Here is a 57,671-nt window from a genome sequence, read left to right on the forward strand (position 1 = left end):
TACATGCCAGGAAGTCATCGGGACGGGGGCCAAAGGCGATGATCTTCAAATCCTTCAGACCGAGAATGGCGGTGGCGATGGGAGCGAAGTCGTGAATGCGCTCCACCAGCTCCTCGGCGGTGCCCACGGGAACCTCGGGGATATAGACGCGCTTGTGGCGCAGGCCCAGGTTATAGCTGGCGTTGAGCATGCCGCAGTAGGCGTCACCGCGGCCATCGAACAAGTCGCCGTCACCCTCGGCAGCACCCACATACATCATGGGACCGTCGAAGAAGTCAGCAATTATGGTCTCGGGGGTCTCGGGACCGAAGTTGCCCAGGAAGACCACCAGGGCGTTGACGCCGTGGGCCACCACGTCGTTGACAGCATCGCGGGCCTGGACCTCAGACTCCACGGTGATGGGACACTCGTACAGGCCCTCACCGTAGGCGGCCTTGATGGCGGCGCGGCGGCGCTCCGACAGGGCGGCGGGGAAGCAATTGCGGGAAACCGCAATAATGCCCAGCTTCAGCTCAGGAATGTTTGTAATCATGGGAATCGTCTCCTTGCTATATAATCTAAATGTATATTGATCACGCTTTTGCTTTTGCCATGGCGGGGTAGAGCGCCTTCAGCGCCGGATAGAGCTTGCGGTAAACCTGATAGCGCTCCTCATAGCGGGCGGCAATGGCCGGGTCGGGCTTATAGACGCGGCACTCGCTGCGGAGCTTGTCGCAGGCAGCCTCCACCGTGGGGTAGGCACCAGCCGCCACCATGGCCAGGATGGCGCCGCCGTAACCAGCGCCCTCTTCGGAGGTGGGCACGTGCATCTCCATCTGGAGCACATTGGCAATAATGGTTCTCCACAGGGGGCTCTTGGCGCCGCCGCCGCAGAGACCGGACCGGGTCAGATGCAGTCCCAGGCCCCGGGCGATTTCCACGCTGTCGCGGATGGCGAAGGCCACGCCCTCCAGAATGGCTTGGGTCATCTGATGGCGGCTGGTGTCCATGGTCATGCCCAGGAACGCACCGCGGGCGTCGGGGTCATTGTGGGGGGAGCGCTCGCCCATGAGATAGGGCAGGAAGAACACCGGGTTGTTGCCCAGGTCCTCCTCGGTGATGGGCGATTGCTCATCGGTATCGGACACAGCTTTGAGAATGTCCTTCATCCACCAGCCGTAGGCGGAAGCCGCCGACAGGATGCAGCCCATAAGGTGATAGGTACCGTCGGCGTGGGCAAAGGCATGGAGGTTGCCCTCGGGGGGCAGGCGGAACTCCTTGGAGGAGATAAAGACCGTGCCGGAAGTGCCTAGGGATACGTTGCAGGCGCAGTCGCCCACGGTGCCCGTACCCACGGCGGCGGCGGCGTTGTCACCGGCGCCGGCAGCCACCACTGTGTCGGCGGTGAGACCCAGTTCCTTTGCAACGTCGGGCAGGACGCAGCCCACCTTCTCATAGCTCTCATAGAGCTTGGGCATCTGGCTTTCGGAAATCCCGCAGTAGCGCAGCAGCTCCTGGGACCAGCAGCGGTGCTTCACGTCCATCAGCAGCATACCGGCGGCATCGGACATGTCGCAGCTGTGGACGCCGGTCAGCTTATAAACCACATAGTCCTTGGGCAGCATGATTTTAGCGATCTTGGCAAAGTTCTCCGGTTCGTGCTTGCGCATCCACAGGAGTTTGGGGGCCGTGAATCCGGCAAAGGCGATGTTGCCGCACAGGTCCAGCAGCTTCTCCTTGCCGTAGTGGCTGTTCATCTCCTCAGTTTCCTTGCCGGTGCGGCCATCATTCCAGAGGATGGCGGGACGGATGACGTTGTCATTCCGGTCCAGGGCCACCAGACCGTGCATCTGGCCGCCGGCGGCCAGACCCTTGACCTGGGCAGGGTCGACGCCCTCCAATAGCTGGGGAATCAGGGTGCGAACAGCATTCCACCAGTCCTCAGGGTTCTGCTGGGACCAGCCGGGCTGGGGGAACTCCAGGGGATAGGTCTGGGAAACGGACTTGCAGACGGTACCGGCTTCATCCACCAGAAGAATCTTTACGGAGGATGTGCCGAGATCAACGCCGATATAGTACATAGGGTCACCTCTTCAATCATTTTATGCTACCGGCACTTCCGTACCGGAAAATCACCCATGCAGTGGTTCCGTTGTGCACTGGAGCACACTGCCTACTTTGGCGTTATTGTATCATACAGTCACAAAAGAATCCAGAAATAGATTAGCCAAATATTCAGCTAATCCATAATGAAATTAACCAAATATTTACGTGTTCCTGTGAGATGCTTGCAATCCCATCGTTCATACCATACAATGTATCTGTCAAAAGAGGTGATATTCATGTCTGGCGCTACCGCCAAGGAAATTGCAAAAATACTCGGTATTTCAGCCGCTTCTGTCTCTGTAGCACTGAATGGTAAACCTGGTGTCAGCGACGCCACCCGGCAACGCGTTTTAGCTACAGCCGCTGAAATAGGCTATGTTGGCCCAAAGGCAGCGACTACAGACAGCCGCCAACTTTGTTTTCTGATTTATATCGATTCCCAAGTGGGGATTGTACAGGCTTCCGCCTACTATACCTTTGTACTCCAGAGCGTAGAACAGGCAGCCAAGGAATTAGGCTGCCGCGTTCTGATCCGTTACTATTACGCCAACCGCAGCTTTACCGAGCAGATGAGCGACATCCTTCAGGATATCGACGGCCTGCTGGTCCTGGGTACCGATATGACCGGTACCCAGCATTCGGAGCTGTGCGGGATGATCGTCACCGGTTCCCTGCCTTTCCCGGTGGTGGTCATCGATAATTTTATCTTGTCGGCCTACGCCGACTGCGTAGGCAACGACAACCTGTACGGCACCAAAGCCGCCGTTTCCTATCTCATTGACCAGGGCCGTCGGACCTTTGCCTATGTGCGTGCCAACCAGCGGGTAGCCAACTTTGAGGACCGGGAAAACGGCATCCGACTGGCCATTGCCGAACATTTGGGCGGTGACGCCGCCCCCCTGATGGTCATACCGGTGGACATTTCCCCGGACCGGACCTACCAGGACATTTGCAGCTGGCTGGAACAGTGCCCATCGCTGCCGGAGGCCATCATCGCGGAAAATGACGAAGTCGCTGCCGCCGCCATCCGGGCCTTGCGGTCCCGGGGTTGCGCCGTGCCGGAAGCGGTGGCGGTCATGGGATTTGACGACATTCCCATTTGTGAAATGGTGGACCCGGCCATTACCACGGTCCACACCCACAAGGAGCAGTTGGGCAGCGAAGCCGTCAGTCTCCTGTACCGGCGCATTTTGGCCGGAGAAACGACCCAATCCATCCGCAGCCGCGGGTTTATCAAACTGGCCTTGTCCACCCGCATTGTGGTCCGGGACAGCACCTGCACTCTCAATCCTTCCACCGTCCCAGAGGCATAAGTATTGGGAATCCGCAAGCCACCCGGCCGCGCCTGCTGCGCGGCCGGGTTCCCTTTTGAAAAAATCGGCCAATCGGGTTGGCGGGTCTGGTCAATTTTGTGCTATACTATGTGCGATACTGTATAACCAACCCATACAACAAGGAGGACGTTGCCATGTCATACAGCGGGATCGCGGCCACGGCTGCCCAGATGAAAGAACTGGATCGCATTGCCATTGAGGAACGGGGCGTCCCATCTCTGGATCTGATGGAGCAGGCAGCCACGGCGGTGGCCGATGCGGTGGAACAGCTGCTGACGCCGGACCCCATGGGCCCAACAGCCACTTGCAGCACCGTACTAATGGCCGTACCCCATCAGGGCGAATCCATCACCGATGCGGACCAGGCGGAACTGGACCGTCTCCAGGACATGATCAACGACCCGGCCCAGAAGGGCCGCCGGGTCGCTGTATTTTGCGGCCCCGGCAACAACGGCGGCGACGGCATTGCAGCGGCCCGTCTGCTGCTGCAACGGGGCTTTTCGGTTCGGGCCGTTCTCGTGGGCGACCGCCGCCGTATGACCGCCGACGCCCGGGCCATGGAGCAGCGGCTCCGGGACTGCGGCGGGACATTGGAGGACTTCTGCCCCACCAACCAGGAACAGATGCTGCTGTTGTCCATCTGCGACTGCAAGGTGGACGCTCTGTTTGGCGTGGGATTATCCCGGCCCATCACCGGTGATGCCGCGTTGGCGGTGCGGCTGCTCCAGACCCACGCGGGCGGCCCGGTGGTGTCCTGCGACATTCCCTCCGGGATTCACGCCGACACCGGCGCGGTCCTGGGCTGCGCCGTCCACGCCGCCATCACCGTCACCTTTTCCTGCCCCAAGCCGGGCCATTACCTGGGCGACGGCGCGGAACACACCGGCGATCTGTGGGTGGCGGACATCGGTTTGCCCTTTGATCTGCTGTGCCACCAGCCGGTTCCGCTGGCAGTGGTGGGCGGCAGCTTTACCCTGCCCCGCCGAAAGCCCAACAGCCACAAGGGCGATTATGGCCGCCTGCTGATTGTCGGCGGCAGCGAAGGATACACCGGCGCGCCGGTGCTGGCCGCTTCGGCGGCGCTGCGCAGCGGCGCGGGCCTGGTCTTTGTGGCCGTGCCGCGGAACGTCTATCCCATCGTGGCCGGACGTTGCAGTGCCGCCATGGCCTTACCTCTACCCGATTCAGCGGATGCGCTTCTGGACCGGGTCAAGGGGTGCAGCGCGGCCCTGATTGGCCCCGGTCTCGGTCGGGACCATGACGACTTGGTGCGGATGCTGCTCCAATCCCTGGACTGCCCCGTGATTCTGGATGCCGACGGTCTCAACGCCGCGGCGGGCCATTTGGATTGGATTCGCAGCCGCACAGCCCCCACGGTGCTGACACCCCATGATGGCGAATTTGCCCGGCTGACAGGCTGCGCCTTGCCCATTGGTGACCGGCTGGACGCCGCCCGTTCCCTGGCCCGGAACACGGGGGCCATTGTTATTCTCAAAGGCCACCGCACCGTCACCGCCGCCCCCGATGGCCGTACCTGGATCAACACCAGCGGCAACGCCGGCATGGCTACCGGCGGCAGCGGTGACACACTGGCCGGGATTCTGGCCGCGTTTTTGGGGCAGAAACCGCTGTACGCAGACGGTGCCGACGCCGCCCAACTGGCCGCCCGGGCCGTCTGGCTCCACGGCGCTGCCGGGGACCACGCCGCCCGCCGCCTGGGAGAATACAGTCTCCTGCCCGATGGTCTCATCGACGCTCTGCCCCAGGTCCTCCGGGACCACATTGCAGATTGAGGAGGCGTTCAACTTTGCAGCCCATTCCACCCATTGGGTGCCATACCGTTCACCGATTTGAACTGCCCCTGATTCATTCCAATATGTATGTAGTCCTTTGCGGTGGCGACGCCCTCATTGTAGACCCCTGTCTCAGTCAGGAAGCCGTGGCCCTGCTGCGGGACAGCGGCGTGACCCACTGCACCATCCTGCTGACTCATGAGCACTATGACCACATTTCCGGCGTCAACCAACTGCGGGGCAGCTTTTCCTGCACGGTGATTTGTACCGAGGTCTGCGCCCAACGCATGGCCAGCCCCCGCCGCAGCCACGCCGCCGTCTTCCCCGCCATGTTCTTTTCCCAGGGGCCGGAGGCGGTCCGGCAGGCAGCGGCACTGTTTGACACCCACTATACCTGTACCGCCGAGGAAACCTACTCCGGTGTGCTGGAGCTCCAATGGCACGATATCCCCCTGCGTCTCGTAGAACTGCCGGGCCATTCCCCCGGCAGCGCCGCCATCGAAGCCGCCGGAACCCATGTGTTCACCGGCGACAACCTGATTCCCGGCACTGAGACATTGGTCCGGCTTCCCGGCGGTGACAAGACCGTTTATCTGGAACAGGTCGTACCCTATTTGCGCCGTCTGGCCCCTTCCATGGTACTCTTGCCGGGTCACGGTCCCTGGTGCCGCCGGTCCGACCCGTTGGTGGCCGCCGTGCTGACGCCATAGCCCCGTCAAACACCCCAAAGAATCGTTGTGTATGGAACACCGCCCAAATCTCCTGGTTATTTTATACAAAAAACGACGGATTTTTCTACTTTTCTCCCTGATTGACTACACAGCCAAAGCTTTATGGGGTATAATTTAAAAGACAGCCCCCGGGCTGTCCCCTCTCCCGCCCTGGGCGGGAACACAGACGGAGAATGGAGAAATGCAACCATGAAAAGGAGCTGGAGAGACCGGAAGGACGGCGTCCTGCTGCGTCAGATTGATTCCATGCATTACATCATGCCGATGATCTATCCCAACCGGTGCGACAACGAGGCGTTTATGCACATTCGAGTCGATTTGACCGAAGCGATGCAATATCTGGAAGAGAAAAACGCTTCCGGGCCGGAGTATCAATACAATCTGTTTCAGCTGGTGGTGACGGCTATTTTGAAAGCTATTACCCTGCGACCCCATATGAACCGGTTTATTGCCAACCAAAACCTGTACCAGCGCCGGGAAATTACCGCCGCCTTTGTCATCAAGAAAATCTTTTCCGACCAGGGGGGCGAAGCCTTGGCCCGCATTCGGGTCAAGGATGACGATACTCTGGACACCATCCATTCCGCCATCTACCGGCAGGTATCCAAGGGCCGCAGCGAGACCAAGGATGCCTCCTCCGCAGCCATGGATGTTATACAGAAAATTCCCGGTAAACACCTCATTGGCTGGATTGTCCGGTTTTTGGACCGCCATGGCTGGATGCCTTCCTCAGTCATTGCCACAGACCCCTATTACTGCTCGGTGGTGCTGACCAATCTGGGCAGTCTGAAACTGGACGCCGGCTACCACCATCTCACCAACTGGGGCACCAATTCCCTGTTCTGCGCCATTGGGCTGATGAAAAAACGGCCTTTTTACGACGATGACGGCAATGTAACCATGCGCATGAGTGTGGACCTGGGATTGACCATCGACGAGCGTATTGCCGACGGCTATTACTATTCCAAAACCATACGTCTGTTGAAAACACTATTGGAAAATCCGCGGCTGCTGGAGCTGCCGTTAAGCGAGAAGGTAGAGTATTAAATGAAAACCATTACTGTCAAAACGCCCTGGAAGGATTATATGGGCGACGTGCCCATGCACCTGCAATATTTTGAAGGCTCCATGTACGACGCCGTGGCCGAAACGGCAAAAAAATATCCCAACCAAGTGGCCTTCGACTTTATGGGCAAGCCCACCACCTATAAAAAGCTGATGCAGGAGATCGAACTCTGTGCCAAAGCCCTGCGGACCATCGGCATCCGGGAAAATGACCGGGTCACCATTGCCATGCCCAACTGCCCCCAGGCTATCTACCTGTTCTACGCGGTCAATCTGGTGGGCGGCATCGCCAATATGATTCACCCGCTGTCGGCGGAAAAGGAAATTGAGTTCTATCTCAATGAATCGGAAAGCGTCACCGCCATCACCCTGGACCAGTTCTACCACAAGTTTGAGCGGGTCCGGCAAAACACCAAAGTGGTCAACATCATTATCGCCAGCATCAAAGACGCCCTCTCCCCCACCATCCGGGCCGGTTATATGCTGACCGAGGGACGGAAGATCGAAAAGATTCCCGACGATGCCCCTGTTATCCGCTGGGCCGACTTTATGCGTATGAGCAAGCACTGCTTCTACAACTACCGGGTGGAGCGCCGCTCCGACGACCCGGCGGTCATTCTCTACTCCGGCGGCACCACCGGCACCACCAAGGGCATCGTGCTGACCAACAAGAATTTCAACGCCCTGGGCCAACAGGTGGTGGCAGCCAATCCCATGTTCCGCCCCGGCGATAAAATGCTGGCCGCCATGCCGCTGTTCCACGGCTTCGGTCTGGGCGTCTGCATCCATACCATGCTGTCTCAGGGTGGCCGCTGCGTCCTGGTCCCCCGCTTTACCCCCAAGACCTACGCCCGGGACCTGGTAAAAAAACGCTGCAACTTTGTGGCCGGTGTCCCCACCCTGTACGAGGCCCTGCTGCGGCTGCCCGATATGGACGGCGCGGACCTGAGCTGTCTCAAGGGTGTATTCTCCGGCGGCGACTCCCTTTCCGTGGAACTAAAAAAGAAGTTCGACAAGTTCCTCTATGACCACAAGGCCACCATCCAGGTCCGGGAGGGCTACGGCACCACGGAGACCGTCACAGCCTGCTGCCTGACGCCGTCCCATATGTACAAGGAGGGCTCCATCGGTCTGCCCTTCCCCGATACCTATATTAAAATTGTCAAGCCCGGCACCGACAAGGAGGTGCCCTACGGCACCGAAGGCGAGATTTTGCTGGCCGGGCCCACGGTCATGAAGGAGTACCGGGGCCATCCCAAGGAGACGGCAGAAACCCTGCGGACCCACGCCGATGGCCTGACCTGGGTCTACACCGGCGACCTGGGCACCATGGACGATCAGGGCTTTGTCTATTTCAAGGGTCGGGCCAAGCGCATGATTATCTCCTCCGGCTACAACATCTATCCGGCGCAGCTGGAAAACATTCTTGATGCCCACGAGCTGGTGCAGATGAGCTGCGTCATCGGCGTACCGGACCCCTACAAGATGCAGAAGGTCAAAGCCTTTGTCAAGCTGGTCCCCGGCGTTTCCCCCAATGAGGAGACCAAGGAGCTGCTGCTGGACTACTGCCGCAAGCACATAGCCAAATACGCCATGCCCTACGACATTGCCTTTAAAGAGGAAATGCCCAAAACCCTGGTGGGCAAAGTGGCCTACCGGGTACTGGAAGAAGAGGAACTGGCAAAGCAGCCCGTTGCGGCTCCCTGATTGCTTCGGATGTGGCTTTGCGGTTTGTAAAAGCCGCAGCCGATGTTATGGAGATGCACAACCGTTTCTGCTATGATACAGGACCTTTGCAGTGGACCGGCATTCGCTGTGATCGTTTTGTAGATTTGGACAACAAGCCCCCTGTCTGCACGTTCAGACAGGGGGCGAATCCTTCCATCAGGATTTGGTTTCCCGGATGAAACCGCTCTGCGGGCACTATTTTTGCCCGTACACATTTTTCGCAAAATACCGCATGGCGGCAATGTGCTCGTCAGAGATTTTCTTGTAATCTCTGCCCATGGCCCGGATCATCTGATAAATTTGGGCCGTCACCTCCAGGACCTTGCAGACCTTGAATGCCTCATCCATGGTCTGGCCCACACACACCGCGCCGTGGGACTGGAGCAGGCAGGCGTTGGCTGTTTTGCCCAGCGCCTCCACACAGTTTTCCGCCAGCTCCTGGCTGCCGGGCAGTCCGTATTTCGCAGTCCGGCACACATCGCCCAGTACCTGGGCCGCCTCATCGATGACCATGGGGATATCCTCGCCGCAGCAGGAAAACACCGTGGAATAAATGGGATGGGTATGGACCACAGCCTGAACCTCCGGGCGGCTCCGGTAGACGTGCAGATGGAGGTCCAGTTCAATGCTGGGCTTGCGGTGGCCCTCCACGCGGTTTCCCTGGAGGTCCAGCACCACAATGTCCTCCTCCTGTATGGTGGTATAGTCCATACCGCTAGGGGTCAGATAGACCAGATTGGTTTCCGGGTCCCGGGCGCTGATATTGCCCCAGGTCTCCACGGTATATCCACCACGCAGCATCCGCAAGCCGCTGTCTACAATCAGTTTTTTATAGTTCATAGCAAAAACTCCTTTTGACGGTCCCCCGGAGGGGAGTCCAGGTCTCTCTGGAATCCATCGACCGGATTTCCAATAGAATAACCTGTAATTATTGATAAAATACGATTTTTATGGTACGATAGTTGGGTAATATTTACGCAGAGAGGAGTGCGCCGTATGCTGGCCATCACCCGCAGAAACGCTATCAAGGATCAGCTGATGGAGCGAAAAAGCGTCACCATCACCGATTTGGCCCAAAAACTCAACGTCACCAAGGAAACCATTCGCCGTGATCTGCGGATGATGGAAGAGAACGGTGAACTGATCCGTACCCATGGCGGCGCCTATATTCTCGACGGTGTACAAAATGATATTGATATCAACATGCGCCAGGTCCTCAAAACTCAGGAGAAAAGCATCATTGCCGAAAAATGCAGCGCCCTGATTCAGCCCGGCGACTCTATTTTTCTCGACGGCTCCACCACCTGCTGGTTTGTGGCCCAGCGCCTTCTGGGACAGAACCTCACGGTGCTGACCAATTCCTTGCAGATTTCCACCATTTTGTCCCAATCGCCCTCCATCCAGCTGATTGGCATCGGCGGCCGCTTTGCCCCCAGCAATCTCTGCTTCATCGGTGACAACACCTGCCGCTCACTGTCCAACTACTATGTGGACAAGGCTTTTTTGTCGTGCCGTTCCATCAGCCGCGCCCACGGCATCACCGACATTTCCGAAGACTATGCGGCCATCCACCGGCTGGTGGTGGAACGGAGCAACAAGTCCTATCTGGTGGTGGACAACTCCAAGCTGGACAACACATCCTTTGCCTACACCTGTCCCCTGACCAGTGTAGACGCCGTCATCTGCGACGCCCCCTGGTCGGAGCCATGGCAGGAGTATTTCCGGTCCCACAATATCGCGTTTTATTGATGATACGGCCTTTAATTCACAGTGAAAATACGGACTCCATAAGCGAAGGGAGATGGATCTGCCGATCCATCTCCCTTTTCGTCCTGTGGATCTTGGCGGACGGACTTACCGGATACCCATGCGTTCAAATGCCTTGTCAAAGGGCGGATAGGCAATGCCCTTTTCGGTAATGATGCCGGTAATCAAACTGTGATCCGTAACATCAAAGGCTGGGTTGTTGACCTTGACTCCCTCCGGCGCCATGCGCTTTTTATACCAGGCCTCCGTGACCTCTTCGGCCGGGCGCTCCTCAATCACAATGTCGTCGCCGCTGGCAATGGACATATCGATGGTGGAGGTGGGCGCGCAGACATAGAACGGAATGCCGTAATGCTTGGCCAGAATGGCTACGCCGCTGGTACCGATTTTATTGGCAAAATCACCGTTGGCCGCCACCCGGTCGCAGCCCACAAAGACTATATTGATCTTTCCCCGCTTCATGGTGATGGAGGCCATATTGTCACAGATCAGCGTGGTATCCACACCGGCGGTCTGCATTTCAAAGGCGCTGAGCCGTGCGCCCTGCAACAGGGGCCGCGTCTCATCGCAGTATACATGGAGATCGTCCCAACCGTTCTCCAAAGCAATGTAGATGGGAGCCAGCGCCGTGCCGTACTTGGCGGTGGCCAAGGTGCCGGCGTTGCAGTGGGTGAGGATGCCGTCGCCGTGATGCAGCAATTCAAATCCCAGCTGGCCGATGTTGCGGCTGATGGCGATGTCCTCTTCCCGGATGGCGTGGGCCTCCTGACGGAGACGTTCTTTCAGCTGGGCCACCGTCATGGTATCCCGGTTTTCCGCCACGACTTTAGCCATACGGTTCAAAGCCCAGGACAGGTTGACCGCCGTGGGGCGGGAGGAATCGAGATACGCTTTTTTCTCCTCAAAGTAGTTGCAGAACTCCTCCATATTGTCCGTTTGCAGCTGGGCTGTCACCACATAAATACCATAGGCGGCCGCCACACCGATGGCCGGCGCGCCTCGAACCCGCAGGGCGTAGATGGCCTCCCAGATATCCTCCGCCTTGGACAGGTGCAGATACTTGATCTCACCGGGCAGTAAGGTCTGGTCGAGAATGATGATTTCCAGAGCGTCTTCCGACAGTACGACGGTGTCCAGGCTCAAAGCGTTCATAGTAAAGGTCTCCTTTTCTGTATAAAATACGGGTCGCGGACCGGCTCAGCAGGCGGCAATGGCATCGTGCAGGATTTGCAGGAAATCCTTGCCTGTGTGCAGCATCTGACGCTCCTTGATAAACCGCTTGGCGGCCACAATGCAGATGCGCTCGGCGCGGGTCCGCTTGGCACTGTCGGAAATGGTGGTCAAATCCTTGACATTGGCCATACCCACTGTGCGGCGAATCAGTTCCAGACCGGTGACGGCAGCGGTATCGGCCAGGATGGTGCGCAGATAGTACGCCTGATAGCCCTCCGTCTGACACATACGGTCCGTCACATGACGGCTATAATAGTCGTTCATCTTGGCCATAGTCAGATCGACCACATCCACAATGACCTGCTCCACCCAGCCGCAGAAGGTCTCCCGCTCCGCCGCGTCGGCGCTTTCGGCATCGCCGTGGCACCAGGCAAACATCATATTGGCTACCACATTGCCGATGTCATAGCCCATGGGGCCGTAGAAGCAGAACTCCGGATCGAATACCATGGTACTCTCGTCGTTGATGAAAATGGAGCCTGTGTGCAGGTCGCCGTGGAGCAGGGACTGCGCATTGCACATAAAGTCCATCTTCAGCTTTGCAACCTCCAGATGGAGTTCTTTGTCCTCGTACAGCTCCGTTTTTACAAATTCGGCGTTGGGAGCAAAGACGTTGTTGCGTCCTGCACAGTCGTTATAGGGCTCTGTATATACCAGGTCCTCGGTGATCTCACACAGCTCGGGATTGATGTACTTTTTTTGCAGTTCCTTCTTCTCCTTGTGGTCCAGCACCACATCCGTGGTACCCATCAGGGTGTTGGCCATAAAGGTGGAAATCTGGTCGGCAAATTTAGGGTAGATCTTGTGCTGGAGCATACAGGTCCGCATGATGGCATGATCACTCAGGTCCTCCATGCCGCAGGCACACATGACGGTGTCATAGAAGTAAATTTCCGGCACATAGCCCGGGGCCAGCTTGCCCTGGAGCAACAAAATCTCCGATTCAATGCGGTTGCGGTCGGTGGAGATGTGCATATCGGCGGAAATACGCAGTGCCTCGCCTGCCTGTTTGATGATGGCCGAATGGCCCTGGCCATCCCACACACGGAATACATAGTTCAGATTGCCGTCGCCGATTTCCTTGCATTGCAGACTGGCCGTGTCCCAGGGGAATTTCGTCACCTTGGCCACAGCATATTCCTTCGCTTCTTCCGCATTCATCAGAAAGTACGTGTCAAACTTTGCCATCATAACGTTCCTCCATTCATGGGTCCCACAGTCCTGCCCCAGGACTATGGATATGATTATCTTGTTTCTGTTTGATTTGAGTTTACCGTTTGCCGGTCCGGAGCGCAAGAACTTTCGACCACAAATCCGGTCGTTTGAAACATTGCATTCCATATAATGGGGAACCGCCGCCAAAGGTGGCCGGACGGTTCCCCACAGTGGGATCAATCCTCTTTCTTGGTGGCGTAGGCGGCGATCAGCGCCAGAGCCAGAACGGCGCCCTTGACGGCAGGCAGCACATAGTAGACCACGCCGGTCATGGTTAGCCCGTTTTCCAGGACGGCCACTAGGGCCGCGCCGATCATGGTGCCCAGCGCGTTGGGCTTTTCCGCGCCGCCCACGGACCGGCCCACAAACACGGCGGCCAGGGAAGGCATCAGGTAGTTATCACAGCCGGTGATCTGGGCGGCGGAATTGCGGGAGCAAACCACCATGGCGCCCACGGCGATAAAGACGGCCGTGACCATACCGGCCACAAAGCGGTATTTCTTTACGTTGATGCCGCTGAGCTTGGCGGCCATCTTGTTGCCGCCCATGGCGTACAGATAGCGGCCATGCTTGGTATAGTTGAGGAAGATGAACGCGAAGAGCACGCACAGGAGCATAATGATGATGCACCAGGGGGATTTACCGATGGCCAGGAAGCCCTCGGTCCAACCGGCGCGGATGGGGGTCGTGCCCCAGCGGGTGGGCATACCGGAGGACACCGCGCCGCCGCCGGTCCACCAGAGGCCCATACCCTGATGGACAAACATCAGTGAGCAGGTGGCCAGCATATCGGGGATTTTACAGACCAGGATCAGGAACATGGTCAGCAGATACATGACCATGGTAAACAGAATGGTCACCAGTGCGCTGGCCCACAGGGGCAGGCCGAACCACAAAAAGCTGCTGGCGAAGATGTACGAGGAAAAGGAAGCCAGGGTACAGGCCGACATGTCGAAGCCGTCGGGCGCCATGGTCACCGTTGCGCCGATGGCGAAAATGGTGGTAATGGACATGGCCACCAGAATGTTGGTCGCGTTGCGGACTGAGAAGAACGCATCTCCCCGGATGATGGAAAACACGGCAATGGACAGCAGCAGAACGATCACCGCCGCCCAATCCAGCAGCGTCCGGCCGGCGCTCTTCTTTTTCGTCAATGCATTCATAAACTACATCCTCCTCTTATGATGATTTCCGACACGCCGGCGGGTTTATCCGGCCACATAGGCCTCGGTGCCGCCGACCGCATAGTGCATAATCTCATCTTCTGACGTCTTGGCTGTTTCCAGCTCCGCCATGATCTTTCCGTCAAACATGACGTAGGTGCGGTCGGTGACCGACAGGATTTCCGTATTTTCGCAGGAGGCGTAGATCACGCAGTTGCCCTCCTCGGCGATGGCGTTGATAAGTTTGAAGATTTCTGCCTTGGCGCCCACATCGACGCCCTTGGTGGGCTCGTCAAATATGTAGACGTCACAATCGGCCGACAGCCATTTGCCGATGACCACCTTCTGCTGGTTGCCGCCGGAAAGGTTCCGGACCAGCTGGAAAATGGACGGCGTCTTAATGCCCAGCGACTGGACAAAATGGTTGGCGTTGGCCGCCGTTTTGGCGCGGTTCACAAAGGACAGCTTACAGAACTTATCCAGGCAGGCGGCCGACAGGTTGAAATCCACTGTCTCGTGGACCAGCACGCCCTCCTTCCGCCGTTCCTCCGGTACCAGCGCCAGCCGGTTGCGCACCGCGTCGGAGGGATTGCGGATTTTCAGCTCCTTGCCGTTGAGGGTGATGGTGCCGCTGGATTTTTTCAGCGCGCCGAACAGCGTCTTGCACAGTTCGCTTTTGCCTGCGCCCACCAATCCGGCAATCCCCACCACTTCGCCCTTTCGGACGTAGAAAGACACATCCTGAATCTTGTGGTCCCGCTCGGTCAAATGCTCCACCACCAGGGACTTCTCGCCGATGGCTGCATGGCGGGCCGGGAAGCTGGACTCAAAGGAGCGGCCCAACATCTTATCCACGATTTCCTTGGAGGTGGTCTCCGGGGTAATGGGACAGTTGTCGACAATTTCACCGTTGCGCATGACCGTGTAGGAATCGCAGATTTGCAACACCTCATGGATGCGGTGGGAGATAAACGTGATGGACAGATTTTCCGTGGCAATCAGATGCTTGCACAGCCGGAACAGTTCCGTGGTTTCCGTATCGCTCAGCGGCGCCGTGGGCTCGTCGAGAATCAGGAAGTTGCAGGAACTCTGGATGGCCCGGGCAATCAGTACCATCTGCTTTTGGGCCAGGGACAGGCTGCCCACCAGACAGTTCACATCCAGCTGAATGTTCAGCCGTTCCAGCACCACCTGGGCCTCCTTGCGGATATAGGCCCAGTTGACCATCTGCTTTTTGCCCATGTTCATGACGAGATGGTTGAACATGACGTTCTCCGCCACCGACAGGGACGGAATCAGAGCCATGTCCACCTCCTGGTAGACAATCTGAATGCCCAAGGCTTTGGCGTCGGCGGGTTTGCGGATTTCCACCACCTTGCCGTTATACAGCACATCGCCTGTATAGGTGGGGTTGGCGCCGGCCAGGACCTTCATCAATGTGGATTTACCGGCGCCGTTGGCGCCCATGACCGCGTGAATCTTCCCGGTCTCCAACTCAAAATCCACATTGGACAGAGCCTTGACACCAGGAAATTCAATGGAGACATTTTTCGTTCCTAATGTGATCTTATCCATAGATTCCCTCATTTCCCTTCTGGGTCCGGTTGTTCTTTGGCCCAAAAAAACGGCGTTTGGAAGGGCGGCGGCCTGCGCCGCTTTTCTCCGCCGGAGAACCCGGAACCCCATGTATGAACAGTTTGATATAGGGGGCATCGGGGAATTTCCCCGATGCCCCCCGGGATTCAGAATCGTTTGTACGCTCCGGCTATGATTCAGTCACCCAGCAGCTCCATCATCCAGTCGGTGGTGGGCATGTAGGAACGGTCACTGTAGTTTTCACCGGCCACGGTGTCCAGATTGGTGACGTTGATGCCGCCGTCCGCGACCATATCCTGGGTCACAACGTTGGTGGGCAGCTCCAGCCAGTTGCTGGCCTCGCCGGTCATGGGATCGATGATCTTGTCGTACTCACCGGCCAGTTCCAGGGCCAGCACGCGCATACCGAACTCGCCATTATAGTACCAGTTGGTGGTGGCGCATGCCTTCCAGGGAGAGCCGTCCTGCGCCATCTTGTCGATATCGGCGTTGCAGATGTCGACGGTGACCATGGGGATGTCATAGTTGCCCTGGGTCAGCGCCGTATACACACCGCTGGCATACAGGTCATAGCAGCACCAGATGGCGTCAATTTCTCCCTCGTCATACTTAGCCAGGGTGGAGGTGGTGACGTCGGTCATGGATGCTTCGGCGTTGTTGTAATCGGAGGGGCCGATGGTCTCCACGGTCTTAATGAGGCCGTCGTTCTCGTACTTCTCATAGCCCACCTGGCGGCGGTCAAAGGGAGAGTTGAAGTTGGGACCGACCCAGACCTTCAGAATGTTGACCGGCTCACCGGCTGCCACCTTGTCGGGATACAGGTCGTTGCACACATAGTCCAGAAGCAGCTCCGCAAACTGGGCGTCCTGCTGGAAGAACTGGGTCACACCGTCGATGGTCTGGACCTCGCCGTTGCTGTCCTTGAAGGGCGTATCAAAGGTAACAATCTTCAGATCGGGATAGTCCTTCAGCAGATCCGTGAGGAAGGTGTACGCGTAGTTCTGGCCGCCGTGGCTCAGCAGCAGTCCGTCGTAGCCGCTGGCGGCGCACTGGGAAACCGTGTCCTGCCACTTGGTGTCGGAGCCGTCGCAGAAGAACACATCGTACTGCATGCCCAGCCCTTCCGCTGTCTTCTTGGCATACTCAGACCACATCTGGAAGATGTCGGAAGGTGCCATCTGCATGATGTAGGCGACTTTTTTACCGGCCACAGGGGAATCCACATTGGCAGGTGCGGTATCGCCGGTCTCGGGTGTGGTGGTCGTGTTGGTCGTGCCGTTGTCGGCGGTTTCGTTGCCGGCGGGGCTGGCACAGGCTGCTGTACCAAATACCATCGCAACGGCCATCAGGAATGCAAGAACCTTTTTCATAGTATCCTCCTTACGCGTTTTCCGAAAAACAGTGCTCTGTTCTCCTGTGATGTCTTCAATCTAGCACAGTCCAGTGGGTTTGTAAACGAATATGTTGTATTTTTTTGTTATTCAGACAAATAGCCAAAATATCAAAACTCTATTTAGTGAATATGCTGTTTAACATCCAGATAATATGCAGTAATTTGTGCAATTAGTCTGTTTCTCTAAGAAATCTTATTTTTTCTTTTCTTTTTTTCTTTGTTTTTCTGATGAATATCAAAAAAATTCGGACATGCGTACAGCCCTTACAAACACCCCTTTTGCAGAATCAGGCAGGAATAGAAGCTCTTCTCCGTCGTCGCCACCACGGCATAGGCCCGGCGCGCCTCCTCGTAAAAAGCAAAGCGCTCGATCATGCCGCAGGCGGACGCGCCGCGGGGATCATGTTTGGCCACAATCGCCTTAAACTGGTCCCAAACTGGCGTCTCCAGCTGGGCATGACACGGCTGTTTGTCCATGATGAGCACAGGGTGCTCCACCTCGTCCAGGGGAAACAGCTGCAAAATGGCGTCCAGCATGGTTGTGGCGTCAACACCGTCGCAGCGGATCAACGGATGGACGCCGGCACAGGAAGCCGCCGGAAAGTTTGCGTCGCCGATAACCAGACGGTCACCATGCCCCATCTCGTGCAGCACCTTCAGCAGTTCTGGGGAAATACAATCGGGAATTCCTTTTAACATGATCAGACCACTCCTTCCAAAATGTCCGTTTTTTTGTGTTTCTCCCAACAGGGTACCACGCTCCCTCCCCATTGACAATATGCAATGCCCACAATTTCCTTGCCTATGAATTGTAACTACCTACAATATTTGTGCATTTTATGACTGTTGCTCTAAAAAATTATTTTTAAATTAGCTATTTTGCCCTATTTGCAGCACAGATTTTCTATGTCTGTTTCTTTGCTTTTTCTTGACATTTTTTTGCGACAGACCTATGATACAATCATCAAGCCGGTCCATGCCATTGCGGCGGCCACCCCATTTGCCAACCGGAAGGAGAGACTCTCATGAAAAAAATTATCAACGCGCCCGAAGCCTATGTAGACGAGATGCTCCAGGGCATCTACGCTGCCCACAGTGACCAGGTTAAGTATGTCAATGATGATCTGCGCTGCTACTGCACCGCAAAGAAGAAGGACGGTAAGGTTGCCATTGTCACCGGCGGCGGTACCGGCCACCTGCCCCTGTTCCTGGGCTATGTGGGCGAGGGCCTGCTGGATGGCTGCGGCGTCGGCGGCGTGTTCCAGTCCCCCTCTGCCGAGCAGATTTACAACGTGTCCAAAGCAGTGGAAGCCGGGGCCGGTATTTTGTACCTGTACGGCAACTACACCGGCGATATCATGAACTTTGACATGGCCGCCGAGATGCTGGAGATGGATGATATCGAGACCCGCTCCATCGTCGGCGCCGACGATGTCAATTCCAACGCCAATCCGGATACCCGCCGCGGCGTAGCCGGTATCTTCTTTATGTACAAGTGCGCAGGCGCCAAGGCTGCCCAAATGGGTACACTGGATGAGGTGCTGGCTGCGGCTCAGAAGGCCAAGGACAACACGCGTACCGTGGGATTTGCCCTGACGCCCTGCATCATTCCCGAGGTAGGCCACCCCAATTTCACCCTAGGGGAGAACGAAATGGCCATGGGCATGGGCATCCACGGAGAGCCCGGTATCTGGAATGGCCCCATTAAGACCGCTGACGAGCTGGCCAAGGAGTCCCTGGAAACCCTGTTGCATGACATGCCCCTCAACGCCGGTGAGGAAGTCTGTCTGTTGATCAACGGCCTGGGCGCCACCTCCATTGAGGAGCTGTACATCCTGTGCAATTCCGTCCGCAAGGAGCTGGAAGCCAAGGGCGTAAAGATCTACCGGTCCTTTGTGGGCGAATACGCCACGTCCATGGAAATGGCAGGCGCTTCCATCTCCATCTGCCGCATGGTGGACGACGAGATGAAAGCCCAGATTGATCTGCCCGTGAAGACGCCGTTTATCACCCAAGCATAAGGCTGTAAGGAGGCAGAACCATGAATGTAATCACCTGTGAAACCCTGCCCCAGCTGTTTGAGCATGTGGCGGCGCTCTTTGCAGAGAAGAAAGACGAGCTGTGTGAGATGGACGCCAATCTGGGCGATGGCGACCTGGGTCTCACCATGAGTAAGGGCTACGGCGCGCTGCCCCAGCTGATTCGCGACAATACCGAAGCCGGAGATATCGGCAAAACGTTAATGAAAGCCGCCATGAAAATGGCCGGCGTCGTCCCATCTACCATGGGCACTCTGATGTCCTCCGGCATTATGGCCGGTGGCAAAGCCCTCAAGGGCTGCTCCTCCATGAATGGCGCCGCCCTGTCCCGGTATCTGGCCGCCTTTGCCGACGGCATTGCCAACCGGGGCAAGTGCCAACGGGGCAACCGCACCATTCTGGACGCGGTGGGCCCTGCCGCAGACCGTGCGGCGGCATTGGTTGCCGCGGAGCCGGAAGCGACGCTGCAAGCGGTCATACAAGCGGCGGTGGATGGCGCTGCTGAGGGCGTTGAGGCCACCAAATCCATGACACCCGTATTTGGCAAAGCCGCGGTCTTTGCAGCCAAAGCCATTGGCATTGCCGATCAAGGCGCCGTGGCCGGTCTGGTGATGCTGCAAGGCATGCAGAATGCCCTTTTGACAGACTGAACAACGTCGTTCTTGTCTCATCCAACATCAAATCCCAGAACTGCGTACCGGGAGCGGCGCTGCGTCGGCAGTGTCGCTCCCTGTATCAGTCCATATATCATGCAGCGTGTTTTTTAACCGGCTGGTAATGACTTTCTTACGTCTGCATATTTTTCAAATCTCTGCCTATACTAACAGAGCATTCGGTAATTGTTTCAATTTCAACGAAATTCGATCAGATTTATCCTTGTTTTACCGAATATCATGGAGTAGCTTTGTTGGAGGTTTGGTAAAATATGAAAGCAACTGGAATCGTGCGCCGGATTGACGATTGTGTTATAATAAGGCCAAAAATAATAGGAGGGTAAATTCCGCCTATTATTGCTTATTTTCTCCGTTTTCACAATGTTTTATACAAAGTTTTTTAGGCACCCCCTCTTAGTCTGTTTAGCCTACAAAATTCGACAATATTTTCCCATCCCAATTGCGCTTATTTTCCGCTTATACTGCAACTATTTTTAGTTGCATTTCCCCTCCAATCTGCTATACTGTACATAGAAGGAAGTGGTCCTCCATGGGGCAAAAAGAAAAGCTGATCCAGCGTCTGAAATCCAGACCGAAAGACTTTACCTTTGAAGAAGCGGAATCGCTTCTTCGGTACTTCTCCTATGAACGCAGCGACAAAGGACGCACTAGCGGCTCCAGAGTCATGTTCGTCAGCGCAGAACACCCACCCATTTTAATGCACAAGCCCCATCCACGGAAAGAACTTCTCAGCTATCAGGTAAAGCAGCTTCTGGAACTTCTGAGTCAGGAGGGTCTTGTATGAACAATATTATGGAATATCAGGGCTATGTGGGCAGCGTGGAGTTTTCTCAGGAGGATAACCTGTTCTATGGCAAAGTAATGGGTATCCGCAGCCTGATCTCCTACGAGGGAACCACCGCTAAGGAGTTGGTGGAGGATTTTCACCGTGCAGTAGAAGATTATCTTCTGCTGTGCAAAGAAACTGGGCAAGCACCCGAAAAAGCCTATAAGGGCAGCTTTAATGTTCGGATTTCTCCGGAACTTCACCAGAAAGCCGCCGTTTATGCTGCCACGCATCAGATGTCCTTGAACCGCTTTGTGGAGAAATCCATCGAGCAGTATGTCGCATTACAGCAGTAATGTTTTTGACACTTGTATAACACAACCACCCATTGTGTTATTTTAAGGCCAAAACATTATTTTCCAGTTTCCACTTTGGTAATATAATACCGTTTTCTTTTACCGCAAATATTACAAATAACGCACTTTTTCGACAAAACCAATTTATTCCTGTTTGCAGCATCCCACTTTTGTATATTTTTCAAACTTCTGCCTATACTAACGATACATTCGGAAATTGTATTTATTTCACCTTATTTCGTAGTGAATAGACAGTTTTTCACCGAATTAAGTTAGAAGTTTAGAGTGGAGGTTTTTGTAAAATATGAAAGCAACAGGTATCGTGCGCCGTATTGACGATCTGGGCCGCGTCGTCATCCCCAAGGAGATTCGCCGGACGCTGCATATCCGGGAGGGCGACCCGTCACAGACTACATGGACACAGTCAGAGCGATTTTCCTTTGGCCTGCTGGATTTGGCAAAGCGCCGTGGATGGTAAGCCAGCAGGTCTTTCGTGATTTCACGCCAGTTCCCTGACATATTGTGGTATAACTTGTGGAGGCCGCTACCGGCTAGCAAGTAGAGATTGCATAGTTTAGGTGTACATGCTATACTGAAACCATCGATTCTTTATTTTTTCATGGTATTACTACATCACCGAGGGGGAACTAGAATTATGAGACTGGTAACACGTTCTGATTTTGACGGCCTGGCCTGCGGTGCGCTGCTGCTGGAAGCCGGCATCATCGACAGCTGGCAGTTTGTCCATCCGAAAGATTTGCAGGACGGCCTGTTTACGCCGGGGCCTGCGGATTGTCTGGCCAATGTGCCCTATGTGGAGGGCTGCTCCTTGTGGTTTGACCACCATTCCAGCGAGCATGAGCGTCTGGAATTGGCGGGCAAATACCAGGGAGAGAGCCGTCCGGCTCCGTCCTGCGCCCGTATTATTTATGAATACTACGGCGGCCGGGATCGCTTTCCGCAGTTTGATGAGATGATGGCGGCCGTGGACAAAGTGGACTCCGGCAATCTGACCATTGAGGATGTTCTGAACCCCAAGGGCTGGGTTCTCATCGGCTTCCTTATGGACCCCAGAACTGGCCTCGGCAGATGGAGACAGTTCACCGTCTCCAATTACGCCCTGATGGAAGAGCTGATGCACGCCTGCCGGACCATGAGCACCGCGGAAATTCTGGCGCTGGACAACGTCCGGGAACGTATTGAGGTTTACCAGGAGCAGACTGAGAAGTTTAAGGAAATGGTGGCCCGTTACACCCGTGTGGAAGGAAATGTCATCATTTCCGACCTGCGCGGTGTAGACCCCATCTATACGGGCAACCGCTTTCTAATCTACAGCCTGTATCCCGAGCAGAACATCTCCGCCTGGATCGTCAGCGGCCGCGGCGGCCACGGTTGCTCTGCGGCGGTGGGCTACAGCATTCTCAACCGGACGGCCACACTGGATGTGGGCCATCTGATGCTCAAATATAACGGCGGCGGCCACAAGCAGGTAGGCACCTGCCAGTTCTCCGATGAAAACATGGAAACAGAGCTGCCCAAAATGCTGAAAGAACTGTGCGACCTGGCCAACCAAGCGTAAACTGCACAGGTGCTGTAGCAAGAACAAAATTTCCTCAAATACATTTAGATAAAAATCACCGTGAAACTCCAGTAATGAAGTTTCACGGTGATTTTTTATAACACAATTATTTTCCAGTTAGACACAAGAACTGCATTTTACAATAAGCCCTGTTTTTTTGAACGGATATCCACTGTCAAAGCACCGATTTCCTGACGTTTCTTGTTGTGGTATAATGAATTGTTAGGAATTACAAAAATGAAGAGGAAAGCCCCAATTCTGGAACTTTCCTCTTTGTTTTGGGACCTTTTTGACAACCCCTTTATATTTCTCCAATGGTTTATGCAATCAACGCAAGCATTGCATCGGCCATGGCAGTGAGGATAATGCAGCAAGAGGTAGCACCCGCATCCAGCACACCACGGGAACGCTCGCCCAAACGGCTGGAGCGGCCAAACTTAGCGACCATGTCCTTAGTGGAATCGCGGCCAGCAGCAGCGGCATTCTTCATGTTGGTCAGCACCTCGGCAAAGGGCGTACCGGCTTCCGCAGCTTGCTTCAGCGCATCTACCGCGGGGCTAAGCGTATCAACCAGTGTCTTGTCGCCCACCTGGGCCTGTACAATCTCCTGCAATCCAGCCAGCCCGGCGGCCAGCATAGCAGCCAACTCCTTAACGCCGATCTCCTCGTACTCATTGCCCACATCAGAGGCATCCATCAAAATCGTGCCGTAGATTGGGCCCATGGAACCACCGATCTCAGAGAACAGGATATTGCCCAGATTGAACAGACCCTCGCTGAAGGAGAACTCCTCACCGCCAAAGCGGGTCTCGAACAGGGTAAACCCTTTGTTCATGTTCATACCATGATCGCCGTCACCGATCAGTCCGTCCACTTCACCCAAATAGGCTTTATTGTCCTGAATGGCCTTTACCATGGCCATCAGAATCGGCTTACCGTTTTGATTCAGAAAGCTGTTCATGGTCTTCTCCCTCATTTCTGCTGCATGCCCATACAATTGACAGGCATATCGATCAATTCTTTCAGTTCGTCATCCAGTTTCATAACCGTCAACGTAGCACCCATCATTTCCATGGATGTAAAATAGTTGCCAACATAGGAACGATGGATGCGAATGCCCTTCTCCGTCAGCAGCTTTTCAATCTCATCGTAAAGGACATACAGCTCCATGACCGGTGTTGCACCCAGACCAGACACCAGAACCGCCACTTCGTCACCTTCTACAAAGGGATAGTCAGGCAGAACCACATCCACCATGCGCTTGGCAATGCCGGCAGCGTCTTCCAGTTCCACAACAGCGATACCAGGCTCACCATGGTGGCCAATGCCCACTTCCATGGTGCCGGGCTTAATCTCAAAATTGGGATGTCCCACAGCAGGCAGCGTACAAGGAGCTAAGCCGATGCCAATGCTGCGAGTATTATCGATGGCTTTCTGTGCTGCGGCAATGACTTCGTCCAAGCTGCCGCCCTTGGCAGCCTTGGCGCCGCCGCACTTCCACATAAAGACCTCGCCAGCCACGCCACGGCGCTTCTCGCGCTGATCCTTGGGAGCCGAAGCCACATCATCGTTGGCCACAACGGTCTTGACCTCAATGCCCTCGCGCTTAGCCATCTTGACAGCCATTTTGACGTTCATGTTATCGCCAGAGTAATTGCCGTACAGGCAGGCAACGCCATTACCCTGATTGGTGCAGCGGAAACCATCCAGAAAAGCGGCTGCGGTGGGAGACGAGCAAATCTCGCCGACTGCGGCAGCATCACACATATTCTCACCCACATAGCCGATGAAAGCAGGCTTATGGCCGGAGCCACCGCCGGTAACGACACCAACCTTGCCCTGGGGAATATTCTTAGCCTTGACCACACGAGGATTGTCGGTAGCCTCTACGATATCGCTGTGGACCTTCAGAAAGCCCTTGAGCATTTCATCGACAATATTGTCGGGATCATTCATAATTCTGGGGATCTTAATCATTGGAATCTACCTCCTGTGTGATGGGGTCTCAGGGAACCAGGACAACCTTCATGGCGCCGTCCTTACCGGTCTTGGCCAGTTCAAAGCCCTTCTCCCACTCGTCCAGGGAGAACTTATGGCTGACGACGCCATCGGTAGGCAGTTTGCCGCTGCCGATCCAGTCGATGACCGTGTCGTAGCAGAAAGGGCTCAGGTGGACACCCAGCAGATCCAGTTCCTTACGGTCGGAGATAATGCTCCAGTCCACGGTGACCGGCTGGCCAAACACGGAGAACTCCACAAAGCGGCCCATCTTGCGAATGGCATCCAGACCCTGCTGCACGCTGGAGGGATGGCCGGTGGCCTCAATATAGATATCGCAGCCGTAGCCATCGGTCATTTCCTTGATCTTCGCTACCACATCCTCCTTGGCGGGGTTCATAACGATATCCGCGCCAAACTCCTTGGCCTTGGCCAGACGGGTCTCGTTCATATCCAGGACGATGAGGCAGGCGGGATTGTACTGGCGCAGAGCACCAACCATGCCCAGGCCCAGAGTTCCGGCGCCGGACAGTACCACCACATCGCGGGGCGTCACTTGAGCGCGCTCCACGCAGTGGAAGGAGCAGCCATAGGGCTCAATGAGGGCGGCCTTTTCGATGGGCATATCGGCAGGTACCAAATAAGGCAGAGCTTCCTTGGTCAGACGCACATATTCAGCCATGCCGCCGTTGACGTTGTTCTGGAAACCAAACAGGTCATGCTTTTCGCACATCCAGTGTCTGCCGGTCTTACAGAAGCGGCACTCGCCACAGGGAACAATCTGCTCGGGGCAGATACGGTCGCCGATTTTCCAGTTGCCCTTGACATTCTTGCCCATTTCCACAACCGTACCAACAAACTCATGGCCGGGAATCATGGGAGCCTTGATGTACTTGGGCTGGCCGTCAAAGCCCCAGAAGCTGGCAGCGCCGCCAAACGCCTTCACATCGCCGGCACAGATGCCGCAGGCCTCAACCTTCAGGATCATTTCACCCTCACCGGCATGGGGAGTATCTACAATCTCCAGGCGGTAATCGCCAGGGGCATAGGCAACAATGGCTTTCATTTTTTCAGGCAGGTTACTCATAGAAAATCGCTCCTTTTTTACATTACAATTTTATTGTGCTGTTTTCTGTTCTAAAAGTCTCTATATCTTTTGTCTTGTTATTTGACATAAGTATACTCGTGAGCATCCGTAAAATCAATCCGGAATTTTCCCAATAATTCAATAAAATTTTGTGCAACATGCCATTTTAAATTGGTATCAATAAATTTCCAGTCCTCTAATCCAATTTCCACATATTCATTTGTCTATAATTTCTATGCTTTCTATCAAAAATCCATCAATTTGTCCTATCTCCAGCGCGTTTTACCGGTCAGTCTTCGTCAAAGCAGTTGCACGATATAGCCTTGCATAGTATAATTAAGAGTATAAGGTTTTCCAAAATCACTTTTGTATTTAAATTATACAAATCTTCTTTGAAGTTAGATAGCAGCATCTTCTCGAACTATTGTCATATCACCGCCGCACAAAGGAGTGAAGTGCAGCATTCCAGCATCAAACAACTTCACCGAGAAAAGAGGAAAGAAGCCATGTCGGCCAACACAACCGCTCTCAAACACTTGACGCGTGAGCAAGTACTCTCCTATATTTACACACATCGCAGCACCACCCAGAAAAATCTCAAGGATGATTTGGAACTTAGTCGTCCCACCATCATCCAAATACTAAAGGAATTCGAGGATCAAGGTCTCATTTGCAAAGGCGACCCTCAGGAATCCACCGGCGGTCGCCGGGCCACTAGTTTTGATTTTGCGCAGAAAGCCAAGTTAGCCGTTGGTGTCGAATTGCTTTCCAGCCACTACGAGATTGTCATTCTGGATTTGTATGGTGAAACCATCTGCTGCAAGCGCTATGAGCTGCCCTATCAGAATGACAGCGATTATTACATTCGAGTTTGCCATTCCATCGACGCCACCATTGCAGAAGCCAAACTATCACCAGCGGATATTTTAGGCGTTGGCATTGTATTGCAGGGTCTGATATCCACCGACGGCACTCAGGTTGTCTACGGCAAAATTCTGGGCTGTACCGGCTTGACAATCGATTGTTTTACCGATCATCTCGCCTATCCATGCCAGTTTGTCCACGACGCCGAAGCGGCCACGTTGGATGAATTGTGGCAATCCCCTTCTTTAGACAACGCTATTTATATCAATATCCGCAGCAACATGAGCGGCGCTATTATCGTCAATCGTCAATCTCTGAAAGGTACCGAGTTAAAAAGCGGCGTGTTTGAGCATATGACCATTGTGCCTAATGGCAACCCCTGTTACTGCGGAAACCGCGGCTGTCTCGACGCCTATTGCTCCACCCAGGCGCTGCTAAAAAAGGGAGAAGCCCTCAGCGACTTTTTTCATCAACTCCGTACAGGCAACACTGCCGCAAAAGCGCGTTGGATGTCATATCTCCATTATTTAGCGCTTGCCATCAATAACCTGCATATGTTTATGGACTGCCCCATTATCCTGGGTGGTACCGTGGCACAGTATCTGCAAGGCAGTGATTTGAAATTGCTTCACCAAACCATTCAAGACAATACCGCGTTTCCCACCGACCGTAAGTTTATCAAGGTAACCTGTTGCCCTGGCTCTCCCATCAGCCGCGGTGCGGCATTGCCATATATTAAACGGTATCTTCAGACACTTTTAGGTGAGGATTTTCGGTTTTAACTGTATAGCCCCCTGGCAAAAGCGGAAACGCTTTTGCCAGGGGGCTTATTATATGGCTGTAGAAACCATTCGACCTTGTGTATTATACTGCATTGCAGTGCTGCTGCTCGTAATCCACAATGGCGTCTACCTTTTTACCGGAGCGCTCATTATATACGTAGTTGCAGTCCAAATACGCTTCAATCAGCTCTTTGCCCAACATGTCACCGGTCACCTGGCTTCCCAAGGTAATAATGTTGCAATTATTGGACAGACAGGCGCGTTGAGCCGAATAGACATTGTTAATGTTGGCCGCGTATGCGCCTTTAACCTTGTTGGCCGCCAGCATTACGCCGATGCCCGTACCGCAGAACAAAATGCCGCGGTCATATTCCTTCGCTGCCACCGCTTCCGCTACGCGGATTGCTACGTGGGCATAGATGACATCATCGCTGCCAAAATCCGTAACCTCATGGCCCAGGCTTTTGATAAATTCTATCATTTCCTGCTTGTATGCTTCCGCATTGGGATCGCAGCCCACCGCAATTTTCATAGTTGATACCGCCTTTTCTATGGTAAATTCCATGTTTTAGACATGTTTTTTCAAAAAGGAGAGGCACCGCAGCGCGGTACCTCTCCCAGCGTTGCCGTATAATAGGTCAACCGATTACTTGATCATCTCGGCAAAATCCAAATCAGCGTTGGCATAGTCTGCCACATTGGTCTCGTCGATGACCACAGTACCAGCGTCCACAAAGGACTCCACTTCTTCACCGTTAAGAACCTTCAGCGCCGTGTCAACAGCGGTCTGGCCCAGCAGAACAGGATCGTTGGATGCAGTGCAGGCATAGGTACCTTCCTCGATGCCCAGAACAGCCTCCATCAGACCATCAACACCGCAGACCAGAATGTCGGTAAGACCCTGCTCCTGGCAAACCTGTGCAGCACCGATGGCCATATCATCATTGTGACCAAAAATGGCCACAACGTCCTTGTTGGCCTGCAGCAAATCCTGCGTAGCAGGAATGGCCTTGGAGCGGTCATAGTCACAATAAGCAGACTGCACAATGGTCAGGCCGGGAGCCGCCTCCAGAGCCTCATGGAAACCATCGCGTCTGTCCATCATAGTGGTGGAGCCGGCAGTACCCTGGATTTCCAGCACAGTGCCAGTTGCCTTATCGGGGCCACCCAGCAGCTCAATCAGGCGTTCACCAACCAGTCGGCCCATTTCCTTGTTATCACGGCCGACCCAAGAGATGTTACCGCTGCGGACATTCTTATCAACGGTGACGACAGGGATATTGGCACGGGCGCAGGCATCGATACCAGCGGAGGGGCCATCCTCGTTCACAGGGTTGGTGATCAGGATATCAATGCCTTGCGTAACCAAGTCCTGAATGTCTTTATTTTGCTTTGCCACGTCGTTGTCGGCATTGAGGGATACCACTTTGACACCTTTGGTCGCGGCGTACTCCTCAATAATCGGAGTCATGTTGGCAAAGAACGGGGTATCCTGGGAGCAGTTGGAGAAGCCAATGACAAATTCATCCGTGGTCTCGGTGCCAGTGGTGCCGGTCGTAGTGTTGCTTTCATTGGTGGAGGTTTCGGTGGTAGTGGTCTCACCGGAGCCACAAGCAACCATGCCCAGAGCCAGAACAAGAGACAGAGCAAGCGCGGTCAGTTTCTTCAGTTTCATTTTCGTCATCCTCCTAAATATTCAGACCGGAAACAGTCTGAGGAATACAAAGTTTCTCTTATTTTTTGGCAGCCTTCTGCTTGGAAACCACACGGTTCAGCAGCAGGGCCAGAACGATAATTAAGCCTTTTGCAATTCTTTGATAGTAGGAAGGAAGGCCCACCAGATTAAAGATGTTCGTCAGGATTTGGAGCAGGAACACGCCGCCAAAGGTGCCCCAAATGGAGCCTGCGCCGCCGCTGAGGGAAGCACCACCAATGACACTGGCCGCAATAGCGTCCAACTCATAGCCATCACCGGCAGTGGGTTGGCCGGTAGACATCCAGGAAGCCGTCAGGATTCCCGCGAAACCAGCCAAGATTGCGCTGAGCATATAGGTCAGAGAATAATTGATCTTGGTGCGGATACCGGACAGCATAGCAGCTTCCCGGTTACCGCCAATGGCAAACAGGCTCCGTCCGAACACGGTGTATTTCAGGACAAGGGCAAAAATCACAGTGAGAACAATCCAGAAGATGCCGCTGACCGCCACCTTATTAAACAGGAAGCCGCCGCCAAGGAACTTGAAGGGACCAGAGAGACCAAAAACAGGGTTGCCGCTGGTGGTCAGCAGCGCTGCACCACGAGCAATTTCCATCATAGCCAGCGAAGCGATGAAGTCAGGAAGCTGATAACGGGAGATAAGTACACCGGTAAACAGGCCCATTACTGCACTGACAGCCAAGGCTGCCACGATGCCCAGCACCATACCTGTAACCGTTCCGCCGAAATGATCCACAATTATGGCGCAGATCATACCGGCGAATGCCAGAACCGAACCAACCGAAAGGTCAATGCCACCCAGCAGGATGACCAGCGTCATCGCAATGGCCACAATACCGGGAATGGAGGCCTGCTGCAGTAGGTTCAGGAAGTTGCCGATGGTCAGGAAGTTGGGAGAGAGAATTGCGGATATGCCGATGAAGATCAGCAGCATAATAATGAGATTATACCGTTTGATGATCTCATTGAAGGTCAGTTTCGTTTTCATTTCAATGGTTCCTCCTTCTTACCTCTGTCAATTAACCATCTGGGAACTGGGTTTGCCGACGACAGAAGCATGAAGTATGTAATCGCTGGAGAACTCAGCTCTGTTGACCTGAATTACCTGTTCACCGTCGTACATCACATGAATATTGTCGCAAATTCTAAGCAGTTCCTCCAATTCCGAGGAGACGACAATGACGCTCTTGCCCATCCGGGTCATTTCGCCGATCAGCTTGTATATCTCTGCCTTGGCGGCCACATCAATGCCCTGGGTAGGTTCATCCAGCAACAGGATATCGCAGTCTTTCATCAGCCATTTCGCCAAAATAATTTTCTGCTGATTACCGCCGGAGAGATTGCCGGCTATGGTGTGCACATCCGGCGTCTTGATCCGGAGGCGCTCTTTGTAGGAGTTACATTCCTCGAAAATACGCTTATAGTGGAGTTTACCTCCCATACGGAATTTCCGAAGCGCCACCATGGACATGTTCTCCCAAACCGGAAGCGGCAGCACCAAACCCTGGGTTTTCCGGCTCTCCGGCGCCAGGCCGATGCCGTTTTGGATGGCGTCCTTAGTACATTTGAATGTCACCGGTTTACCGTGGAGATAAATCTCACCGCTGCTGGGCGGGACAACACCAAAAATTGATTGGAGGATTTCGGTTCGTCCGCTGCCCACTAGGCCATACAGCCCCAGGACCTCCCCTTTATGCAGCTGGAAACTGACGTGGTTAACCTTGTGATTGCACAAATCTTTCAGTTCCAGCACAACCTCATCAGAGACCTTATGCAGCTTCCGTTCCTCCTGCTGTCCCTGAGACATGGTAACACCGGTCATATATTCTACCAAGGTGTTTTCATCCAACTCATGTGTCCCCTTACAGGTGACAAACCTGCCATCTCGCAAAACAGTAATGCGGTCACCCACCAGAAACAGTTCCTCGAGATGATGAGAGATATAGATGATGGTAATACCCTTGGCTTTCAAGTCCTGAATGACCTGAACCAAGATCTGAAACTCATTCTTGGAAAGGGTGGAAGACGGCTCATCCATAACAATCAGCTTGGCATTACAGGCAATGGCCTTCATAATCTCTGTCAGCTGACGTTGACCAATGTTGAGATCCGCAATGCGTGCCTTGGCATCGATGCGAATGTTGAGACTGTCCGCCAGCTTTTGCGTATCCTCATAGACTTTTTTCCAGTCAATTTTGCCGCCTTTTTTAGGGTAATTATTGATGTAGACATTTTCACCCACGGTCAATTCGCTAAACAGCGACAACTCCTGGTAAATGACCGAAATACCTTCTTTTCGGCGTGCCTCCGTTCCGTGCCAACTCAACTGTTTGCCGTCAAAGATGATTTTACCGCCATCCTCTTTGTAGGCACCGGAAAGTATTTTCATCAAAGTCGATTTTCCAGCGCCATTTGCACCGATCAAGCAATGGACCTCCCCGCGTTTTACCATGAAATCCACTTGATCCAGCGCCTTAACGCCCGGAAAGACTTTATCAATCTTTATCATTTCAAGAATGTTGTCATTCTGCAATTGTAATACCTCCCATCTGTATCTCTTTATGTTCTGAAAAATCTATTGACTAAAGTTTAGCGGAATCGCGGTGTGAAATCAATTGGTTAGGTATACAAGGAAAATAGAAGATTTTGTATCTTTTGCATAAATTGATGCATTTATATCTATTATTATTTGTCTGATTATCGAATTAAGATACTGTCCTTAAACATTCTGTGCCACAAAATCCATTGTATCCCGCTCTCCAGCCCATATATAGACGCCAATAATTTCAGTTATCTTTATGAAATTATAATTATATAAGTGCGCTTTATTTATATAAATTAAATTTAACTATTGTTTACTAGTATTTACCATGCATGAGTAATTTCAGATATCCATACACGATACCAAAACCATCAAGACCCAGCTTTTTTATCTCAACATCAGCAAAGCGCCTGCAGATTCTGTTCTGCAGGCGCTTTACCAAGGTCATGCTCTTTTCTAAAGCACACAAAATATTGAATAGCATGCTATAATTCAAGGGGGGTGGGCAGGTTTTGCGAGACCAGTCAATTTCCGGATAATATTTTATATTCCGTATGTTTTTCTATTGCCAAATTCTGTATTTTCCGGTATGCTGATGACAGAATCAGCTAGCGTGGACAAGTTCAGAAGTTAGCACTGCTGAAAGAAATAACGGAATTATAACGCATGAAAAATAGAGATATCATAGACCAGGAAGGGCAGGTTTCGATGCCATATTATGAAATGAGTTTGGAAAACGGTCGAGAATATATCTACGAAAATAACTTTGATGTTGCCGAGGCAGCCATGGGGCTATGGCTGATTGTATTTCTGGATGTGGATTGGCTTGGATATCAAACACTGGCCGAGCAGCTCTGGGAGGAAGGAGACACCATCCCACCGGAATGTGGCGACCAGGACTACATAGAACAATGGCAGATAGGCTATGCCAGGAAAGTGGCAGAGTGGTACTGGCATCTAAAATCGGAACTGTCGCCCCAGCATCCTTTACTAAAGCTGTTGGTGGAACAGCAGTTTCACAATCACTTTCATGTGGCATTACAGCCAGATCCCATGTATGAACTGTCACCGGAGATGCAAAGGAAACTACAATCAGAGTGCCTGGAGTATATGAAACTGATTGATAAACCATCGGAATCAGGCAGCCAGTGCTGGGTGCATCCCGATTATCTCAGGGAATGGCTTCGGTTTGTGGCGCAAATTTTGCATCAGCTCCACGATTGTCAGCAGAAGCTGACCCCTCTGCTGGACCGGGTGATGCATGGAGAGGACGAAAATCATGACAGTATCCTGTCCCGATACTATGCACTACAGAAATTTGATTTGCCGTTTCAATGCTTGGTGGAATCGAGCTATCGGTTTCTGTCGCCTCAGTTTCACATTACAAAGCGCCGCAAAATGTACCGGTATGACAAAAACAAAGTCCGATACTATGAGGATGAGAAATTGGAGGGACACACCTATATGGCCACCGATGCACTCCATGCCCTGACTATCTGGGAATTTGAAATGGTGTGTGCCCATGAAATTCAGCTTCGGCGGTGCGCCCATTGCAATCGGTATTTCATTCCCTATTCGGTAGTCAACTGCTATTGCGACCGGCCTGTGGAAGGCAAAAACGGAAAAACGTGCAAAGACATTGGAGCCATGTCCAAGCATCAGCAGAAGGTCAACCGGGACGAGGCAAAAAAGCTGTATCGCAAGGTGTGCAACCGGATACAGACGGCAGCAAAACGGCGAATTGTACAGTACCCGGATATTCTGCGACAATACAAAGAGGCGCAGCTGCGTGGGCAGGAGCTGCTGGAACAGGTGGAGACGGGACAGATCACCTATGAGGAGTTTCAGGAGCAGTTTGATAAAACAACAGAGGAATTGCTGGGCATACCAAAGTAATCATCACATAAATCGTAAAATACCGCCGACGGCATGGCGCATGGCTGCGCTTGCCGTCGGCGGTATTTTTTGAATAATCCACACAGAAAAATATCATTTCCCACAGAAAAAATACAGGAATTTTACATATCCACAGCAAAATAAATCATTGCCGACAGAAATACTTTCCCACGCCTTGAAAGTTCAATGGGATACATGGTATGGTGTCCGTATCAACCGCAGGTGCTTACTCAGAGGAGGAGGCATTACGGTCGTTAGCATCAAGAATACCGTGGAGCTGGGCAATCACAAGCTCCTGCTGCTCTGGGCGCAGTTGGGCAAACAGGCGGGCGAATTCCTGCTCCTGCGGAGTGGACGCAGAGGATTCCGGCAATGGTTCTCCCAGAAGTTCACTGACAGTCACGCCCAGATAGTTGGCCAGTAAACTCATTTTTTCGATAGATGGCAAGACACCTCTTTGCTTCATGGCAGAAACCAAATCCTTACCAGCTCCACTTTCACGACCGGCAACAGTCGGTGTAATACCATTTTTATCACAAAAATTTTGAATATTTTCGACAATTTTAGCGGTATCCATGCAATATCACAACCTTACTTGTGGAAAATAACGAAATCTAAAATATAATGCTATATTGCTTGACAATATTAAATATTAGATTTATTATTGGGATATGAGAAAACTCTCTCTATAAAATCTATTATTTTATATTCTACCATATTTCATAAACTGGAGCAAGTGAAAGGAGGATACGCTCCGTATCTTTACGAAAGGAGATCTTGTATGGAAGAACAAAAAACAGCTGCCCTGAACCCGTCTGGGCCAACAGACGGAGGGCAACTGCCTGCAATTAGCACAGACAGTATAGCAGGGACAGCAGAAAAAATCAATGTATCTACGGGAAAAACCAGTCAAGAATTGGATTTTATGCAGAAACTACAGCAATTACAAAATCCCAACTATCTGCCCATGGTGGAGATCGGAGAATTGATGGAACAAGTTTTTACAGGAACTCCAGCCATCATTGACGATCTGCTGTTCCAGGGGACATACATCCTGGCTGGTGCGCCAAAGATTGGGAAGTCTTTTTTAGTGGCTCAAATCGCCTATCATGTCAGCACCGGTCAATCCTTTTGGGGGCATTCGATTCATCCGGGGCCGGTATTGTATCTGGCCCTGGAAGACCAATACCGGCGGATTCAGGAGCGCATGGCTCGGATGTTTGGCGTAGAGTATCAGGGGAATCTTCTGATTTCTGTTTCTGCCAAGCGGATCGGTCTGGGATTGGATGGACAAATGGAGTATTTTCTGGAGCTGTACCCAAAAGCCAGACTTATGCGCAGAACGGTGAGAAGGTCACCAGCGGCCCGGAGAAGACCATGTATGTTACAACCTTACATTGCCGTCGTGACCATGCCTATGAGGATATGCAGTATGTCAAGCGGCACTTCAACAAGACCGGCGGGAACTTGGCCTACCACTGTGTTCAGAGCTTCAAGACCGGTGAAGTGTCCCCGGAGCTGTGCCACCAGTTGGGCGTGGAATTGGCCAAAAGAATGTGGGGTGACCGGTTTCAAGTACTGATCGCCACCCATTTCAATACCGGTACTTACCATAATCATCTGGTCATCAACTCGGTAAGCTACAAGGACGGCCAGAAGTTCAACTGCGATAAGCGGGCATTTTACCGCATGCGGGAGATCTCTGATGCACTGTGCCAGGAGCACAATCTGACAGTCATTGAGTATCCCAAAGGCAAAACGGCCCGCAGTCTCTACTTTGCCGAAAAACAGGGCGAGCCGACCCGATATAACCTCATGCGGCAGACCATCGACGAGTGCATTGGTGTCAGCAGCGACTTTGACTATTTTCTCAAAAGTCTCATCCGTCGGGGCTATGTGCTGGACTGTGCGCCCAACCGAAAATGTCCCACCATCCAGGCCATCGGCAGCAAGAAACCCGTGCGGCTGTATCATTTGGGCGAAGGGTACTCCGTACCTGAAATTCAAAAGCGCATTCACAAGCTGGCATTGGGAATCCGATACAGCAGAGAACGCGAGGATGAGAGCGTTGAACCCGGAAACAGTTCCTATTCTCTTAGCCAGTGATTGATCTGCTGTAATCTGGTCCTAACGGTGTATAACTTTTAACGAGATAGAGGAAACTGTTGGAAAGGAGATGATGGCCCATTGCACATGCACGTACAAAAAGAGCGTAAACTTGTCGAGCTGTGGCTGACCCGAACAGAAAAAAATGACGCAGCTTTTCAGGAAACATTGAAACCCATTTATCAGCAATACAAGGCGCAGAACTATCTGATCGCGGTTTTTTTATCTGGAGAATCGGATCTATACCAGCAAACCCGAGATCTGCTGCTCTATAATCGCCGCCGTCTGGCGGAGCAGGAAGTCCAGGCCCGGAAAGATACCGCCGCGTCTATGCCCACATAGTACTCGGGAGAACCCGTCGTAGAGTCTTTCAATTCTACGGCGGGTTTTGTATTATTTGGCAGACTTAAAATAGCAGAAAATACTGTGAAATTAAGACTTATTAGATTCAAATGAGCGCAAATTCTCTCCTGTTTTACTTCTCTCAGAAGATTTTTTGAGTAGACAATCTCCTTGAGCGACTTATAATTTCTCCCAGCAGGGCCAATGTGTACCATATGCAGCGCAGCGTTTTGCCTCCGTTGTGCAATCTGGGAATGCCTTTAAGCAGAGATTACAGGTACACGTTCATGTAACTTCGTAGCAATGGATTTAATTGGTAATTTTCAGGTTTATATATCATAAAATTTTAAAGGCCTATTTGGAACTATTTACAAAATTCAAAAACTTATTCTGGGTTCCCTTGACATTGTTGTGTAATTGCTTAATAATTCAGTTAGCGAACAACTCAATAACATTGCAAGCGAATAGTTGAAGGAGGAGAAACATGAAGATTACAGAAATCGAAGTATTCCGTCTACCCACAGCCAACAGTAAACAGAACAGCCCCATTGGCTGCCGCATCCACACAGATGCAGGCATTTGTGGCGACGGTGAAGCCGGTATGGCATACGGCGTGGGTGGCAGCGCAGCCTTTGGCATGGTCTGTGACTTGGCCGAACTGATCGTGGGTATGGACCCGTTACAGACAGAACTCATTTGGGAAACCATGTACAAAAAGACGTTCTGGGGGCAGAATGGTGGTCCGGTGGTATTTTCCGGTATTGCCGCCATTGATGTGGCTCTGTGGGACATCAAAGGCAAGTATTTTAAAGTCCCGGTTTACCAACTCCTGGGTGGAAAAGTTCGTGACAAACTCCGCACCTATGCCAGCCAGCTGCAATTTGGCTGGGGCCAGACCGGTGTCAGTGAACATCTCTGGGCGGTAACACCGGAAGATTACGCCCATAACGTTAAGCTGGCCATTGACGAAGGGTTTGACGCCATCAAAATTGACTTTTTTGATCGCGATGAAGAGGGTAAACCCTTAAACTGGCTGGATACCACCGGTCTCCTGACGCCCAAGCAGCTGCACATGGTGGAGGCCCGTATGAAAGCCGCACGGGAAGCCGCTGGCGATGATGTGGACATTATCATGGAGAACCACTCCTACCCGGATGCACTGGGTGCTGTACAGTTGGCACGTCTGGCGGAAAAATACGGTATCATGGCCTTTGAAGAGCCGAATACTCCCACCACGCAGACAGTGGAGTATATTACCAAATACACTTCGGTGCCCATTGCCAATGGTGAACGGTTGTTCTCCCGCTGGCAGTACGCCGAGTACTTTAAGAAAAATCTGTTGCAGCTGGCGCAGCCGGATATTGGCAACTGCGGCGGTATCTCCGAAGTGAAGAAAATCTGCGATATGGCCCATGCCTATGATGTGGGCATCCAGGTTCATGTGGCCGGAAGTCCCTTGGCCACCAATGCCGCACTGCATGTGGAGTGCTCCATTCCCAATTTTATCATTCATGAGCATCACACCTGCAACCGCATGGATACCTGCCTGGGACTGACAAAATACAATTTGCAGCCGGAAAACGGTTTCTTTACAGTACCCGATCTGCCGGGCATCGGCAATGAATTTTTGCAGGAGGCTATTGATCGGGCAACGTTGTACAAGGTTGTGAAGGCGGCAAACTGACAACCGTAAAACTACAATGAGAAATGAGGGAGCATCCATATGGCAATTAAGGTTATCCGAGAAAAAGAACCCGGTCCCGGTACGCTGGGAAAGCCTGAGCTGTATGCGCTGGCCATTGGCCAGGTCATCGGCGCCGGCGTTATCACATTGATCGTTCCCGCAATTAAGATGACGGGCTACTCCGCCTGGCTGGCATATCTGGTAGCCATCATCATGGGCTTTATCATGATTTTGCCCAATGTCTTTGTGTCCTCTACTGTTCGTATGGCTGGCGGCAACTACTCCATGCTCTGCGGCATGGCAGGCCCCAATGTGGCCGGTGTGTTCGCGTTTATGTACTTGACGCAGTGCTTGAGTTTGAGCCTGTTTGGTGCATCGGCCGCTGCGTATTTGGGTGATATCATCCCTGCCCTCAGCGGCTCCGGTGCTCGGCTGGTTGTAGGTGCCGTTCTTTTGACGTTCTTCTATGTAGTCAACCTGATGGGTGTAGACATCATGGCAAAGGCCCAAAAGATGATGACCTGGCTGCTGATCGCTGCACTGATCCTGTTTGCCATTGTGGGTATTGCCAAAATGCAGCTGCCCATTTTTGACTTCAGCGATCCCAATTTCCTGGTCAATGGTTGGGGCATTACCTTCACCGACGGCCAGATCAGCGGCGGCTTCACTGGTGCCATTCTCCTGTTCGTCTATTCCACCCAGGGCTATTACATGACGACCTCCTACGGACGTGACGCCAAAAACGCTCGCCGGGATATCCCCATCGTTCTGCTGATGGCGGTTCCCACCCTGATTGTCCTCTATGTTGGTGTGGCCATGGCCGGTGTGGGTGTCATGAGCCTGGAGGAGTATGGCGATTCCACCACATTGGTCTTTGCGGCCCAGCGGATTTTCCCGACAGCGCTGTTTTATATCTTCATCATCGGCGGCCCCATTATGGCTCTGCTGTCTACTCTGAACTCCAGCTTTGCCTATAATGCGATCAACATTGGCCAGTCCTGCGATGATGGATGGCTGCCCGCAGCGTTCGGCAAGAAGAACAAGAACCATGCCCGCGTCTGGATTTTGACCTTTATGTATATCGCTGGTATGATTCCCATTGTGTTCGGCCTGTCTATTACGGTTATCACCAATATGACCCAGCTGTTCACGTCCTGCTTTGCTCTGCTGAACTTCCTGGCATTTATCAAACTGCCCAAGCTGTATCCCGAGGCTTGGAAACAGTCCCGGTTCCATATTCCCAACGGCGCCTATTACGCTATTTGCGTGATTTCCCTGCTGGGCTTCATCGTGGTGCTGTGGAAATCCTGCCTGTCCATGAGCCCCCTGCTGGCTGTGCTGAATGTAGCTGCCATCGTGGTGCTGAGCGTAATCGGCATTGTTCGCGGTAAAACCGGCAATGTTGCCATCAAGACATCCCTGTGGGCTGCTACAGGAGAAAATGAAGGGTAAAACCGTACCATGGATATCGCCCGTATGGGGCGATATCCATGGAGAAAATTGAAAGGAGATATCTCTTATGAAAATCACAAGTGTGGAGTGCTACCTGGATGATTTTATCACCGTAAAGGTTAACACAGACGAGGGAATCAGCGGCTTTGGTGAAGCCGGCTTGGCCTACGGCAACTGCTGGGAAGCTGCGTTCGGTCAGTGCCAGGATTTTGCAAAGCTGGTCATCGGTATGGACCCCTTCAATACGGAGGAGATCTGGGAGCACCTGCACCGGCATACCTTCTGGGGCATGGGCGGCGGCGTTGTCATCACCTCCGCCATGGCGGCCATTGACACGGCCTGCTGGGATATCAAGGGCAAAGCGTTGGGCGTACCTGTCTACAAGCTCATCGGCGGCAAGACCAATCAGAAACTCCGGGCTTATGCCTCCCAGCTGCAATTCGGCTGGAGCGATCTCATCGGCAAAAACAACAACGAGGGCCTGGGTCTGCTGTATGATCCCAAGGACTACTTCGAGGTAACTAAAAACGCCATCCGCGATGGCTATGACGCCATTAAGGTGGACCCGGTCTTTGCTCCCACAGATCCCTCTGTACCGCTGCCGTACATCTGGGGCAACCAAGGAACCCATGTCCGCGGCTGCTACCGCTACCATGATTTGCAGCGCTCCGTGGAGCGCATCGCCGCCTGCCGCGAAGCCGGTGGTCCGGATCTGGACATCATTGTGGAGATTCACTCCCTGCTGGATGCCAATACGGCTGCTGAGTTGGGCAAGGCGCTGGAACCCTACCACATTATGTATTTTGAAGAGCCCACCAGCCCCGAGAACGCCAGCAACTTCCGCCATATCAAAGAGAAGTGCAATCTTCCTTTGGCCACCGGTGAGCGCAGCTACACCCGTTGGGGCTTCCGTCAGTTCTTTGAGGACCGCACCCTGTCTGTGATTCAGCCGGACCTCTGCAACACCGGCGGTATCACGGAGACGAAGAAAATCTGCGATATGGCTCAGGTCTATGATATGGGCGTACAGATTCATGTCTGCGGCGGCCCCATCGCCACCGCTGCGGCCTTGCAGGTGGAGGCGGCCATTCCCAACTTTACCATCCATGAGGAGCATAATGCCAACCTGCTGAACAAGTTCAAGAGAGCCGGTAAGTATTACTACGCTCCGGTCAATGGTGCCTATGAGATTCCCGATCTGCCCGGCATCGGTCAGGAGATGAGCGAGGAAGTCCTGGCCAATGCCCGCAAGAAAGTTGTCATTGAATAAAGTTTATCGTTGAACTCCTCTTTCTTCATACACTCCCATAGCAAAAGCGGCAGCTTCTTTGCGGCATGTCCACAGAGAAACTGCCGCTTTGCAACTGTTTTCTCAGTGGAGAAAGCAGTTGCAAAGCGGTGGTTTTCGACTATAATAAAATATGGATGCGTTCCGCCTGCTCAGGGCGGAGAATATCGAGAGAGCATTGTTTGGTGACACAGAGAGGGAATCAAAGTAGTATGGAACAAAGAAGCAGAAAAAAAATCAGCCGTGTATCAATTGTGGATCAGGTATGTGCATCCATCAAACAAGATATTGCCGATGGTACCTGGAAAGAGGGCAGCAAGCTCCCGTCGGAAGCAGAATTTGCAGAACTGTTCGGTGTCAACCGGCTCAGTGTTCGCATGGCTTTACAGAAACTCAGCACGCTGGGAATTATTGAGACCCGAGTAGGAGAAGGCTCCTATGTCAAACGCTTTTCGTTGCGGCCCGTACTCAGTGAGGTCGCTGTATTTTACGAGGGGGAAGAGCGGTATGAGGAGGTACGCCAGCTGAGATTTCTGCTGGAAAGTGAGTGTATGCGCCTTGCACTGCAGAAGGCCACCGACGAGGAGCGAGAACAGTTGAGACAAGCGCTGCAGTATTATTATGAGATGGCTGCGGAATTCCACAAGGACATCCATGATGAAACTCGGCTGGACCAGGTGGTAGACGCCGATTTTCAGTTCCACTATCAGGTAATTCGTATGAGCCACAATCGCTTGTATCGGGATATTTATCAAATGGTACAGGTGCTGATCCGTGAACATATCAAGCGGCTGCTGAGTCGCCGTACACAAGCGCGAGAAGAACAGGGCCTGCCCCAGAATTTGATTAACGAGACCCATGAAGAAATCTACCGTGCCATACGGGATTCCAATGCCAATGTTGTAGAACGGCTTTGTGCTGAAATGTTGGGCATCATTCCGGTGCCGGGTATGGATATATTTGATTAAGCTGGAATAGGCATTGCAATTACACGTTCTGCTATCCGGAAAGGTCAAGGTCATATATCGAGAGCTTTGGGAATATTATTGGGGAAAAGTTTTAGATTGACTTCTTGAGAATAACGCAAAGAGCAAGATTGGGAACCCCTTGGGGCTTCAAATCTTGCTCTTTTTATCTCATTGGGCAAAAAGCCCTATGCTTTATTTTACACTTGCATTTTTTTCAATACAGAGTTACAATGTTATCTGTAATTATTATATAGTTTTATTCTTCTATTGGTAGGGAGGTATTTATGGAATCCGTTCCTATGCAGCAGGGCGAAATCCTGCTCTATAACAACAACGGTGAAAAAGAGTTTGTCAGTGTGGTGTTTCGGGAGGAAACATTCTGGCTCACGCAAAGCGGAATGGCAGAGTTATTTGACTGCACAACAGACAATATCTCTCTGCACCTAAAAAATATCTATGCGGAGGAGGAGCTAACGCCGGAAGCAACTACCGAGAAATTCTCGGTGGTTCGTCAGGAAGGTTCCCGACAGGTTCGCCGCACCTTGGAGCACTACAATCTGGATGCCATTATTGCTGTAGGATACCGTGTGAACTCCAAAAAGGCCACCCGCTTCCGTCAGTGGGCCACAAAAACGCTGAAAGAGTACATCACCAAGGGCTTCGTCCTCAATGATGATATGCTGAAAAACGGCAAGCCCTTCGGCCGGGACTACTTCGACGAGCTGTTAGAGCGCATCCGGGAAATTCGGGCCAGCGAGCGCCGGGCCTACCAGAAGATTGCCGACGTGTTTGAACAGTGCAGCTACGACTACGACAAAAACAGTGACACCACAAAGGCATTCTATGCCTTTGTGCAGAACAAGCTCCACTTTGCCGTCACCGGCAAGACGGCGGCGGAACTGATTGCGGAACGGGCCACCCTGGACAGCCCCACCATGGGCCTGACCACCTGGAGGGGTGCGCCGGGCGGAAAAATTCTGAAAAGCGACACCCTGGTGGCTAAAAATTACCTCAACGAGAAAGAGCTTTCCCGGCTCAATCGGCTGGTGACCATGTTTATCGACTACGCCGAGCTCATGGCCGAGGATGAGCAGCTCATGAGCATGCAGGACTGGCTAGACGAGACGGACCGTTTTTTGACCAACAACCGTCGAAAGGTGCTGGAGGGCAAAGGCCATGTCTCCCGAGAAGCAGCAGTAAAAAAGGTTAGCGACATCTACGCGGAATTCCGCAAAAAACAGGATGCAGACTACGTCTCCGAGTTTGACCGTGCCATGGAGCACTATCTGAAAGGCGGTGGGAATCCGTGATTGAAACATTTGATATTGCAGGCTACTGCCGTATTTCTGTAGACGATGAACTGGACCGGGACAACGTATCCATTGAAAACCAGAAAGCGATCATTCAGGACTTTGTGAAGCAGAAATTCCCCGGCAGTACCCTCACCTTTTATGAGGACAGGGACCGCTCCGGCTACACCTTTGAGCAGCGCGAGGGCTACCAGACCATGCGGAACGGGTTGATGGCCCATCAATATGACATTCTCATCATCAAGGATTTCTCCCGTTTTTCCCGCCGCAACAGCCGCGGTCTGGTGGAACTGGAAGACCTGCGAGACGCTGGAGTACGGATCATTTCCATCGGAGACGGCATCGATTTTCCCAATGATGATGATTGGCTGAAAATCCAGTTTCAATTCCTCATCAACGAAATGCCCGTCACGGACACCAGCAAAAAAGTGCGGAATGTTATCAAGCGACGGCAGGCCGACGGCAAATGGATTTGTGCCGCCCCCTATGGCTATCTCATCAACCAACGACAGGAATTTGAGATTGTCCCCACAGAGGCCGACATTGTCCGTACCATTTTCCGTCTCTACAACGAGGAGGGCTGGGGTTACAAAAAGATCGCCAACTATCTCACGGAACAGGGCATCCCCACCCCCCGGATGGCTGAGCGTGACCGGAAAGAAGCCGCCGGAGCCGAATACCGGCGCACCGTCAAATCTTCGTGGGCCATCGTCACGGTACAGGGCATTCTGGACAACGATTTTTACATCGGCACCCTGCGTCAAAGCAAGTACACACGAAAAAAGATCAACGGCAAGGACGTCCGGCAGGATGAAGCCGAACAGATAGTCATTGAACGCCATCACCAGCCCATTCTGGACTATCGCACCTTCGCCACCACCCGGGCCCTGCGGGAGAAACGCAGCACGTCCAACTATCGGGGCATCAAGAAGTATGACAATGTGTACTCCGGCTTTCTCACCTGCGGTGACTGCGGCGCACCCATGTTTGCCATGAGCCGCAGCGATTTGAAACCGGCCTACACCTGCGGCACTTACCATCGCCGGGGCCGGGCAGGCTGCACCTCCCACCACATTCGAGTGGATAAGCTGGATGAGCTGTTGAAACTTTACATCCGGCGGGTTATGGATCATTCCGCAGATATGCTGGAACGGCTCAATCAAGACCTAGAACGGGAGCAGGAGGACGTGGTCGAGACCGAGCAGAGCGCCGACCATCTGGCGTCGGTACTGGCCGAGCTCCAAGAAGAATTGAAGGTCACCAAGCGGCAGCGCATCCGGGACCTGATGAAACACCCGGAACAGGAAGCCCTGCTGGAAGAGACCTACGACGAGTTGGAATCTGACTTACAAAAGAAGATCGAGGGCATCAGCCACCAGATTGAGCTGCTAGCCGACAAGCGGAACACCATCATCCAGGTCAACCGGGCCGCCCGGACGGCCCTGGAAGTCTTTGAGGATATTCTGAAGAAAGACCATCTGGAACGCAACGACTTGGAATTGATTATCGACCACATCAAGATCTATGAGGACCATCTGGAGATTCAGCTGCAAGCCGACGTGGACGCTATCTTGCAGTCTGCCGCCCAGGAGGAAGCCGTAAATTTTAAGTCCGGCATCGAAAATATCGTATCGTGCCGCATTGTCCAATCTGCCACCCATCAGAAGGACAAGGTTTTCGATGTCCATGTTATCAGTGACGGTGACCCTCTGGAGATTTATACAGAAAAGGACGGCGAAGTGATCTTTAAAAAGTACTCCCCCATGGGAGACCTGTCGGACTTTGCCGGTCAACTGTGTGAGTCCATTTACAAGAATACCGGCCATCTGGCTGCCATCAGCGACCGGGACACCGTGATTGCCCTTTCCGGTGGTCACCGTCGGGAGCTGGGCGACAAGCGTGTTTCCAACGCCCTGGAGCAGCTGATGGAGCAACGCAAATCCTACCGATACGCCCCCGGCGTCCAGCCGGTCCCTGTGGTAGACGGCTCCGACCATCACACTGTCGGCGTCGCAGCCCCCATCCTGGCCGAGGGCGACGTTCTGGGCAGTGTGGTCCTGGTGACCCAGGCCGATGAGCCGCCCCTGTCTGAGGACGATCAGAAGCTGGCCCAGACTATTGCGACGTTTCTGGGCCGCCAGATGGAAAGTTGATGGATACAAAAAAAGACCGCCGAACGGTTGTTCGACGGTCTTTTTATTGTATCAGCGCTGCTTACTTTTTCAGAGAAACAGCCTTCTTCGCGCACTCGGCGATCTTCTCAGGCGTCAGCCCATAGGCTTCCAGAACCTTCTCGGCCTTGCCGGAGCGGCCAAACTCATCGTTGACACCATGACGGATCACGGGTACCGGGCAAGCCTCGGCCAGGTACTCACAGACAGCAGCACCCAGGCCACCCAGCACGTTGGCTTCCTCGGTGGTGACGATGCAGCCGGTCTCCTTGGCGGCAGCCAGAACGGCGGCCTCGTCCAGGGGCTTGATGGTGTGCATATCCAGCACGCGGGCAGAGATACCCTCGGCCTTCAGCGCTTCGGCGGCCTTCAGCGCCATCTGCACCATCATACCGGTGGCGATGATGGTCACGTCCTTACCCTCAACCAGCTTGGAAGCCTTGCCGATCTCAAAGGTATAGCCCTCGATGGAATCGGTGACCGTCTCCACAGCCAGGCGGCCCAGACGCATATAGGCGGGGCCCTCATAGTTCAGCAGGGCCTCAGTGGCCAGACGCATCTCATGGCCGTCACAGGGGCACAGAACCACCATACCGGGGATGGCGCGCATAATGGCGAAATCCTCGATGCACTGGTGGGTGGCGCCGTCCTCGCCGACGCTGAGGCCGCCGTGGGAACCGATGACCTTGACGTTCAGGTGGGGATAGCAGACGCTGTTGCGGACCTGCTCCCAGGCACGGCCGGCGGCGAACATGGCAAAGGTGTTGACAAAGGGCTTCTTGCCGCAGGTGGAAAGGCCGGCGGCCACGCCCACCATGTTGCACTCCGCGATGCCCATATCGAAGAAGCGGTCGGGATAGGCCTTCATAAAGCCTTTGGTCATGGTAGCGCCCGCCAGGTCGGCGTCAAACACCACCAGATCGGGATATTTTTCAGCCAGCTCTACCAGCGCATTGCCGTAGGCGGCACGGGTTGCGATTTTCTCTGCCATGATTTAGCCCTCCAATTCCTTCAGTTTGGCTTCCAGCTCGGCCTTGGCCTGGGCCATCTGCTCGTCGTTGGGCGCCTTGCCATGCCAGCCGGCGTCGTTCTCCATAAAGCTGACGCCCTTGCCCTTCACGGTCTTGGCCAGGATCATGGTGGGCTGACCCTTGGTGGCGGCAGCCTCCTCGAAGGCCTTGACGATCTCGTCGTAGTTGTGGCCATCGATCTTGATGACATGCCAGCCGAAGGCCTCGCACTTCTTGTCCAGGGGCTCGGAGGGCATGACATCCGCGGTGCGGCCGTCAATTTGCAGGCCGTTGACGTCGATGACAGCGCACAGATTGTCCAGCTTGTACTTGGCAGCGGACATAAAGGCCTCCCACACCTGGCCCTCGGCGATCTCGCCGTCGCCCAGGATGGAGTAGACACGGTAGTTCTTGTGATTGAGCTTGCCGCCCAGCGCCATGCCGACGGCAGCGGAGATGCCCTGGCCCAGGGAGCCGGTAGACATATCTACGCCGGGAACGTGGTGCATCTCCACATGGCCGGACATATGGCCGTCGATGGAGCGGAACATTTTCAGATCCTCCACCGGGAAGAAGCCGCGCAGGGCCAGCGTGGGATACAGGGCGGGAGAACAGTGGCCCTTGGACATGACGAAGCGGTCACGGTCCGGGTCACGGGGGTTCTTGGGGTCTACCTTCATAACGTGGAAGTAGAGGGTGGTCAGCACATCCAGGCAGCTGAGGGAGCCGCCGGGGTGACCGGAGGCAGCATCATGTACCATCTGGACTGCCAGCAGACGGGCTTTGGTCGCATTGACGGCCAGAGCCTGATACTTGTTTTCCATAGCGATCCTTCCTTTTCCATAAGAAGTTATCCAACGACATCTCCATACGGATGCCGGTTCCGCATACAAAGTCCTTAACCAGGGGCTCCAAACCCCATTACTTGTATTTGGTCCGTCTTAAATAATACTGCATAATCTCCTGTATTTCCAGTAGTTTTTGAGAATTTACCGAAAGTTGTTTTGTCCATACGCCGTTTTCCAGGAACGTTCCCTCCGCGTGAATCACCGGCAGCGTCCGGCGCAATTCCTGCTGATACTGCAAATACGACGGTCCCGACCAGCCGCAAACCTCAAAAACCTGGGCCATGAGAAAATAGGGTCCGATGTCGGGGCCTGTCCCCGCCGGGTCCGTGCCGAGGGCCTCCTTGGCCGCGTCGTTCATCCAAATCCAGTAGGGTGTGGAGTAGAAATTGCGGAATCCCTCGCCGGTACTGCGGTTCAGGTCCATATGCAGCTCGGTATAGAGGCTGTTGGCGCTGCCCAATGTGGGCTTATGGTCGCCGAAAAACACCAGAACCACCGGGTCTTCCTCATCCCGCAAGGCTTCCGTAAAGGCGGCCACCTGCTCTGCCGTATTGGCTACGCCGCCCAGGTAGTTGTTGACCATATTGTAGCTGGCCTCCGTCAGATAGCCCCGCTCCACATACTCCGTGTCGTACAGGCGCTCCGTGGCCACATAGGGCGAATGTCCCTGGTAGCTCACATGGAATCCAAAGTAGGGAGTATCCGGGTCCCGGTTTTCGTACAGCTCCAGCACACCGGGGAAAAAGACACTGTCCGGTGCATATTCGGCGTCGGTACGGCTGCTGTAAAAATTCTCGGAGAAATAATACTGGTCAAAGCCCAGATTCTGATTGACATTCTGACGGTCATAATACCAGTCGTGGCCGGGGTGGGACCCCTCGGTGACATAACCCTGTCGGGCAAAATACCGGACGAAGGACTCCGTCGGATGGCCGTAGTCCGGCTGCGGATAGGTGTATCCTGTCAGGAAGCTGCGCTCACTGTTGATGGTGCCGCCACCCAGGGTGTCCACCAGCAGCGTCCCGTGACAGCTTTCAGCCCAAATATCCCGCAGCGCCGCATAGGGATCGGCCTGCAGCCCCGTTGGTTCCAGCACCGACAGATCGGAAAAGCTCTCCAGCATAACAGCAATCACATTGACCTTGGTATCAATATCTCCCTCCGGGTATTGGGCCAGCAGTTCCTGGGCCCGCTCCTTGGAATAGTGCTCCGGCGGGTCCGGCAGCACATCGACAATGGAGTGAACAAAGGTGTAGAAAAAGCCGTAGGAAGCGGCCTTCTCTTTGGGTACCCACTCATTGAACAATTCCAAATTGTGAAAGCTGCTGTATAGTTTATCGTCCCGGTACCACAGCTGAAAGGCGCCCACACTGACGGCCACCGTCAGCACCAACCCCAGCGCAGTCCAGCGCCGCCGCAGCCGCCAGCGGCACAGGAGCCACAGAACCACCGTGCCCACAATACTGAGCAGGATCACCTTCCGGAACAGGGGCTGCAATTCAATATTGTATTGCCCGGCAATGGCCGCCGCCGGTCCCAGCAGCGTTAAATCCTCGAAGGCCAGATAGTCATCCCGGAAAATCACCTTGTAATAGTTGGCCATGGTGGCAGCATGAACCAGCAGTGACGACAGGGCAAAGGCCGCCCAGGCCCGATTGGTGAGAAAAAAGAAGAAGGCCATCAGCAGCGCCACCACCAGCAGGTTCAGCGCCGCCAGTCCAGGAATGGCAAAATAGCTCATGAGCCGCGGCCGTACAAAGTACAGTGACCCGATGAGCAGCCCTGTACAGGTGAGATACAAAACGCCCACCGCCAGCGCCAGCAACGTGAGGGCTGTCAGCAGCCACCGTCTGCGGGGCGGCGTATCCGGGCGGCAGGGGTCTAAAAACGCCCGGAAGCGTTTATATGCGTCGATGGCTTTTCCCATGGTGTTCCTCCGTTTGGTAATTTGCGCAAAAGTACCGGGGGTGCTGCATCACAGCACCCCCGGATGAAATTGATCCATCAATAAATAACCTGGAAGTCGGCGATCAGAACTTCACCCGCTCGGCCAGCCAGTTTTTGACCTCGGAAATGGGTACGCGCACCTGGTCCATGGTGTCGCGGTCGCGGATGGTGACACAGTGATCCGCCGGAGTCTTGTCGTCGCCCACGGTCTGGAAGTCCACGGTGATGCAGTAGGGCGTACCGATCTCATCCTCGCGGCGGTAGCGCTTGCCGATGGAACCAGCGTCGTCGAAGTCCACCATAAAGTCCTTTTGCAGCTCGTGGTACAGCTCCTCGGCGGCGGGGGTCAGCTTCTTGGACAGGGGCAGGACGGCGGCCTTGAAGGGCGCCAGGGCCGGGTGGAAGTGCATGACCACACGAATATCGTCGTTGCCGTTCTTGTCCTGGCCCACAACCTCCTCGTCGTAGGCCTCCACCAGGAAAGCCAGGGTCACGCGGTCGGCGCCCAGAGAGGGCTCCACCACATAGGGGATAAACCGCTCGTTCTTCTCCTGGTTGAAGTAGGTCATATCCTTGCCGGAAGTGGTCTGGTGCTGGGTCAGGTCGTAGTCGGTCCGGTCGGCCACGCCCCACAGCTCGCCCCAGCCAAAGGGGAACAGGAACTCAAAGTCCGTGGTAGCCTTGGAATAGAAGCACAGCTCCTCGGGGTCGTGGTCACGGAGGCGCAGATTCCCCTCCTTCATGTTGAGGCTCAGGAGCCAGTCGCGGCAGAAGCCTCTCCAATACTGGAACCACTCCAGATCGGTGCCGGGCTCACAGAAGAACTCCAGCTCCATCTGCTCGAACTCGCGGGTCCGGAACGTAAAGTTGCCGGGGGTGATCTCGTTGCGGAAGGATTTGCCCACCTGGCACACGCCGAAGGGCAGCTTGCGGCGGGTGGTGCGGACAATGTTCTGGAAGTTGACGAAAATGCCCTGGGCCGTCTCGGGGCGCAGATAGACCGTGTTCTTGGCGTCCTCGGTGACGCCCTGGAAGGTCTTGAACATCAGATTGAACTGACGGATATCGGTAAAGTTATGCTTGCCGCAGGTGGGGCAGGGAATGTTGTTGGATTCGATGAAGTCCTTCATCTCCGCCTGGGAGAAGGCGTCGATGGGCTTCTCCAGGGTCACGCCGTTTTCAGCAGCCCAATCCTCAATGAGCTTGTCGGCGCGGAAGCGCTCCTTGCACTCCTTGCAGTCCATGAGGGGATCGGCGAAGCCGCCCAAATGGCCGGAGGCCACCCACGTCTGGGGGTTCATCAGAATGGCGGAATCCAGACCCACGTTGTAGGGGTTTTCCTGAACGAACTTCTTCCACCAGGCCTTCTTGACGTTGTTTTTCAGCTCCACGCCCAGGGGGCCGTAATCCCAGGTATTGGCCAGGCCGCCATAGATCTCGGAACCGGAGAACACAAAGCCGCGGCCCTTGCACAGGGCAACGATCTTGTCCATGGTCTTTTCGGTGTTTTTCAGCATTTTCAAAGCCTCCGTAATGCGGCAGAGGAACGACACTTGGCAACAATGACGCGCCCCGCCGGTGATATAACAGTATCATTATATCCCCTCACCCCGGATTGTCAACCAAAAGCGGCGGTTTCCCTTTTATTTTTCGGAAGTTTATGGTATATTTGTTCATAGCTTTGCAGTAAACTATAGTGTAATGACTCTGCACACCCAAAGGAGCATCCCATGAAAACCATTTCCCGTGTCATCTTCTCCGCAATTCTTTTGGTACTGACGGGACTGCTGCTGGCCATCGGCGCCGCGGCTCCCGCCCCCATGTTTGACTGCTACCAGGAATTTTCCCAAAAAGCCCTGTCGGTTCTGTCTGGGCTCACCGGCGTGGTCCCCTTTGCCGTGTGGGAAGTGCTGGCGCTGCTGCTGATTCTCTGGGCTATCTATACGCTGATTGAGTGTCTGCGTCGGGGCCGGGTCCTCCGGTGGCTGTCCGGCGTTCTGGTCACCGTCTGCACCCTGGTACTGCTGTTTGTGGCATTGTGGGGGCTGAACCACTTTGGCCCCACGGTGGGAGAGCGTATGGGGCTGAAAACCCGTCCCTATTCGGTGGACGAGGTCTACAATGCCGCCCTCTGGTATGCGGAACAGGCCAACACCCTGGCCGCCCAGATGCCGTCCGACAGTCAGAACGTCACCCAATTTTCCGACTTCTCCACCCTGGCCAAAGCGGCCGGCAAGGGTTACGCCGCTCTGTCCCGGCAGTACGACTGCTTTACGGAAGCCGGAGCCACGGTTAAAAAGCTAACGGCCTGGCCCCTGTACTCCTATTCCGGCATTACCGGTATCTTTATTCCCTTCACCGGCGAGAGCAATGTAAATCCCGATACCTATGCCGCTTCCCTGCCCTTTACCATGTGCCACGAGCTGGCCCACCGTCAGGGCTATGCCGCCGAGAACGACGCCAACTTCTGCGCGTATCTGGCCTGCATGGCATCAGACAATGTGGAATTTCGCTATTCCGGCGCCTACTCGGCCTTTGTCTACTGTTATAACGCCCTCCACAGCGCCGACCGGGAGTTGGCTGCTCAGGTGTGGGAAACAGCCTCGAAACAGGTGCGGGCCGACTGCGCCGCCGCCAACACCCATTACGCCCAATATGAAGGTAAAGTCCAGGAGGTGGCCCAGGAGGCCAACGATGCCTATCTGAAAGCCTTCGACCAGGAAGATGGCGTTCAGTCCTACGGGGCCGTCGCCGACTATCTCATTGCCCTGTATCTGTCACAAAAAACCGCGTAAAAATTTTTTAAAAAACCTATTGACTTTTTCACAGCCCCGGGATATAATAATGGGGCGCTGGACGATTAGCTCAGCTGGTAGAGCATTCGCTTGACGTGCGAAGGGTCAGCGGTTCGAGTCCGTTATCGTCCACCAAAGAGGCAGGAGATATCCTGCCTCTTTTCTTTTTTACTGAAAAGGTTCATCCGCTGACCCTTCGCTATTTCAATCACCCCGCCGCAGCGGGAACCGGGCCGCAGGCCCCGGTTCGGTCAGCGGTTCGAGTCCGTTATCGTTTACCTAAGAAACCCGGTTTATGTATCAAGCATAAACCGGGTTTCTCAACAGGTTGAACCGGGCGTGCCGCCAACGGCACGCCCGGTTGTGATTGGGGCAACTCAGCCCTTTTTATAGCCGCACTTGGGGCAAACACCCTTTTCGTTCAGGGCAATGCCGCACAGGGGGCAGCGGTCAATCTGATTGTGGGTGTCAAACTCAGCGGACGCCGCATTGACGCCGCTGGTAAAGGTGATCTTGGCAATGTTCAGCTTATCTTTCAGCAGATCATAGACGATCTTGATCATGCCCTCCACGGTCATGGTCTCCTTGGTAACCACCAGACGACATTCGGGGTAAGCCTTGGCCAGTGCCGTCTCAAAGGCGGGGCCCTTCATCTGGTTCTGGGGCGCACCGTTGCGGATCCCCTGCTTCTCATAGACGTCCAGAATGGCGGGCAGCAGAGGATCATCCTCCCGGAGAATCAGCGCGTGATCAAAATTCTTCAGCACCGACCAGGCCGTCTTCTGAATCTCGTTACAGGGGAACACCATATTGACGCCGGGCTCCACGGTGTCCTCTACTTCGATGGTCAGCACGCCGGTGTGGCCGTGCAGGTACTGGGCTTCCCCTTTAAAGCCGTAAAATCTGTGGGCGTACTGCAAATCCAATGTGGTAATACTTCTCATGGTAAATTCCTCCTGTTTGCATTGTTTTGTAACCGGTATGCCCCATGCTGCGGCCAGCACCGGCTGTCTTGCTTTTAATTTTAGTAATTAGAATTATTCTAATTACTGATTACAGGATACTACAGATTGGGTTCTTTGTCAATCCCCTGTTGTGCAAAAAGTGGCCCACAGTCGGTATTTGTACCATTTTTATATAAAGTACACAAAAACCATTCGGTAGTTTTTACTTGACATTTGATATAATACCGTATATATTTATGGTAATCAAGATTACCAAAGGCGGTGACTCCTTGAAGCCACTTCGTAAAATCCGTTACATTGAGATCACCAGTGAGATTCTACAGCAAGAGGGCATTGAGAGTGTCACCATCCGCAAAGTCGCCGAACGGGCCGGATGTACCAGCGCCGTGCTCTACAAACATTTCGAAAACAAGGAACACCTGATTATGCTGGCTTCCGTGCGGTTTCTCGAACCGTACATTATTGAGTTTATCAGGTTGTCCTCCCGGGAGGATTTGTCCTCTATCCAGATCGATCTTCTGTTATGGAAATGCTTCATCGAGGAAGCCTTCCGCAACAAGCCCTATTATGAGCTGATGTTTTTCAGCGACCATCGGGATATGCTGGAAGATTGCGTCTACGAATATTATCAGATGTTCCCCGAGGTCCAACGGCGGTTTGATGGTTTTTCCGCCAGCATTATTTTCAGCAACAATTTACAGGAGCGCGAACTGCTTCGCCTGCGGCGGGCCGCCCATGCCGGCGTCCTGTCCCTGGAGGACGCGACCCTGTTGAGCCGCCTGACTGTGGCCGTATTCAACGGCATTTTCACCCAGTATTCCGGCGTCACCATGACCGACAGCCAAATCCGGTCCGCTGCCGAGGAATGCTATCAATTGATTTATACTCTGTTCCAGCGGTTTTTGCCCGCCGGCGTGCCCTTGGACGCCACCCCCTGACCTGTGCGAAATACTGGTACCCCGCGTATCAGTATTTCCTTTTTACCCTAAAAAGTAATCAAGATTACCCTTGTGATTACCCTCGCTGAATTCCATATCCACAACTATTTAGGAGGAACGCATCATGACGAGAAAAGAGCAGCAGGCCATCCGCGACGCTGAGATCGTGGAGCTGATCCACAAGAATACCCTGCGCATTCTGGAGGAAATCGGTATCGCTTTTCTGTCCGAGCACGCCTTGGAGCTGCTGCGCAGCAAGGGTGTCCGTGTAGAGGGCAACCGTGCGTACTTCACCGAGCAGCAGGTTATGGACGCTCTGGCCGTGGCCAAGAAGGACTTTGTGGTTCGTGCCCGCAACAGCAAGTACGACGTAAAGATGAACACCGAGGACATCTATATGACCCCCGGTTACGGCAGCCCCTCCGTGGTGGAGACCGACGGCACCGTTCGCCCCGCTACCTTTGATGACTTCCTGAAGCTGGCCGTCATCGTCCAGCAGAGTGAGGAGTTCGCCATCAACGGCGGTATCCTGGCCCAACCCTCCGACATCGAAGCAGAAATCTCCGCCGAGGCCATGGTGTACGCCACCCTCTGCCGTTCCGACAAGGCGCTGTTCTCTGTCTGCGGCGGCAAGGTCCAGGCCGAAAACATTATGAAGATGATGCGCATTGTCTTCGACGGCGACATCACCGAAATCCCCTGTACCTTTAACCTGATCTCTCCCCTGAGCCCTCTGGGCGTCACCGAAGCCACCATCGATACCATTGACGTCTGCGCCCTCAACGGTCAGCCGTTGGTTATCGCCCCCGGCAACATGGCCGGCGCTACAGGCCCCATCTCCCTGGCCGGCAACGTGTCCCAGGCCAACGCCGAATTCCTGGGCATCAACGTCTACGCCCAGATGGTCCGTCCCGGCACCCCTGTGGTCTACGGCTTTGCTTCCACCGTCAGCGATATGAAGAATATGCAGGCTTCCAACGCCAGCCCCGGCTTCGTCAAGGAGGCCAAGTACGGTGCGTTGATGGCCAAAAAGTACGGCTTGGCCTGCCGCAGCGGCGGCGGTATGTCCGATGCTTCCGGTCTGACGGCCCAGGCCGGTGTGGAGAGCGCCATGAGCATGTTCGAGTCCTTCGCCGAGGGCGCCAACCTGATGATGCACGCCTGCGGCTCCCTGCACTCCTTCAACACCGTCAGCTTCGAGAAGTTCCTGCTGGATATTGAGACCTTCACCCGTATGAAGTACTACTTCTCCGATCTGCCCTGCGACGAAGACGCTTTGGCGTTCGACGCCATCAAGGAAGCCATTGAGGACGAAGGCGGCGTATACATCACCCTGGACCACACCTATGAGCGCTGCCGCATCGACCCCTGGTATCATCAGGTTTCCATCCACTCCAACACCAAGGGCGATCCCAACCAGGCCCTCTACGATTCCATCCACAAGCGCATGGACGCCCTGCTGAACTCTTATGAGTGCCCGGCTTTGGCCCCCGAGAAGCGCGCCGCCCTGGACGACATCATGCGTGGTCTGGGAATGAAGGACAGCGACATCGCCAAGGTCTGATGCTTCCCGATTGTTTTCCATAGGAATCCATACACCTCCAAACATACACACTCCAAGGACAGCGGCCATCCCGGCAACGGGGTGGCCGCTGTCCGCTTGACGAAACGTCCATTCCATCGTATGATGGAGCCATCCCATAGATACAAGGAGGTATTCCCATGCAATATGAACTGGCCGGCGGCGCCTTTCCCGTCGTGATCTGCACCCTTCAGGACGGCGAACAGATGATCACGGAAAAGGGCTCCATGGTCTGGATGACCCCCAATCTACAGATGGAAACGTCCGGCGGCGGCCTTGGCAAAATGTTTTCCCGTGCATTTTCCGGTGAGAGCATGTTCCAGAACATCTACACATCCAAGGGCCAAGGCACCATTGCCTTTGGCTCCAGCTTCCCCGGCCGTATCATGCCCCTGGAAATCGGTCCCGGTCGGGAGATGATTCTACAGAAAAACGCCTTTTTGGCATCGGAAGCCGGTGTGGAGCTGTCCATCCACTTCAGCAAAAAGCTGGGAGCCGGATTCTTTGGCGGCGAGGGCTTTATCATGCAGCGGCTCTCCGGCCATGGCATGGCCTTTGCCGAAATTGACGGCGAGCTGGTGGAGTACGATCTGGCGCCGGGTCAGCAGCTCATTGTAGACACGGGCAATGTGGCAGGCTTTACGCCCTCCGTCTCCATGGATATCCGGCAGGTACCGGGTCTGAAAAACAAATTCCTGGGCGGTGAGGGCCTGTTCAATACCCTTTTAACCGGCCCAGGCAAGGTGTGGCTCCAGACCATGCCCATTTCCAATGTGGCCATGGCCATCCGTCCCTTTATCCCCACCGGCAACGGATGACCGCCGCAGCTTCATAAGACTGACAAACAGCCGGGACCAGACGCCCAAACGTCCGGTCCCGGCTGTTGTTTCACCGTCTATATTGCTGGAATATTGGATACCCTATAATGTTGAAAAAATGAAGCATTTATTCTGTGCAAAACTCCGGGGCGGCTCTGGCCGGTTTATGTGCGTTTCCCCGGTTGACCGTGTGTTTTTTGAGTGTATCGGACTTGCCCTTTTGATACATAACTGGTAGAATAGAACCGTATTTTACCGTGTGGGAGGCGCAAACGTGGTATTTTCTTCGATTGAATTTCTCTTTGTCTTTCTGCCGGTGGTGCTGCTGCTGTACTTCAATCCCCTGACTCGCAGCCGCACCTACCGCAATGTGGTCCTGTTGGCTGCCAGCCTGTTTTTCTACGCCTGGGGCGAACCGGTTTTCGTCTTTCTGATGATCCTCTCCATCATCATGACGTGGCTGGTAGGCGTGAAAATGGATGCCGCCGCATCCAATCGCAAAAAGCCATGGCTCACCTTGGGCATTGGCCTCCATGTGCTGCTGCTGGTGGTGTTCAAGTATCTGACCTTCCTGTGGCAGCAGTTGGGACTGCTGCTCCATATGGACACCGGGGCCATCGATATTGCCCTGCCCATCGGTATTTCCTTTTTCACTTTCCAGCTCATGAGCTATCTGTTTGACGTGTACTACGGCAAAAGCGCCGTGCAGAAAAATGTCTTTTGGCTGGGACTGTATGTGTCCCTGTTTCCCCAACTGATCGCCGGTCCCATTGTCCGCTATGAACAAATTGCCGATGAAATTCTCCACCGCAAGGAGACACGGTCCGATTTCTCTGCGGGTATGACCCGGTTTATTTTCGGTCTGGCAAAAAAATTGCTGCTGGCCAACTATATGGCCCAGATTGCCGATAACACCTTTCTGTTATCGTCTCTGCTGCCCATCTCCGTAGCATCGGCCTGGCTGGGAGCCATCGCCTACGCCCTGCAAATCTACTTCGATTTCTCCGGCTATTCCGATATGGCCATCGGTCTGGGCCGCATGTTTGGCTTCCATTTTGCCGAAAACTTTCACTATCCCTATGTGGCCAACAGCATTACGGACTTCTGGCGGCGCTGGCACATCTCTCTCAGCTCCTGGTTCCGCGATTACGTCTATATCCCCCTGGGCGGCAACCGGGTCTCCCGCCGCCGTCAGTTGTTCAACATCTTTGTGGTCTGGGCCCTCACAGGTATCTGGCACGGCGCGAACTGGACCTTTGTGGCCTGGGGCCTGTTCTACTTTGTTCTGCTGATGGCGGAGAAGACCTTCGGCTTCGCAAAAAAACTGGGTATTTTCTCCCATCTGTATGTGTGGCTGATGGTGCTGCTGGGCTGGGTTCTGTTCCGGGCCGAGAGCATCGGCGCCGCCCTGCGGTATATGGGACAGATGTTTGGCCATGTCACCGCCGGGTTCACCGACGAGACCTTCTGGACGTACCTGAGCAGCTGCAAGTATGTTCTGCCGGTGGCCCTGTTCTTCTGCCTGCCGGTATATCCCTTCGTGAAACGGCATCTGCCCGCCGTAGCCGCCGATCTGGTGACCGCCGTGGTACTGCTGGCAGCCGCGGCCCTGTCCCTGCTGTCGGTGGTAGGCACCACGTACAATCCCTTTATCTACTTCAACTTCTAAGGAGGCAGTCATGGCAAAGAAACCGTTTACATCCATCATTTCCTGGCTGTTTCTGGTGATGGTGCTGTTGGCCTTTTGTTCCATCGCCGCCCGGGCCATCATTAAGGAAGTTCTGATCGATGGGTTGGGCATGGACAATGCCCTGACCCAAAAGGCATTCCCCGCCGGTGACGGCGGCGGCAAGGTCCAGGTCACCGGCGACGACGGTTCCACCGACTGGTCTTTGACCTATCCATTTCAGGAGCAATCGGCCACCGTCCAGGTGTCCTTTCTCCAGGAATTAAAAAACCGTGTGACCGAAGCCGAAACGGCGCTGACCGACTATTGCAAGCAGATGCTCCCCTATTATGACACCCTGGTGACCCAGACCAGCGC

49 protein-coding genes, 1 tRNA gene and 2 pseudogenes (2 of these 52 cut by a window edge) are annotated in these 57,671 nt (G+C 53.9%); 30 read left to right on the forward strand and 22 right to left on the reverse strand.

What is annotated here, in order from left to right:
- Together ACTQ33_RS10425 and xylB are read right to left on the reverse strand one after the other, a co-directional pair.
- Positions 1-532, reverse strand: partial view of an L-fucose/L-arabinose isomerase family protein gene (locus ACTQ33_RS10425; RefSeq protein WP_441464540.1) — the start only. Its footprint begins 941 nt before the window's first position; the window shows 532 of its 1,473 coding nt (coding positions 1-532); its start codon is at positions 530-532; the stop codon falls past the left edge of the window.
- A 40-nt stretch (positions 533-572) separates the two neighbouring features.
- Positions 573-2,060, reverse strand: a complete 1,488-nt coding sequence (gene xylB / locus ACTQ33_RS10430; protein ID WP_441464541.1) for a xylulokinase — start codon at positions 2,058-2,060, stop codon at positions 573-575.
- Between the two features lie 261 nt (positions 2,061-2,321).
- On the opposite strand from xylB, the gene ACTQ33_RS10435 reads away from it, so the two are divergent.
- The 5 genes from ACTQ33_RS10435 to ACTQ33_RS10455 all read left to right on the forward strand — a co-directional run bounded on the left by ACTQ33_RS10435 (position 2,322) and on the right by ACTQ33_RS10455 (position 8,715).
- Positions 2,322-3,398 (forward strand): LacI family DNA-binding transcriptional regulator, encoded by a 1,077-nt coding sequence (locus ACTQ33_RS10435; protein WP_441464542.1) that lies wholly within the window; start codon positions 2,322-2,324, stop codon positions 3,396-3,398.
- Between the two features lie 155 nt (positions 3,399-3,553).
- On the forward strand, positions 3,554-5,212 hold the full coding sequence (locus ACTQ33_RS10440) for an NAD(P)H-hydrate dehydratase (RefSeq protein WP_441464543.1): 1,659 nt from the start codon (positions 3,554-3,556) through the stop codon (positions 5,210-5,212).
- A 14-nt stretch (positions 5,213-5,226) separates the two neighbouring features.
- Positions 5,227-5,922, forward strand: a complete 696-nt coding sequence (locus ACTQ33_RS10445; protein ID WP_441464544.1) for an MBL fold metallo-hydrolase — start codon at positions 5,227-5,229, stop codon at positions 5,920-5,922.
- 210 nt (positions 5,923-6,132) lie between these two features.
- Positions 6,133-6,990, forward strand: coding sequence for a 2-oxo acid dehydrogenase subunit E2 (locus tag ACTQ33_RS10450; protein WP_441464545.1), 858 nt, complete (start codon positions 6,133-6,135; stop codon positions 6,988-6,990).
- Positions 6,991-8,715: a class I adenylate-forming enzyme family protein gene (locus tag ACTQ33_RS10455; protein ID WP_441464546.1), complete on the forward strand. Its 1,725-nt coding sequence runs from the start codon at positions 6,991-6,993 to the stop codon at positions 8,713-8,715.
- A 216-nt stretch (positions 8,716-8,931) separates the two neighbouring features.
- Here the strand turns inward: ACTQ33_RS10455 and ACTQ33_RS10460 are convergent, their stop codons facing one another.
- A complete protein-coding gene (locus ACTQ33_RS10460) occupies positions 8,932-9,576 on the reverse strand; it encodes a class II aldolase/adducin family protein (protein ID WP_441464547.1) in 645 nt (214 codons plus the stop codon).
- A 156-nt stretch (positions 9,577-9,732) separates the two neighbouring features.
- Between ACTQ33_RS10460 and ACTQ33_RS10465 the strand changes: the two genes are divergently transcribed.
- Positions 9,733-10,485: a DeoR/GlpR family DNA-binding transcription regulator gene (locus ACTQ33_RS10465; RefSeq protein WP_441464548.1), complete on the forward strand. Its 753-nt coding sequence runs from the start codon at positions 9,733-9,735 to the stop codon at positions 10,483-10,485.
- 105 nt (positions 10,486-10,590) lie between these two features.
- Here the strand turns inward: ACTQ33_RS10465 and mtnA are convergent, their stop codons facing one another.
- The 6 genes from mtnA to ACTQ33_RS10495 all read right to left on the reverse strand — a co-directional run bounded on the left by mtnA (position 10,591) and on the right by ACTQ33_RS10495 (position 17,802).
- Complete coding sequence (gene mtnA, locus ACTQ33_RS10470) at positions 10,591-11,655, reverse strand: S-methyl-5-thioribose-1-phosphate isomerase (RefSeq protein WP_441464549.1); 1,065 nt, start codon at positions 11,653-11,655, stop codon at positions 10,591-10,593.
- A gap of 45 nt (positions 11,656-11,700) precedes the next feature.
- A complete protein-coding gene (gene mtnK, locus ACTQ33_RS10475) occupies positions 11,701-12,927 on the reverse strand; it encodes an S-methyl-5-thioribose kinase (RefSeq protein WP_441464550.1) in 1,227 nt (408 codons plus the stop codon).
- A gap of 200 nt (positions 12,928-13,127) precedes the next feature.
- On the reverse strand, positions 13,128-14,114 hold the full coding sequence (locus ACTQ33_RS10480; protein WP_441464551.1) for an ABC transporter permease: 987 nt from the start codon (positions 14,112-14,114) through the stop codon (positions 13,128-13,130).
- A 45-nt stretch (positions 14,115-14,159) separates the two neighbouring features.
- Positions 14,160-15,689: a sugar ABC transporter ATP-binding protein gene (locus ACTQ33_RS10485; protein WP_441464552.1), complete on the reverse strand. Its 1,530-nt coding sequence runs from the start codon at positions 15,687-15,689 to the stop codon at positions 14,160-14,162.
- Between the two features lie 197 nt (positions 15,690-15,886).
- Complete coding sequence (locus ACTQ33_RS10490) at positions 15,887-17,080, reverse strand: substrate-binding domain-containing protein (RefSeq protein WP_441464553.1); 1,194 nt, start codon at positions 17,078-17,080, stop codon at positions 15,887-15,889.
- A 287-nt stretch (positions 17,081-17,367) separates the two neighbouring features.
- Positions 17,368-17,802 carry an RbsD/FucU family protein gene (locus ACTQ33_RS10495; RefSeq protein ID WP_441464554.1) on the reverse strand — a complete coding sequence of 145 codons (435 nt, stop codon included), beginning with the start codon at positions 17,800-17,802 and terminating at the stop codon, positions 17,368-17,370.
- Between the two features lie 326 nt (positions 17,803-18,128).
- On the opposite strand from ACTQ33_RS10495, the gene ACTQ33_RS10500 reads away from it, so the two are divergent.
- From ACTQ33_RS10500 to ACTQ33_RS10525, 6 genes and pseudogenes are all read left to right on the forward strand, one after another.
- A complete protein-coding gene (locus ACTQ33_RS10500; protein WP_441464555.1) occupies positions 18,129-19,124 on the forward strand; it encodes a dihydroxyacetone kinase subunit DhaK in 996 nt (331 codons plus the stop codon).
- 20 nt (positions 19,125-19,144) lie between these two features.
- A complete protein-coding gene (locus tag ACTQ33_RS10505) occupies positions 19,145-19,792 on the forward strand; it encodes a dihydroxyacetone kinase family protein (protein ID WP_441464556.1) in 648 nt (215 codons plus the stop codon).
- Between the two features lie 553 nt (positions 19,793-20,345).
- Complete coding sequence (locus ACTQ33_RS10510) at positions 20,346-20,600, forward strand: type II toxin-antitoxin system HicA family toxin (RefSeq protein ID WP_441464557.1); 255 nt, start codon at positions 20,346-20,348, stop codon at positions 20,598-20,600.
- A complete protein-coding gene (locus ACTQ33_RS10515; protein ID WP_441464558.1) occupies positions 20,597-20,938 on the forward strand; it encodes a type II toxin-antitoxin system HicB family antitoxin in 342 nt (113 codons plus the stop codon). Before ACTQ33_RS10510 ends, ACTQ33_RS10515 begins: the two co-directional genes overlap by 4 nt.
- A gap of 304 nt (positions 20,939-21,242) precedes the next feature.
- A pseudogene (locus ACTQ33_RS10520) lies at positions 21,243-21,341 on the forward strand (AbrB/MazE/SpoVT family DNA-binding domain-containing protein); the annotation flags it as partial.
- A 252-nt stretch (positions 21,342-21,593) separates the two neighbouring features.
- Positions 21,594-22,517, forward strand: a complete 924-nt coding sequence (locus tag ACTQ33_RS10525; RefSeq protein ID WP_441464559.1) for an exopolyphosphatase — start codon at positions 21,594-21,596, stop codon at positions 22,515-22,517.
- 319 nt (positions 22,518-22,836) lie between these two features.
- Here the strand turns inward: ACTQ33_RS10525 and dhaL are convergent, their stop codons facing one another.
- Genes dhaL through ACTQ33_RS10540 form a run of 3 tightly spaced genes read right to left on the reverse strand, consistent with a single transcriptional unit; the run spans position 22,837 to position 25,602 of the window.
- Positions 22,837-23,478 carry a dihydroxyacetone kinase subunit DhaL gene (gene dhaL / locus ACTQ33_RS10530; protein WP_441464560.1) on the reverse strand — a complete coding sequence of 214 codons (642 nt, stop codon included), beginning with the start codon at positions 23,476-23,478 and terminating at the stop codon, positions 22,837-22,839.
- 11 nt (positions 23,479-23,489) lie between these two features.
- A complete protein-coding gene (locus ACTQ33_RS10535) occupies positions 23,490-24,485 on the reverse strand; it encodes a dihydroxyacetone kinase subunit DhaK (RefSeq protein WP_441464620.1) in 996 nt (331 codons plus the stop codon).
- A gap of 37 nt (positions 24,486-24,522) precedes the next feature.
- The gene (locus ACTQ33_RS10540; protein ID WP_441464561.1) at positions 24,523-25,602 is read right to left on the reverse strand and encodes an alcohol dehydrogenase catalytic domain-containing protein; all 1,080 of its coding nucleotides are present in this window, start codon (positions 25,600-25,602) and stop codon (positions 24,523-24,525) included.
- Positions 25,603-26,108: 506 nt separating this feature from the next.
- On the opposite strand from ACTQ33_RS10540, the gene ACTQ33_RS10545 reads away from it, so the two are divergent.
- Entirely contained in the window at positions 26,109-27,248 is a 1,140-nt protein-coding gene (locus ACTQ33_RS10545; protein ID WP_441464562.1) for an ROK family transcriptional regulator, read from the forward strand.
- An 82-nt stretch (positions 27,249-27,330) separates the two neighbouring features.
- Here ACTQ33_RS10545 and ACTQ33_RS10550 read toward each other — a convergent pair whose 3' ends face one another.
- The 4 genes from ACTQ33_RS10550 to ACTQ33_RS10565 all read right to left on the reverse strand — a co-directional run bounded on the left by ACTQ33_RS10550 (position 27,331) and on the right by ACTQ33_RS10565 (position 31,474).
- Positions 27,331-27,780, reverse strand: coding sequence for an RpiB/LacA/LacB family sugar-phosphate isomerase (locus ACTQ33_RS10550; RefSeq protein ID WP_441464563.1), 450 nt, complete (start codon positions 27,778-27,780; stop codon positions 27,331-27,333).
- Between the two features lie 114 nt (positions 27,781-27,894).
- On the reverse strand, positions 27,895-28,923 hold the full coding sequence (locus ACTQ33_RS10555; protein WP_441464564.1) for a substrate-binding domain-containing protein: 1,029 nt from the start codon (positions 28,921-28,923) through the stop codon (positions 27,895-27,897).
- A 58-nt stretch (positions 28,924-28,981) separates the two neighbouring features.
- The gene (locus ACTQ33_RS10560) at positions 28,982-29,953 is read right to left on the reverse strand and encodes an ABC transporter permease (protein ID WP_441464565.1); all 972 of its coding nucleotides are present in this window, start codon (positions 29,951-29,953) and stop codon (positions 28,982-28,984) included.
- Positions 29,954-29,980: 27 nt separating this feature from the next.
- Positions 29,981-31,474 (reverse strand): sugar ABC transporter ATP-binding protein, encoded by a 1,494-nt coding sequence (locus ACTQ33_RS10565; RefSeq protein WP_441464621.1) that lies wholly within the window; start codon positions 31,472-31,474, stop codon positions 29,981-29,983.
- Between the two features lie 741 nt (positions 31,475-32,215).
- Between ACTQ33_RS10565 and ACTQ33_RS10570 the strand changes: the two genes are divergently transcribed.
- Positions 32,216-33,403: a DUF6076 domain-containing protein gene (locus ACTQ33_RS10570; protein WP_441464566.1), complete on the forward strand. Its 1,188-nt coding sequence runs from the start codon at positions 32,216-32,218 to the stop codon at positions 33,401-33,403.
- A gap of 226 nt (positions 33,404-33,629) precedes the next feature.
- Here ACTQ33_RS10570 and ACTQ33_RS10575 read toward each other — a convergent pair whose 3' ends face one another.
- Complete coding sequence (locus tag ACTQ33_RS10575) at positions 33,630-33,980, reverse strand: hypothetical protein (protein WP_441464567.1); 351 nt, start codon at positions 33,978-33,980, stop codon at positions 33,630-33,632.
- Positions 33,981-34,391: 411 nt separating this feature from the next.
- On the opposite strand from ACTQ33_RS10575, the pseudogene ACTQ33_RS10580 reads away from it, so the two are divergent.
- From ACTQ33_RS10580 to ACTQ33_RS10620, 9 genes and pseudogenes are all read left to right on the forward strand, one after another.
- A pseudogene (locus ACTQ33_RS10580) lies at positions 34,392-34,613 on the forward strand (AAA family ATPase); the annotation flags it as partial.
- A gap of 167 nt (positions 34,614-34,780) precedes the next feature.
- Positions 34,781-35,509: a relaxase/mobilization nuclease domain-containing protein gene (locus ACTQ33_RS10585; RefSeq protein ID WP_441464568.1), complete on the forward strand. Its 729-nt coding sequence runs from the start codon at positions 34,781-34,783 to the stop codon at positions 35,507-35,509.
- 81 nt (positions 35,510-35,590) lie between these two features.
- Positions 35,591-35,851: a hypothetical protein gene (locus ACTQ33_RS10590; protein WP_441464569.1), complete on the forward strand. Its 261-nt coding sequence runs from the start codon at positions 35,591-35,593 to the stop codon at positions 35,849-35,851.
- A 484-nt stretch (positions 35,852-36,335) separates the two neighbouring features.
- Positions 36,336-37,535 carry a mandelate racemase/muconate lactonizing enzyme family protein gene (locus tag ACTQ33_RS10595; protein WP_441464570.1) on the forward strand — a complete coding sequence of 400 codons (1,200 nt, stop codon included), beginning with the start codon at positions 36,336-36,338 and terminating at the stop codon, positions 37,533-37,535.
- 39 nt (positions 37,536-37,574) lie between these two features.
- The gene (locus tag ACTQ33_RS10600; RefSeq protein ID WP_441464571.1) at positions 37,575-38,987 is read left to right on the forward strand and encodes an APC family permease; all 1,413 of its coding nucleotides are present in this window, start codon (positions 37,575-37,577) and stop codon (positions 38,985-38,987) included.
- 67 nt (positions 38,988-39,054) lie between these two features.
- Positions 39,055-40,257, forward strand: coding sequence for a mandelate racemase/muconate lactonizing enzyme family protein (locus ACTQ33_RS10605; protein WP_441464572.1), 1,203 nt, complete (start codon positions 39,055-39,057; stop codon positions 40,255-40,257).
- Between the two features lie 230 nt (positions 40,258-40,487).
- Positions 40,488-41,243 carry a FadR/GntR family transcriptional regulator gene (locus ACTQ33_RS10610; RefSeq protein ID WP_441464573.1) on the forward strand — a complete coding sequence of 252 codons (756 nt, stop codon included), beginning with the start codon at positions 40,488-40,490 and terminating at the stop codon, positions 41,241-41,243.
- A gap of 284 nt (positions 41,244-41,527) precedes the next feature.
- A complete protein-coding gene (locus ACTQ33_RS10615; RefSeq protein ID WP_441464574.1) occupies positions 41,528-42,553 on the forward strand; it encodes a virulence RhuM family protein in 1,026 nt (341 codons plus the stop codon).
- Positions 42,550-44,706, forward strand: coding sequence for a stage V sporulation T C-terminal domain-containing protein (locus tag ACTQ33_RS10620; protein WP_441464575.1), 2,157 nt, complete (start codon positions 42,550-42,552; stop codon positions 44,704-44,706). Before ACTQ33_RS10615 ends, ACTQ33_RS10620 begins: the two co-directional genes overlap by 4 nt.
- 61 nt (positions 44,707-44,767) lie before the next feature.
- Here the strand turns inward: ACTQ33_RS10620 and ACTQ33_RS10625 are convergent, their stop codons facing one another.
- From ACTQ33_RS10625 to ACTQ33_RS10640, 4 genes are all read right to left on the reverse strand, one after another.
- Complete coding sequence (locus ACTQ33_RS10625) at positions 44,768-45,715, reverse strand: transketolase family protein (RefSeq protein WP_441464576.1); 948 nt, start codon at positions 45,713-45,715, stop codon at positions 44,768-44,770.
- Positions 45,716-45,718: 3 nt separating this feature from the next.
- Entirely contained in the window at positions 45,719-46,558 is an 840-nt protein-coding gene (locus ACTQ33_RS10630; protein WP_441464577.1) for a transketolase, read from the reverse strand.
- Between the two features lie 97 nt (positions 46,559-46,655).
- Entirely contained in the window at positions 46,656-48,509 is a 1,854-nt protein-coding gene (locus ACTQ33_RS10635; RefSeq protein ID WP_441464578.1) for an LTA synthase family protein, read from the reverse strand.
- Positions 48,510-48,612: 103 nt separating this feature from the next.
- The gene (locus ACTQ33_RS10640; RefSeq protein ID WP_441464579.1) at positions 48,613-50,046 is read right to left on the reverse strand and encodes a glycine--tRNA ligase; all 1,434 of its coding nucleotides are present in this window, start codon (positions 50,044-50,046) and stop codon (positions 48,613-48,615) included.
- Between the two features lie 213 nt (positions 50,047-50,259).
- Here ACTQ33_RS10640 and ACTQ33_RS10645 point away from each other — a divergent pair, with 213 nt between their 5' ends.
- Positions 50,260-51,324 carry a DUF3810 domain-containing protein gene (locus ACTQ33_RS10645; protein WP_441464580.1) on the forward strand — a complete coding sequence of 355 codons (1,065 nt, stop codon included), beginning with the start codon at positions 50,260-50,262 and terminating at the stop codon, positions 51,322-51,324.
- A 59-nt stretch (positions 51,325-51,383) separates the two neighbouring features.
- Positions 51,384-51,459: transfer RNA gene (locus ACTQ33_RS10650), tRNA-Val, on the forward strand.
- A 242-nt stretch (positions 51,460-51,701) separates the two neighbouring features.
- Here the strand turns inward: ACTQ33_RS10650 and ACTQ33_RS10655 are convergent.
- Positions 51,702-52,268 (reverse strand): 6-carboxytetrahydropterin synthase, encoded by a 567-nt coding sequence (locus tag ACTQ33_RS10655; protein WP_441464581.1) that lies wholly within the window; start codon positions 52,266-52,268, stop codon positions 51,702-51,704.
- A gap of 290 nt (positions 52,269-52,558) precedes the next feature.
- Between ACTQ33_RS10655 and ACTQ33_RS10660 the strand changes: the two genes are divergently transcribed.
- The 5 genes from ACTQ33_RS10660 to ACTQ33_RS10680 form a co-directional block, all read left to right on the forward strand.
- Complete coding sequence (locus ACTQ33_RS10660) at positions 52,559-53,227, forward strand: TetR/AcrR family transcriptional regulator (RefSeq protein ID WP_441464582.1); 669 nt, start codon at positions 52,559-52,561, stop codon at positions 53,225-53,227.
- Between the two features lie 124 nt (positions 53,228-53,351).
- Entirely contained in the window at positions 53,352-54,791 is a 1,440-nt protein-coding gene (locus ACTQ33_RS10665; protein ID WP_441464583.1) for a trimethylamine methyltransferase family protein, read from the forward strand.
- A 158-nt stretch (positions 54,792-54,949) separates the two neighbouring features.
- Positions 54,950-55,627 carry a TIGR00266 family protein gene (locus tag ACTQ33_RS10670; protein WP_441464584.1) on the forward strand — a complete coding sequence of 226 codons (678 nt, stop codon included), beginning with the start codon at positions 54,950-54,952 and terminating at the stop codon, positions 55,625-55,627.
- Positions 55,628-55,901: 274 nt separating this feature from the next.
- Complete coding sequence (locus ACTQ33_RS10675) at positions 55,902-57,296, forward strand: MBOAT family O-acyltransferase (protein WP_441464585.1); 1,395 nt, start codon at positions 55,902-55,904, stop codon at positions 57,294-57,296.
- Positions 57,297-57,306: 10 nt separating this feature from the next.
- A protein-coding gene (locus tag ACTQ33_RS10680) for an alginate O-acetyltransferase AlgX-related protein (protein WP_441464586.1) crosses the window boundary here: on the forward strand, positions 57,307-57,671 show its beginning. The gene runs 967 nt beyond the window's last position; 365 of the gene's 1,332 nt are visible here — the first part of the coding sequence; the start codon lies at positions 57,307-57,309; its stop codon lies off the right edge, out of view.

Source organism: Candidatus Avoscillospira sp. LCP25S3_F1 (genome assembly GCF_052117125.1).
Taxonomy (GTDB): Bacteria; Bacillota; Clostridia; order Oscillospirales; family Oscillospiraceae; genus Avoscillospira_A.

Coding starts and splice junctions, on each gene's coding strand:
- mtnK (WP_441464550.1), bottom strand. CDS start 12,927: ATGATGGCAAAGTTTGACACGTACTTTCTGATGAATGCGGAAGAAGCG.
- ACTQ33_RS10630 (WP_441464577.1), bottom strand. CDS start 46,558: ATGGAAAACAAGTATCAGGCTCTGGCCGTCAATGCGACCAAAGCCCGT.
- ACTQ33_RS10465 (WP_441464548.1), top strand. CDS start 9,733: ATGCTGGCCATCACCCGCAGAAACGCTATCAAGGATCAGCTGATGGAG.
- ACTQ33_RS10525 (WP_441464559.1), top strand. CDS start 21,594: ATGAGACTGGTAACACGTTCTGATTTTGACGGCCTGGCCTGCGGTGCG.
- ACTQ33_RS10545 (WP_441464562.1), top strand. CDS start 26,109: ATGTCGGCCAACACAACCGCTCTCAAACACTTGACGCGTGAGCAAGTA.
- ACTQ33_RS10635 (WP_441464578.1), bottom strand. CDS start 48,509: ATGGGAAAAGCCATCGACGCATATAAACGCTTCCGGGCGTTTTTAGAC.
- ACTQ33_RS10450 (WP_441464545.1), top strand. CDS start 6,133: ATGAAAAGGAGCTGGAGAGACCGGAAGGACGGCGTCCTGCTGCGTCAG.
- ACTQ33_RS10565 (WP_441464621.1), bottom strand. CDS start 31,474: ATGATAAAGATTGATAAAGTCTTTCCGGGCGTTAAGGCGCTGGATCAA.
- ACTQ33_RS10605 (WP_441464572.1), top strand. CDS start 39,055: ATGAAAATCACAAGTGTGGAGTGCTACCTGGATGATTTTATCACCGTA.
- ACTQ33_RS10615 (WP_441464574.1), top strand. CDS start 41,528: ATGGAATCCGTTCCTATGCAGCAGGGCGAAATCCTGCTCTATAACAAC.
- ACTQ33_RS10670 (WP_441464584.1), top strand. CDS start 54,950: ATGCAATATGAACTGGCCGGCGGCGCCTTTCCCGTCGTGATCTGCACC.
- ACTQ33_RS10510 (WP_441464557.1), top strand. CDS start 20,346: ATGGGGCAAAAAGAAAAGCTGATCCAGCGTCTGAAATCCAGACCGAAA.
- ACTQ33_RS10585 (WP_441464568.1), top strand. CDS start 34,781: ATGTATGTTACAACCTTACATTGCCGTCGTGACCATGCCTATGAGGAT.
- ACTQ33_RS10460 (WP_441464547.1), bottom strand. CDS start 9,576: ATGAACTATAAAAAACTGATTGTAGACAGCGGCTTGCGGATGCTGCGT.
- dhaL (WP_441464560.1), bottom strand. CDS start 23,478: ATGAACAGCTTTCTGAATCAAAACGGTAAGCCGATTCTGATGGCCATG.
- ACTQ33_RS10595 (WP_441464570.1), top strand. CDS start 36,336: ATGAAGATTACAGAAATCGAAGTATTCCGTCTACCCACAGCCAACAGT.
- ACTQ33_RS10625 (WP_441464576.1), bottom strand. CDS start 45,715: ATGGCAGAGAAAATCGCAACCCGTGCCGCCTACGGCAATGCGCTGGTA.
- ACTQ33_RS10505 (WP_441464556.1), top strand. CDS start 19,145: ATGAATGTAATCACCTGTGAAACCCTGCCCCAGCTGTTTGAGCATGTG.
- ACTQ33_RS10495 (WP_441464554.1), bottom strand. CDS start 17,802: ATGTTAAAAGGAATTCCCGATTGTATTTCCCCAGAACTGCTGAAGGTG.
- ACTQ33_RS10560 (WP_441464565.1), bottom strand. CDS start 29,953: ATGAAAACGAAACTGACCTTCAATGAGATCATCAAACGGTATAATCTC.
- ACTQ33_RS10665 (WP_441464583.1), top strand. CDS start 53,352: ATGACGAGAAAAGAGCAGCAGGCCATCCGCGACGCTGAGATCGTGGAG.
- ACTQ33_RS10435 (WP_441464542.1), top strand. CDS start 2,322: ATGTCTGGCGCTACCGCCAAGGAAATTGCAAAAATACTCGGTATTTCA.
- mtnA (WP_441464549.1), bottom strand. CDS start 11,655: ATGAACGCTTTGAGCCTGGACACCGTCGTACTGTCGGAAGACGCTCTG.
- ACTQ33_RS10440 (WP_441464543.1), top strand. CDS start 3,554: ATGTCATACAGCGGGATCGCGGCCACGGCTGCCCAGATGAAAGAACTG.
- ACTQ33_RS10515 (WP_441464558.1), top strand. CDS start 20,597: ATGAACAATATTATGGAATATCAGGGCTATGTGGGCAGCGTGGAGTTT.
- ACTQ33_RS10570 (WP_441464566.1), top strand. CDS start 32,216: ATGCCATATTATGAAATGAGTTTGGAAAACGGTCGAGAATATATCTAC.
- ACTQ33_RS10645 (WP_441464580.1), top strand. CDS start 50,260: ATGAAAACCATTTCCCGTGTCATCTTCTCCGCAATTCTTTTGGTACTG.
- ACTQ33_RS10455 (WP_441464546.1), top strand. CDS start 6,991: ATGAAAACCATTACTGTCAAAACGCCCTGGAAGGATTATATGGGCGAC.
- ACTQ33_RS10610 (WP_441464573.1), top strand. CDS start 40,488: ATGGAACAAAGAAGCAGAAAAAAAATCAGCCGTGTATCAATTGTGGAT.
- ACTQ33_RS10485 (WP_441464552.1), bottom strand. CDS start 15,689: ATGGATAAGATCACATTAGGAACGAAAAATGTCTCCATTGAATTTCCT.
- ACTQ33_RS10540 (WP_441464561.1), bottom strand. CDS start 25,602: ATGAGTAACCTGCCTGAAAAAATGAAAGCCATTGTTGCCTATGCCCCT.
- ACTQ33_RS10480 (WP_441464551.1), bottom strand. CDS start 14,114: ATGAATGCATTGACGAAAAAGAAGAGCGCCGGCCGGACGCTGCTGGAT.
- xylB (WP_441464541.1), bottom strand. CDS start 2,060: ATGTACTATATCGGCGTTGATCTCGGCACATCCTCCGTAAAGATTCTT.
- ACTQ33_RS10490 (WP_441464553.1), bottom strand. CDS start 17,080: ATGAAAAAGGTTCTTGCATTCCTGATGGCCGTTGCGATGGTATTTGGT.
- ACTQ33_RS10555 (WP_441464564.1), bottom strand. CDS start 28,923: ATGAAACTGAAGAAACTGACCGCGCTTGCTCTGTCTCTTGTTCTGGCT.
- ACTQ33_RS10575 (WP_441464567.1), bottom strand. CDS start 33,980: ATGGATACCGCTAAAATTGTCGAAAATATTCAAAATTTTTGTGATAAA.
- ACTQ33_RS10640 (WP_441464579.1), bottom strand. CDS start 50,046: ATGCTGAAAAACACCGAAAAGACCATGGACAAGATCGTTGCCCTGTGC.
- ACTQ33_RS10550 (WP_441464563.1), bottom strand. CDS start 27,780: ATGAAAATTGCGGTGGGCTGCGATCCCAATGCGGAAGCATACAAGCAG.
- ACTQ33_RS10655 (WP_441464581.1), bottom strand. CDS start 52,268: ATGAGAAGTATTACCACATTGGATTTGCAGTACGCCCACAGATTTTAC.
- ACTQ33_RS10600 (WP_441464571.1), top strand. CDS start 37,575: ATGGCAATTAAGGTTATCCGAGAAAAAGAACCCGGTCCCGGTACGCTG.
- ACTQ33_RS10500 (WP_441464555.1), top strand. CDS start 18,129: ATGAAAAAAATTATCAACGCGCCCGAAGCCTATGTAGACGAGATGCTC.